Source organism: Microcoleus sp. FACHB-831, assembly GCF_014695585.1.
Taxonomy (GTDB): domain Bacteria; phylum Cyanobacteriota; class Cyanobacteriia; order Cyanobacteriales; family FACHB-T130; genus FACHB-831.
Genome location: NZ_JACJON010000084.1, coordinates 57,672 through 115,342, shown reverse-complemented (window position 1 = coordinate 115,342; position 57,671 = coordinate 57,672). Strand labels below are relative to the sequence as shown.

General features: G+C 46.5%; 45 protein-coding genes and 1 pseudogene (2 of these 46 cut by a window edge). 22 read left to right on the top strand and 24 right to left on the bottom strand.

Annotation, left to right across the window (positions count from 1 at the left end):
- Positions 1-424, bottom strand: partial view of an ATP-binding protein gene (locus tag H6F77_RS27170; RefSeq protein WP_190492030.1) — the beginning only. It extends 6,590 nt beyond the left edge of the window; only the first 424 of its 7,014 coding nucleotides appear in the window; its start codon is at positions 422-424; its stop codon lies beyond the left edge, outside the window.
- Positions 425-497: 73 nt separating this feature from the next.
- Positions 498-1,778, bottom strand: coding sequence for a class I SAM-dependent methyltransferase (locus H6F77_RS27165; protein WP_190492029.1), 1,281 nt, complete (start codon positions 1,776-1,778; stop codon positions 498-500).
- 568 nt (positions 1,779-2,346) lie between these two features.
- Between H6F77_RS27165 and H6F77_RS27160 the strand changes: the two genes are divergently transcribed.
- Together H6F77_RS27160 and H6F77_RS27155 are read left to right on the top strand one after the other, a co-directional pair.
- Positions 2,347-2,550, top strand: a complete 204-nt coding sequence (locus H6F77_RS27160; RefSeq protein WP_190492028.1) for a pentapeptide repeat-containing protein — start codon at positions 2,347-2,349, stop codon at positions 2,548-2,550.
- Positions 2,532-2,831: a pentapeptide repeat-containing protein gene (locus H6F77_RS27155; protein WP_190492027.1), complete on the top strand. Its 300-nt coding sequence runs from the start codon at positions 2,532-2,534 to the stop codon at positions 2,829-2,831. The genes H6F77_RS27160 and H6F77_RS27155 overlap by 19 nt, the downstream gene beginning before the upstream one ends.
- A 75-nt stretch (positions 2,832-2,906) precedes the next feature.
- On the opposite strand, the pseudogene H6F77_RS28980 reads toward H6F77_RS27155, so the two are convergent.
- The 3 genes and pseudogenes from H6F77_RS28980 to glgP all read right to left on the bottom strand — a co-directional run.
- A pseudogene (locus tag H6F77_RS28980) lies at positions 2,907-3,092 on the bottom strand (transposase family protein); the annotation flags it as partial.
- A gap of 527 nt (positions 3,093-3,619) precedes the next feature.
- Positions 3,620-4,441: a Tab2/Atab2 family RNA-binding protein gene (locus H6F77_RS27145; protein ID WP_190492026.1), complete on the bottom strand. Its 822-nt coding sequence runs from the start codon at positions 4,439-4,441 to the stop codon at positions 3,620-3,622.
- 129 nt (positions 4,442-4,570) lie between these two features.
- Entirely contained in the window at positions 4,571-6,766 is a 2,196-nt protein-coding gene (glgP, locus tag H6F77_RS27140) for an alpha-glucan family phosphorylase (protein ID WP_190492025.1), read from the bottom strand.
- A 494-nt stretch (positions 6,767-7,260) separates the two neighbouring features.
- Between glgP and H6F77_RS27135 the strand changes: the two genes are divergently transcribed.
- Complete coding sequence (locus tag H6F77_RS27135; protein WP_190492024.1) at positions 7,261-8,544, top strand: valine--pyruvate transaminase; 1,284 nt, start codon at positions 7,261-7,263, stop codon at positions 8,542-8,544.
- 23 nt (positions 8,545-8,567) lie between these two features.
- Positions 8,568-9,200, top strand: coding sequence for a ribosome maturation factor RimM (gene rimM / locus H6F77_RS27130; RefSeq protein ID WP_190492023.1), 633 nt, complete (start codon positions 8,568-8,570; stop codon positions 9,198-9,200).
- 70 nt (positions 9,201-9,270) lie between these two features.
- Here rimM and H6F77_RS27125 read toward each other — a convergent pair whose 3' ends face one another.
- From H6F77_RS27125 to H6F77_RS27100, 6 genes are all read right to left on the bottom strand, one after another.
- A complete protein-coding gene (locus H6F77_RS27125; protein ID WP_190492022.1) occupies positions 9,271-9,738 on the bottom strand; it encodes a hypothetical protein in 468 nt (155 codons plus the stop codon).
- 399 nt (positions 9,739-10,137) lie between these two features.
- Positions 10,138-13,413, bottom strand: a complete 3,276-nt coding sequence (locus H6F77_RS27120) for a HEAT repeat domain-containing protein (protein WP_190492021.1) — start codon at positions 13,411-13,413, stop codon at positions 10,138-10,140.
- Positions 13,414-13,756: 343 nt separating this feature from the next.
- Positions 13,757-15,121 (bottom strand): sensor histidine kinase, encoded by a 1,365-nt coding sequence (locus H6F77_RS27115; RefSeq protein ID WP_309228927.1) that lies wholly within the window; start codon positions 15,119-15,121, stop codon positions 13,757-13,759.
- A 165-nt stretch (positions 15,122-15,286) separates the two neighbouring features.
- Complete coding sequence (locus tag H6F77_RS27110; RefSeq protein ID WP_190492019.1) at positions 15,287-16,648, bottom strand: ATP-binding protein; 1,362 nt, start codon at positions 16,646-16,648, stop codon at positions 15,287-15,289.
- A gap of 461 nt (positions 16,649-17,109) precedes the next feature.
- On the bottom strand, positions 17,110-18,558 hold the full coding sequence (locus H6F77_RS28795; RefSeq protein ID WP_190492018.1) for a sensor histidine kinase: 1,449 nt from the start codon (positions 18,556-18,558) through the stop codon (positions 17,110-17,112).
- Between the two features lie 415 nt (positions 18,559-18,973).
- Complete coding sequence (locus tag H6F77_RS27100; protein WP_190492017.1) at positions 18,974-20,074, bottom strand: GGDEF domain-containing protein; 1,101 nt, start codon at positions 20,072-20,074, stop codon at positions 18,974-18,976.
- Between the two features lie 583 nt (positions 20,075-20,657).
- Here H6F77_RS27100 and H6F77_RS27095 point away from each other — a divergent pair.
- From H6F77_RS27095 to H6F77_RS27070, 6 genes are all read left to right on the top strand, one after another.
- Entirely contained in the window at positions 20,658-21,692 is a 1,035-nt protein-coding gene (locus H6F77_RS27095) for a permease (RefSeq protein WP_190492016.1), read from the top strand.
- Positions 21,693-21,698: 6 nt separating this feature from the next.
- Positions 21,699-22,505, top strand: coding sequence for a TIGR03943 family putative permease subunit (locus tag H6F77_RS27090; protein WP_190492015.1), 807 nt, complete (start codon positions 21,699-21,701; stop codon positions 22,503-22,505).
- A gap of 135 nt (positions 22,506-22,640) precedes the next feature.
- Complete coding sequence (locus H6F77_RS27085) at positions 22,641-24,194, top strand: hypothetical protein (protein WP_190492014.1); 1,554 nt, start codon at positions 22,641-22,643, stop codon at positions 24,192-24,194.
- A gap of 148 nt (positions 24,195-24,342) precedes the next feature.
- Positions 24,343-26,112, top strand: a complete 1,770-nt coding sequence (locus tag H6F77_RS28790; RefSeq protein WP_190492013.1) for a pentapeptide repeat-containing protein — start codon at positions 24,343-24,345, stop codon at positions 26,110-26,112.
- A gap of 267 nt (positions 26,113-26,379) precedes the next feature.
- Complete coding sequence (locus H6F77_RS27075; protein ID WP_309228926.1) at positions 26,380-28,515, top strand: iron uptake porin; 2,136 nt, start codon at positions 26,380-26,382, stop codon at positions 28,513-28,515.
- A gap of 717 nt (positions 28,516-29,232) precedes the next feature.
- Positions 29,233-32,184, top strand: a complete 2,952-nt coding sequence (locus tag H6F77_RS27070) for a hypothetical protein (RefSeq protein ID WP_190492012.1) — start codon at positions 29,233-29,235, stop codon at positions 32,182-32,184.
- Between the two features lie 175 nt (positions 32,185-32,359).
- Here the strand turns inward: H6F77_RS27070 and pgeF are convergent, their stop codons facing one another.
- Entirely contained in the window at positions 32,360-33,190 is an 831-nt protein-coding gene (gene pgeF / locus H6F77_RS27065; protein ID WP_242022655.1) for a peptidoglycan editing factor PgeF, read from the bottom strand.
- Between the two features lie 68 nt (positions 33,191-33,258).
- Between pgeF and H6F77_RS27060 the strand changes: the two genes are divergently transcribed.
- Positions 33,259-34,038, top strand: coding sequence for a biotin--[acetyl-CoA-carboxylase] ligase (locus tag H6F77_RS27060; protein ID WP_190492057.1), 780 nt, complete (start codon positions 33,259-33,261; stop codon positions 34,036-34,038).
- 113 nt (positions 34,039-34,151) lie between these two features.
- Positions 34,152-36,503: a M23 family metallopeptidase gene (locus H6F77_RS27640; protein ID WP_242022653.1), complete on the top strand. Its 2,352-nt coding sequence runs from the start codon at positions 34,152-34,154 to the stop codon at positions 36,501-36,503.
- Between the two features lie 50 nt (positions 36,504-36,553).
- Here H6F77_RS27640 and ribE read toward each other — a convergent pair whose 3' ends face one another.
- Positions 36,554-37,261 carry a riboflavin synthase gene (gene ribE / locus H6F77_RS27050; RefSeq protein ID WP_190492011.1) on the bottom strand — a complete coding sequence of 236 codons (708 nt, stop codon included), beginning with the start codon at positions 37,259-37,261 and terminating at the stop codon, positions 36,554-36,556.
- Positions 37,262-37,620: 359 nt separating this feature from the next.
- On the opposite strand from ribE, the gene H6F77_RS27045 reads away from it, so the two are divergent.
- The 3 genes from H6F77_RS27045 to H6F77_RS27035 all read left to right on the top strand — a co-directional run bounded on the left by H6F77_RS27045 (position 37,621) and on the right by H6F77_RS27035 (position 39,973).
- Positions 37,621-38,124, top strand: a complete 504-nt coding sequence (locus H6F77_RS27045; protein ID WP_190492010.1) for a bifunctional nuclease family protein — start codon at positions 37,621-37,623, stop codon at positions 38,122-38,124.
- An 80-nt stretch (positions 38,125-38,204) separates the two neighbouring features.
- A complete protein-coding gene (locus H6F77_RS27040) occupies positions 38,205-39,329 on the top strand; it encodes an aldo/keto reductase (protein ID WP_190492009.1) in 1,125 nt (374 codons plus the stop codon).
- Between the two features lie 116 nt (positions 39,330-39,445).
- Positions 39,446-39,973: a hypothetical protein gene (locus H6F77_RS27035; protein WP_242022651.1), complete on the top strand. Its 528-nt coding sequence runs from the start codon at positions 39,446-39,448 to the stop codon at positions 39,971-39,973.
- A 68-nt stretch (positions 39,974-40,041) separates the two neighbouring features.
- On the opposite strand, the gene H6F77_RS27030 is transcribed toward H6F77_RS27035, so the two are convergent.
- Together H6F77_RS27030 and H6F77_RS27025 are read right to left on the bottom strand one after the other, a co-directional pair.
- The gene (locus H6F77_RS27030) at positions 40,042-41,193 is read right to left on the bottom strand and encodes an extracellular solute-binding protein (RefSeq protein WP_190492008.1); all 1,152 of its coding nucleotides are present in this window, start codon (positions 41,191-41,193) and stop codon (positions 40,042-40,044) included.
- Positions 41,194-41,603: 410 nt separating this feature from the next.
- Complete coding sequence (locus H6F77_RS27025; protein WP_190492007.1) at positions 41,604-42,245, bottom strand: phycobiliprotein lyase; 642 nt, start codon at positions 42,243-42,245, stop codon at positions 41,604-41,606.
- Positions 42,246-42,638: 393 nt separating this feature from the next.
- Here H6F77_RS27025 and H6F77_RS27020 point away from each other — a divergent pair, with 393 nt between their 5' ends.
- Positions 42,639-43,019, top strand: coding sequence for a hypothetical protein (locus H6F77_RS27020; protein ID WP_190492006.1), 381 nt, complete (start codon positions 42,639-42,641; stop codon positions 43,017-43,019).
- A gap of 260 nt (positions 43,020-43,279) precedes the next feature.
- Here H6F77_RS27020 and cobT read toward each other — a convergent pair whose 3' ends face one another.
- From cobT to H6F77_RS27000, 4 genes are all read right to left on the bottom strand, one after another.
- Positions 43,280-44,434 (bottom strand): nicotinate mononucleotide-dependent phosphoribosyltransferase CobT, encoded by a 1,155-nt coding sequence (cobT, locus tag H6F77_RS27015; protein WP_190492054.1) that lies wholly within the window; start codon positions 44,432-44,434, stop codon positions 43,280-43,282.
- 90 nt (positions 44,435-44,524) lie between these two features.
- A complete protein-coding gene (locus tag H6F77_RS27010) occupies positions 44,525-45,196 on the bottom strand; it encodes a DUF2232 domain-containing protein (protein ID WP_242022663.1) in 672 nt (223 codons plus the stop codon).
- 224 nt (positions 45,197-45,420) lie between these two features.
- Positions 45,421-45,951, bottom strand: a complete 531-nt coding sequence (locus tag H6F77_RS27005) for a universal stress protein (protein ID WP_190492004.1) — start codon at positions 45,949-45,951, stop codon at positions 45,421-45,423.
- 67 nt (positions 45,952-46,018) lie between these two features.
- A complete protein-coding gene (locus H6F77_RS27000) occupies positions 46,019-46,726 on the bottom strand; it encodes a Crp/Fnr family transcriptional regulator (RefSeq protein WP_190492003.1) in 708 nt (235 codons plus the stop codon).
- A gap of 250 nt (positions 46,727-46,976) precedes the next feature.
- Between H6F77_RS27000 and H6F77_RS27635 the strand changes: the two genes are divergently transcribed.
- Positions 46,977-47,159 (top strand): hypothetical protein, encoded by a 183-nt coding sequence (locus H6F77_RS27635; protein WP_206753499.1) that lies wholly within the window; start codon positions 46,977-46,979, stop codon positions 47,157-47,159.
- Positions 47,160-47,393: 234 nt separating this feature from the next.
- Here the strand turns inward: H6F77_RS27635 and H6F77_RS26995 are convergent, their stop codons facing one another.
- On the bottom strand, positions 47,394-47,570 hold the full coding sequence (locus H6F77_RS26995) for a hypothetical protein (protein WP_190492002.1): 177 nt from the start codon (positions 47,568-47,570) through the stop codon (positions 47,394-47,396).
- Positions 47,571-47,889: 319 nt separating this feature from the next.
- On the opposite strand from H6F77_RS26995, the gene H6F77_RS26990 reads away from it, so the two are divergent.
- The 4 genes from H6F77_RS26990 to pgsA all read left to right on the top strand — a co-directional run bounded on the left by H6F77_RS26990 (position 47,890) and on the right by pgsA (position 54,142).
- Positions 47,890-50,739, top strand: coding sequence for a hypothetical protein (locus H6F77_RS26990; protein WP_190492001.1), 2,850 nt, complete (start codon positions 47,890-47,892; stop codon positions 50,737-50,739).
- Between the two features lie 2 nt (positions 50,740-50,741).
- Positions 50,742-52,574 carry an acetate and sugar kinases/Hsc70/actin family protein gene (locus tag H6F77_RS26985; RefSeq protein WP_190492000.1) on the top strand — a complete coding sequence of 611 codons (1,833 nt, stop codon included), beginning with the start codon at positions 50,742-50,744 and terminating at the stop codon, positions 52,572-52,574.
- A 324-nt stretch (positions 52,575-52,898) separates the two neighbouring features.
- Positions 52,899-53,552, top strand: a complete 654-nt coding sequence (locus H6F77_RS26980; RefSeq protein WP_242022661.1) for a sugar transferase — start codon at positions 52,899-52,901, stop codon at positions 53,550-53,552.
- Positions 53,553-53,602: 50 nt separating this feature from the next.
- On the top strand, positions 53,603-54,142 hold the full coding sequence (gene pgsA, locus H6F77_RS26975; RefSeq protein ID WP_190491999.1) for a CDP-diacylglycerol--glycerol-3-phosphate 3-phosphatidyltransferase: 540 nt from the start codon (positions 53,603-53,605) through the stop codon (positions 54,140-54,142).
- Between the two features lie 34 nt (positions 54,143-54,176).
- Here pgsA and H6F77_RS26970 read toward each other — a convergent pair whose 3' ends face one another.
- Together H6F77_RS26970 and surE are read right to left on the bottom strand one after the other, a co-directional pair.
- Positions 54,177-55,118, bottom strand: coding sequence for an NAD-dependent epimerase/dehydratase family protein (locus H6F77_RS26970; RefSeq protein ID WP_190491998.1), 942 nt, complete (start codon positions 55,116-55,118; stop codon positions 54,177-54,179).
- 92 nt (positions 55,119-55,210) lie between these two features.
- Positions 55,211-55,888 (bottom strand): 5'/3'-nucleotidase SurE, encoded by a 678-nt coding sequence (gene surE / locus H6F77_RS26965; RefSeq protein ID WP_190491997.1) that lies wholly within the window; start codon positions 55,886-55,888, stop codon positions 55,211-55,213.
- 121 nt (positions 55,889-56,009) lie between these two features.
- On the opposite strand from surE, the gene H6F77_RS28630 reads away from it, so the two are divergent.
- Positions 56,010-56,135: a hypothetical protein gene (locus H6F77_RS28630; RefSeq protein ID WP_255515890.1), complete on the top strand. Its 126-nt coding sequence runs from the start codon at positions 56,010-56,012 to the stop codon at positions 56,133-56,135.
- A 693-nt stretch (positions 56,136-56,828) separates the two neighbouring features.
- Here H6F77_RS28630 and H6F77_RS26960 read toward each other — a convergent pair.
- Together H6F77_RS26960 and H6F77_RS26955 are read right to left on the bottom strand one after the other, a co-directional pair.
- Positions 56,829-57,026: a hypothetical protein gene (locus H6F77_RS26960; protein ID WP_190491996.1), complete on the bottom strand. Its 198-nt coding sequence runs from the start codon at positions 57,024-57,026 to the stop codon at positions 56,829-56,831.
- A 240-nt stretch (positions 57,027-57,266) separates the two neighbouring features.
- A protein-coding gene (locus H6F77_RS26955; RefSeq protein WP_190491995.1) for a glycosyltransferase family 4 protein crosses the window boundary here: on the bottom strand, positions 57,267-57,671 show its 3' end. Its footprint extends 813 nt past the window's final position; 405 of the gene's 1,218 nt are visible here — the last part of the coding sequence; the start codon falls outside the window, past its right edge; it ends in the stop codon at positions 57,267-57,269.

Here is a 57,671-nt window from a genome sequence, read left to right as displayed (position 1 = left end):
TTTTTTTATCTTGATTTATAATGACATTCTGGGGTTTAATATCTTTATGAATAATATGATTTTGATGTAATTCGCCTAATGTTTGAGAAAGCTGTATTGCTATAAAAAGAGAGTCTTTTAAATCACACGAGTTCTTTAAAAGTAAATTGTCAAGAGACTCTCCTCCAAAGTCTTCTAATATTAAAACCCAGGATTTATCATATTTTTCAAGTGCTAACGGCTTAGTTATGCCTGTTAAATTAAGATGTTTAGTAATTTCATATTGATGCTTAAATTTAGCAGTTTCTGCAAGGGATGGATAATCATTATGTAATTTTTTAATAATTACAGGATGGCTGCCATAATTTGTATGTCCTCGGTATACAACTGTCTTTGTGCCTTGGTAAATTTTTGCTGTAACTGTGCAGCTAGGAATGGTCAGCATAGTTCACTAAAAATAGCTGAAATGGTTTATTTGGCTAGAAAGATAGCACCCTGAAAAAATACTATTTAAGTGTTTAATCTAACCAATTTTTGCGCGTAAGGGGCAGTTTCCACTCCCTATCAAGCCGCCGTCGCAATAATACTTGATAAATAGCTAGGTGGTTCTGTTCAAAGGCTTGGGCAAAACCTGTTAGATAAAGCCGCCACAATCTTGCTTTCGGTTCGCCGATTAAGGCGATCGCTTGTTCCATCGCTGCTTCTAGATTAGCAGCCCAACATCTAAATGTTTTGCCGTAGTGCGATCGCCATCCATCAACATCGACAATTTCCCATCCCACTTCCTCTGCGGCAGCTAGATTAGTAGACAAAGTAGACAATTTTCCATCAGGGAAAATATAACGTGCAATAAAACGCTCGTTTAAACTAGAACCCTCCGAGTGTCCGATCGCCGTCATACCGTGATTCAAGAACAAGCCACCAGGCTTCAATGCAGATAATGCCTTCTCGAAATATATAGGATAATTTTTCACTCCTACGTGTTCAACCATACCAATAGAAACAATTTTATCGAAGGTTGCTTTTTGGGGTAGATCTCGATAGTCTAAAAGCTCGACTTTCAGATGTTCGCCCAAACCTTCTTGGTCAATTATTTCTTGGTTAAAAGCTAACTGCTCTTGGCTAAGAGTAATCCCATAACCCTTTACTCCATAACGAGTGACAGCCCAACGCAACAACGCACCCCAGCCACAGCCTATGTCCAGTAAGTATTCGCCTGGTTGCAGTCTGAGTTTACGACAGATGCGATCGAGTTTTGCTTCTTGAGCTTCCTTGAGGCTCATTTGTTCATGTTCAAAATAGGCACAAGAGTAGAGAAGTAGAGGATCGAGCCAGAGGCGGTAAAAATCATTGCCAGCATCATAGTGATGTTGAATAACTGCTTTGTCGCGCTCTTTCGTACCGAATTGAAGTTTATGCCAAGGTAAATTTTCGTCAAAGGGTACGGGCAAAGCGGGTAAAGCCATAGCCTCAACCCCAGCCTTTATTGCTTGGCTATGTTTTATGTCTGAATAGGAAAGATTCTCTAACAGCATTAAGTCGTCAAAGTCGCCTATATAGTCTGCAAAGCCCTTAAGATAGGCTTCAGCTAGAACTAAAGGATCTTGAGTGAGAATTAGCTCCCGGAATACTCCGGGATGATGAATTTTTATAGTAATTCTAGGTAGATGGTCGTCAAGATCGCTATTGAGTGATATTTTGTCTGTACCCCAGCATTCAATGCAGATTTTGAGCGGTACTCCAGACAGTATTTCACTAAGGATACCTCGGATGCCGGGAGGGAGAGTAGAGTATGTCATGGGTAAATCGGTTAATTGGTACAAAAGTAATGGAAAAAAGGTCGGCGTAAACAAGCGGGGTTGATAACCCCTACGAATGCCACTTGGAGAGCTTGTGTTTAATTGCTCCACCTACTTAGCATGAGTTTATTGCAAGTTCAGTAGTTGCTCCAACAATTCTCCACAGAAATTAAAACCAAATTTGCCCTCGGCGATCGCGTAGCGCATATATTGGGCACTAAGCAAGCTTCAGTTCTTAGATGCGATCGCAAGCAAAGCTTGTGAACTAACCTCCCAGGAGGATTTTTTGTTAGGAATTGTAATATCAACTACTAAAAGAGTTTAATTAACTTATCGTTGCAGTTCCTTAGATTTATTTTTATAATTACCCATAACTTTTGGCGCAAAGCTCTGAAACCCTGCTGCTATAAATTAACTAAATTTAAATACATAAACTTTTCTTAACACTACATTTTTAGTATTCCTAAATTAGTAATGCAGTAAGCATCAATAGAGGAAAAGCTGTAGCCCTGGAAGTTATCTTAAAAACATTAGAGTTGATGGTGTAAATGGACGTTGGAGTTGAGTAATGGACGCTAAAGAATTGCTCAGACGTTACGCTGCTGGCGAGAGGAATTTTGCTCGAATTAAGTTCTCTAGTCAGTCGCTGTGTGAGGCTGACTTGAGTGGAATCAACTTGAGTGGCGCTGATCTTGGCGCTCTCGATTTGAGTCGTGCCAATCTTAGTAATGCCAACTTGAGTCGTGCCAAGAGATGCTTGGTAGCAATCTGAGTGGTGCCAATCTCAGTAATGCCAACTTGAGAGGGACTGACCTGAGTGGTGCCGATTTCATAGATGCCGATCTTAGGGGTACCGATTTCACGGGGGCTATCCTGAGTGGTGCTGACATGAACGGTGCTGATTGTTTGGGAGCCGAAATGGCTAATGTCATTCTGGTAGCGACCAGTCTCAGAGGTGCTAAAAATTGTCCGGGTGGGATGATGGGAGCTTTCTTTTGTAAAACCATTCTCCCTGACGGGGATTTTGTGCAGGGACCCGACTGGTATGAGTGAAGACGGCATAAATTCGGTGTTGGCCGAAGAAACATTCACAAAAGCTGGTAGATAAGACCTCTTGCGGAATTCAGACTATCTAGCCATTTTTAGTTTGTAATTGTAAATTCCAGCGCTCAGGTTGACTAGCAGTCCAAACCGTTTCCTGCGATTCCGATACCGACTAAAGAGAATCTTAAATATTTTCAATAATCGCATCATATACTCAATTTTTATTCTGGCCCTGGCGTGGTTTCTATTATCTTGGTTTTGTTCGGTGGTTAACTGACTTTTTTATGCTTTTTATAAGGAGTTCCACTGTTCGTATGATAACGGTTAATCCCCTGATATCCTTTGTCCGCAATTATCTCAATCTCTTGTATTGCTTTAATTTTACTATCTTTAAATATTCGGAAATCATGCTTTCTTCCTCTTCCTATTACTACACAAATAATCTCTTGAGTGATTTGATTAATTAACAGTTACATATTCAGCGTGTGACAGCGTTGCTTGCTGCTGTAATACTGCTTCTGTTTTTTAGGGCGGGCGATCAATTTCTGTTGTCGTGCGAGTACGCACGACTCCTGCGCTAACGGCTATATCCACCACGAATATTTAATTAGAAGGTCTATAGTTATTAGTTTTTCTCTTCTTATTTAACTCACTTTCCTTAATTCCGCAAGAAGTCTATTGTAGCGCCAGCAACAAAATAGCGAACCTTCGCCTTTACTCCTACATTGGCAACGAAATGATCGGCAGAGACTATACTCATTCATTCCCAGGCTGGAGCCTGGGAACGATAATTTAGCTTATTCCTCGCGCAAGAGCCAAAAACCGCTATAAGTCATTCCCGAATCATCAGGCTGCACCAACAAAAAATGCAACCCTTTACTCTGTTGCTTTCTCTCTTGGTAAGTCTGTGCTGATGTTGCCACTTCCTTATCTTCAAAAGTGGCAACAATCCACCTATCTACCAACCCAGCTTCTAACACCAATCCAGCTAATTCACCGCCCATATAATTGAGCGCGTATGGTCGTGATTCCTGTAACCAACGCGCTAACTTCATCGACTGCCGCCCACCATAAATTACCACACCGGGAACGGGAATTGTTGATGCTAAACCTAAATTTATAGGTAATAAAAATTCTGGCATTTCCAAAACCGGAATCGGTCGATCGGAAAACGCCTCCACAATGTCACCCGCAGGCAATGTAGCAAATCGCCATTGTTCTCCCCAAAGCATTTCAGGTAAAGGCGTCGGGGGTGGTTTGTCTAAAGCTAAGGGGTCGTAAGGTTCGCCAATTTGAGGATATTGCTGCGCTTTCTCTTGCAATAACTGCTTTAAAGCAGCAGTGCGTCGCGTTGCTTCCACCTGAACACCCAACTGTTTCCCCGCTGCTTCAATTAAACTCAAAGACTGGGGCCGAAAAACTTGAATAACCTCTGGCAAATTACCAGCAGCAGCTTGTTGTAACTGAGAAAACAACCAACTAGAATTTGCTTCTGACTGAGGACACAAAGCCTCATAAGTAAACTGCCCACTTAAGTCGCAAATTAACAACTCCCACAACCGCTGCCCTTTCTCATCCTTCAGAGGACGACGATAAAAATCAGCCTGCCAAATACGCATAAACAGTCAGCTAAATAATATTTAAACACCGTCGTATGCTGATAAATCTGCATTTACCTGCGGAAAAAAAGTAAGGTGGGCATTGCCCACCCTACTACTAGCTTAAAACTGGCTTAATTCCAAACTATCCTAAGCTAGAACACTCGCCCGAATTGGTTGAGAACCTACGGCGCTACCAGGTGCATACACCTGAGTAACATAATCAGCAATCATTCTGTCAGTGTTAAACAAAGGCGAATTTGTCTTAATCGACGCCTTCATCATCTGAATCCAGCGGTGGGGAACCCCATTCTCATCCTGGTCGTAGTAGAGGGGAACGATTTCCTCTTCGAGCAACTTATAAAGAGATTCAGAATCAATTCGATCCTGTAATTCTTGGTCGCTGGTGTGAGCATCTTCACCAATCGCCCAACCGTTGATCCCCTTACCATTTGCATCTGCTTTATAGCCTTCGCACCACCAGCCATCTAGTACGCTGCAATTGATGCCACCGTTAAAGCAAACTTTTTGTCCGCTTGTACCCGATGCTTCTAGGGGACGACGCGGGTTGTTCAGCCAAACATCAACACCGTGTACCAGTTTTTGACCAGTGTAGATATCGTAATCTTCGATAAGGGCAACTCGGTTGAGAATCGCATTGTGCTTGCACCACTCCATCAACCGCTGGATGATCCGCTTACCTTCTTCGTCGTGTGGGTGAGCTTTACCAGCAAAGACAATTTGCACTGGTGTTTCCGCATTACCAAAAATCCTCAAAGCGCGTTCTGCATCTCGCAGCAGCAAGTCACCGCGTTTGTAAGGGCTGAAGCGTCGCGCAAATCCAATCGTTAATACGTTGGGGTCTAACAGTTGGTCGGCGGCTTCGATGCGGTAATGTTCTTCGCTGCGATGTTGCCGCGCCATTTTAACTTTATAGCGGGTATGGGCAATCAGCCGTTCTTTGAGAACCCTGTGTCGCCACCAGATTTCCTCATCGGGAATTTCATCGACTTTTGCCCACATTTGCGGGTCAGCCACATTAGTTGACCAATCTTCACCCAAATACTCTGAATACAGGTCGCCCATGATGGGTGCCGTCCAGGTACGAGCGTGGACGCCGTTGGTAATGTGACCGATGGGCACTTTTTCTTCGCTACGTTCTGGGTAGAGAATTTTCCACATTTTACGGGAAACTTCGCCGTGCAGTTCGCTAACGCCGTTGGCAGCGCGACACATCCGCAGCGCTAAGACGGTCATACCGAAGGGTTCCCAAGGATCGCCCAGGCGTCGTGCGCCGAGGGAGAGGAATTGTTCGCGGGATAGTCCGAGTGTAGGCCAGTAGTGGGCGAAGTAGGAATCCATCAGGTCGGAGGAGAAGACATCGTGACCTGCGGGGACTGGGGTGTGGGTGGTGAAGACGCAGCGATCGCGCACTGCTGCTTCAATATCATAGAAACTCTTGCCAGTGCGCTGAATTTCTTGTCTGGCAATTTCCAACGTGCAAAATGCTGCGTGACCTTCGTTCAAATGGCAGACGGATGGATTAATCCCCAGTGCTTCCAGCGCCCGCACGCCGCCAATCCCCAGCACGACTTCCTGCGCGATGCGAGTTTCGATGTTACCGCCGTACAAGTGCCCTGTCAGCCAACGGTCGATGGGATCGTTGTCGTGGCGGTCGGTATCGAGGAGATAAAGATTAACGCGACCGACTCGCGCTAACCAGATTTGCGCTTTGACCCGACGCTGGCGAATTTCCATCTCTATAACGATCGGTTCCCCGTGTTGATTCTTCATCAACTCTAGAGCCATGCGGTCAAAGGGATTGTCAACGTAGTTTTCTTCTTGCCAACCGCCTTGGTTTAACCGCTGACGGAAGTAACCTTGGCGATAGCAAAGTCCTACAGCCACCATCGGGACGCCCAAATCTGAGGAAGACTTGAGGTGATCCCCGGCTAGAATTCCCAAGCCGCCGGAGTAGATGGGGAGGGATTCGTGAATGCCAAATTCAGCGCAGAAATAGGCAACGGGGCGTTCGTGGGAGATTTGCGGCGCGATGCGGCTTGCCCAGACATTTTTCTCCGACATATAAATGTCAAACTGAGAAGCGATCGCTTTCACCCGCTTAATATATGCTGGGTCGCAAGCCATCTTTGCCAGTCGAACTTCTGAAGCAGAGTCTAGTAAGGCAACGGGGTTGTGTCCGCAGCGCTGCCATTCGTCGGGGTTGATGCTTTGAAACAAGGAAAGGCGATCGCTCGTCCAACTCCACCAATAGTTATAGGCTAGGTCTGCCAGCCGCTTGAGGGGAAATGGTAGTTTGGCACGCAGCGTCTCAATTGTTGTCATAAGTTCGGTTGAATTAATTGGGGTAGCTTACTCTTCACGCTCGTCTGTGGTGAAGATCGATCGCATTCGGTCGTTTTAGCCCTGCGGATCTCTCATTACTTGTCCCTACATCGCGATCGCCGAAATAGGAAAATTCCAGGCTGAGAGTACAACCCTATCAGGCTTCGGTTATAGCTTGCCAGGATTTTATAGATAAATAGTGTTTTTTTACACTGTTTATAGGTTTGTTAGGTAAATTTAAGAAACTATAAATTAATAGCCTGCGTTTCCGGCTATTTGGCTGTTGCCAAATATACGAAACTATCCACTACATAAAAAAACAGGCGATCGCCTTTCTCCTCATGCTTCTGGGGGCGGTGTCCTTGGGCGCAGGAGCTGAGCTTTGCAGTTAAATTGGATAGAGTATTAAATTATTTTCATCCCAGACGGGTATCTAATAGTAGAATTATTCCCCATCCTCCATCCCCCATTACTTATTCCCCATTCCCCAGACTATGAACCCTGGCCTGACTCAAATCGGCGATCAAATGTCCCACCTAACTGGGGTGCGGGCAATTATGAAAGATATTATTGAAACCCTGCAAGCAGGTAAAGGGCGGGAGTTTATTAACTTAAGCGCTGGAAATCCCGTGATTTTGCCGGAAGTTGAGCAACTGTGGCGCGACTATACGACAGAATTGCTCGCTAGCCCCGACTTCGGCGAGGTAGTGTGTCGCTACGGCTCAAGTCAAGGATATCAGCCGCTTATTGATGCCGTAGTTAAAGACTTCAATCGTCGCTATGGGCTAAACCTAACTCATCGCAACATCCTTATTACCCCCGGCAGCCAAAGCCTCTACTTCTACGCCACCAATGCCTTTGGGGGTTACACCAACAGCGGCACGTTGAAGCAAATTGTCCTGCCGCTGAGTCCAGATTACACGGGTTATGGTGGTATGACCTTGGTAGCAGAGGCGTTATTTGCCTACAAACCTGCCCTCGATATCGATGCACCCGCCCATCGCTTCAAATATCGCCCTGACTTCAGCCAGTTGAAGATTAATGAAAATACTGGTTGCGTTTTATTCTCTCGCCCCTGCAATCCTACGGGCAACGTGCTAACTGATGACGAGGTACGCAAGATTGCTGCCCTAGCCGCGCCTTATGACGTTCCGGTATTAATTGATTCTGCGTATGCTCTCCCATTCCCGGCGTTAAATTTTACCCCCATGACGCCGATTTTTGGGGATAATATTTTGCACTGCATGAGCTTATCGAAGGCGGGATTACCTGGAGAACGCATCGGTATTGCGATTGGGAATGAAAAATTAATTCAGGTATTGGAGTGTTTCCAGACGAATATGTGTATCCATTCGTCTAGGTATGGACAAGCGATCGCCGCCCGTGCGATTGAATCTGGATCGCTTGCCAATATCTCCGAACAGGTAATTCGCCCCTACTACCAGAAAAAGTTTGATGTAGTAGAAAGCACCCTTGATGAAGCAATGCCCCAAGATTTACCCTGGTTCTTGCATCGCGGCGAAGGAGCAATATTTGCTTGGCTGTGGTTGCAAGATTTACCGATTACCGACTGGGAACTGTATCAGCATCTCAAGCAAGTGGGTGTAATTGTTGTACCCGGTAGTTCCTTCTTCCCCGGCTTGCGAGAAGAATGGCCGCACAAACAACAGTGTATCCGCATCAGCCTTACTGCTAGCGACAGCGATATCGAAACTGGGATGAAGCGTTTGGCGGCTGTGGTGGAACAGGTGTATAAGCTAAAAGTTGTTAGTCCTTAATGCGATCGCTTCTTACTAAAATAATGACCTTAGACGAATTGCTAGAAATCGGTAAGATTGTTTCAGCTCAAGGCTTGAAGGGTGAGTTGCGGGTTTATTCCCAGTCTGACTTTCCCGAACGCTTCGAGAACCCCGGACAGCGTTGGCTGTTGCGACCGGGAGAAACAGAACCGCAACCAGTGGAATTAGTGAGCGGGCGCTATGTCGATGGTAAAAATCTATACATCGTAAAACTTGCCGGAGTAGAGGATCGGACTCAGGCGGAGGCTCTGGTTGGGGCAAAGTTGATGGTTCCAGAAAGCGATCGCCCAGCTCTGGAAGAAGGCGAATATCACGTTTTGGACTTAATTGGCTTGCAAGTCTTCAACCAAGAATCGGGGGAAAACGTTGGTGTGGTGGTGGATGTGTTCTCAGCAGGACACGATTTGCTAGAAGTCAAGCTACACCAGTCACCAGCACCAGTTGCTATAGAGAGCGAGAATCCTGAAGCCAAGGCAAAGACGGGTAAAAAACGTAACAAGCCAAAAGCAGCCAAACAACCAGAAACCGTTTTGATTCCATTTGTAACAGCGATCGCGCCCATTGTAGATATCGAAAATGGTCGCATTGAAATTACCCCGCCGCCTGGATTGTTGGAAATTAATCAAAGTGGTTGATCTAACTGTGCTTGTTTCCGAAAATAGCGATTTCTAGTAATACTACACAAAAAGATAACTAACTCAGCAGTCACTCTCTGCTGAGTTTTTTTGTCGCATCGAGAGTAGGTAGCGTGTCCGCTCTCCTTTGCGGAAGAACCTGTTCTTCCCCAGTTATTGTATCGCCGCCTCTCGTAGAATCTGTCGAAGTGATAGCTCTCGAAGCAATGTTGTCTTTTATAACGCTGACGTTTCTAGCAGTATTCCTGCTATCTAAGAGCGCCGCAATATACATTCCGCGCTGTAAATCCAGCCGGGACAAATCCTCGCGCTTAATTGAGATTTGTTGTGTTGTACCGCTGCGAGTTTCCAGCGTTACCAACTCGTCTACAATACTTGTGATAGTTCCCGTGACAGGTTTAAGCGTATTTGTCCCGCTTTGCAGTTGGGTAGCTTCTGGCTCAGAAGGTGCTTCAGCGATCGCCGGATGTACTGCTACTGCCGAAAGCAACAGCGATATTATCGTACCTGCCCAAATCTTCCTTTTTTGAATACCCATTACAACCTCTTTTTGATAATATTTTTGTAAATAAGTAAAACTCTCAACCAAAGGTTATTACCTATTGATAGAGCTACATTTTCCTATAAAGTTAGCTATGTATTTTTACTATTTAATCTACCTTTCTATATAGATCCTTAGTAGTAGTAAATTATTAAAGTTTAATATTTGAGAGTCTGATTTTGTAGCGATGGTACAGCAAAGTTATTATTAATTCAGCTAGCCTACGGGGAATGGGGATATGAGACTGGCAACCCAATCCCCGATCCCCCATTCCCCTATTTACATGAAAAAGGAACAACGTTCTACTTCACGCTATAGAGTAGGGCAGTGCGATCGCACTGCCCTACTTATCGTTTGCTCTACTCGCTCACCGTCGGTTGGTTGCGTTCGCTAGGCTCAGGCTGGGGCGACGCTTGGTGAGTCAGAAGCTTTGTCTGACGCGGTTTTAGCAACCAAATCGCCGATAATGGTGACGATTGGCGGCGGCGGGTCGATCGTTGAAGATGGTTGAGGTTGCACTGACTCAGCGACAATCGCACTTGAGTCAGAACCTGTTTCTACCTCAACCTTAGCGATCGCGTTGTTAGCTGTGTTGACGGTTTCAGGCTTTTCATAAACCGCAGCAGGTTGAAGCAGGCTAGAAGAGGGGTCTTTTTCTACCTCAGTTGTAGCGATCGCGTCGTTAGTAGTATTAACGCTTTCTGGGTTTTCGTTAATTGCAGCAGGTTGGGTTTGTTCTGCTGACGTTATCTCAGCTAAGGCTGGTTCTTCTACCACAGTTGCAACCGCCAACTCCTCAGCCACCTCTATTACTTGAGCTGGTTCAGGCGCTGGAGTAAGACCAGTCATTACACCCAGTTCTTCCACAACAAAGTTAGGCACTTTTGCGTCGCGACCGTAAGCCACACAGCAATCTCGTACCGCTAGCAACAAACCTTGAGTTCCCCCTTGTGCATCAGTTTTGGCCATTGTTTTGTCGAGGAACTCGCGCCACGCTTCCTCCTTGTCGCCATTAAGTTCTAATAGCTGCAAACCAGCGAGATATTCAGCCAGAGGGTCGAGGGTGAAGCGGATTTGGTCTTGAGCAGGGCCAACAGTTTGGATCAAGCGCAGACGGTTTTCGAGATATTTGAGACGATCTTCAGATTTATCGCCTAATGTCGCGATCGCATCTTTACGCTTTACCACTCCAGCGCGATAGTCTGTCTTCAAGCATTCCCACGCCAAAGCTTTGGCATCTTTGTGAATGGTGCGGTTGTCCAACTTACCATCTGATATATCCCCGTTGAGTTCGTTTAAGTAAGTCAACATTAAATCAGGAATACCACTTGCCAATTCGCCTACTACATCCTTTTCCTTAGCCTGGATCATCTGCTCGGCGTACATTTTCACCAACAGCAGCGTCACGCTTCGGCTACCAATCCTCAGCGAAAGTTGTCCGCACCCGTCGAAAAATTCCAAATCCGTAAACTTATCGCGCTTGCCTTGTTCCTTAATATAAGCTTCCACGAATGAGGCGAGGTTTGTGCCTTCAATCCGTTGGGGTTTGAGGATGGTTTTGTTCACTCGACCCAGCTTTTCCTCAAACCGCGAGGTAATTACTAGGGAGTTAACCGGAAATTCAGGAGACTCAGGTCTGATTTCTCCTCTCGTAGCATCGTTTAGTTCCGAGAATCGATCGACAATCACTAGAATGCGCTGCTCTTGGAGCAGTCGTTCGAGCAGTTCCTCGGAAATCGGTTTTACTTCGTTGATTAAGTCTTGGAGATGCCCTCGAATTGCATCTATGAAAGGTGGAGTTTTGGTCTTTTCAGCTTTTTTGTCAGCTTTCTTGTCTACTTTAATGTCTAAATCTTCTTCTATGAGGATGGGTAGCATTAGATGATCGCAAAGTCGATCTGCCTGATTTTCCGCCATCGCCCATTTAGCCATTTGACAAGCTATGCTCGTCTTACCCGATCCACCTTCTCCCCAGATAACCAAATTGCATTGCTGTTGGTTGAACTTTGTCTGCAAATCCGAGGCAGTAAGTTGTGTGTCGGGTTTGCCGTCTATGGTAATTGGAACTGGGATGTGAATTGAGCGATCGCTTACTGCATCTTTTTGCCCAAATTCTTCTCTAGCTGCTTTGATATATTTAGCCACCCACGCATCCAGCACTCTGGAGTTGTGAGTAAAGAAACTAATCAACAAAATGGCGCGGAGCGATAACTTCGTCCCTCTCATAAAACCTGTTAGCTGAATGTTTGAGAAGGGTTCCAGTGCTTCGTTGAGCGCCAACAGCCACAGGGGACGCAACCGCAGAAGCAGCCACCAGGTAGATGGGAGTAAGGTAAAGTAAAGCAACGCTCCCGTCCAGAATGGATTCTTCGCCAGCCACTGGGAGAATCTATCTGATAAGCGGGCTTCTTTTTCGGCTTTTATTCCTACAAGAGGCCGTTTTAACTGTGCTATTTGTGAGTCTTTGAAGTTAGCTTTAGGGTCTTCCAGAACTTTTACGGCTATTTCTAAGTCCGTAATAATGCTGTTTAAGGCTGGGATAGATAGCTTGGTTGCTTTGTCTTGAAGTTTTCCGGCAATCTCTCCCACACCTTCAGCAGCACTTGAGCGCACTTTGTCATCGTCTTCTTGCAGCGCTTGGATCAACGCAGGGATAGCAGCTGGCGAGTCTGCACCGATTTCACCTATGGCAATTGCAGCAGCAGAGCGTACTCTTTGATCTTTGTCTTGTAGTGCTTCGATTAGTGCCGGGACGGTAGATTTCTTTTGCCAATTGATATCTCCTAGAGCATTAGCAGCACGCGATCGCACGAACCCACTTTTGTCTTTTGCTAGCGTGTCCATGAGCTTCGGCACTGCGTCTTTTGCATCCTCACCTATCGCTCCCAATGCAGCTGCCGAACCTGCTCTAACGTATTCATCTTCATCCTTGAGGGTTTCAATTAGCGGCTTTACTGCGTCTTTTGCATCCTCACCTATTGCCACTAGGGTATCTGCGGCACTGTAGCGCACGTAAGGATCTTTATCCTTGAGCGTTTCTATCAAAGCTGGAACTGCCGTTTTCGCCTCTGACCCAATTCGTCCCAGTGCATCTGCGGCACTGTAGCGCACGTACCTATCTTCGTCCTTGAGCGCTCCGATCAGCTCGGTTACTGCGTCTTTAGCCTGGGAACCAATTTCATGCAGAGCTTCCGCAGCACTTGCTCTCACGTACTGATCGGGGTCTTTGAGTGCTTTCGCGAGAGGCGGGACTGCCTCTTGCGCCTTGGAACCCAGCGCTCCCAGCACATCGGCAGCATACACGCGCACCCGCACATCCTTGTCCTGCAATGCTTCGATCAGTGCGGGAACCGCTGGCGTGCCAATTCTCTCCAAGTCTCTTAAGGCATCTTGGTAAACCCGAAAATCGTCAGTTCTAAACTTCTGGATATAGGAGGCGATTTCAGCCTCTTGCGACAATGCGGGACTAGGGGAAGCTGCCGCTGTTGGTGAAGCTGCCGGACTAGGTGAAGCTGTCGCTGTTGGAGAATTTGTTTGGGCAATTTTTATTACCTGTTCGCCATTTCCTTGTTTTTGCGCCCAGCTATTGCCAGTCAATAGGAGGGGAAATGAAAAGCTGACAACCGCAACTTTGAGCGCCCAGACATAACTTTTTGTAATATTTTTAGCCATACATCTACCTTTAGGAGGTTATGGTACTGCGCCAATTGTAAATGCTGGCAAGTGATATTACGTCCGAAGAAACACTTATATCCTGTGGAAATAAATTTTCCCATCTGATGCATATTCCGATTAAATACACAGTAGAGCTTTAACGGTTACTCCATTAGCACCCTGACGACCCAAATCGCGCTAAAACTAACGCCTTGTCTAATTAACAGGGTTAAACCGAGCAAGCGATCGCGGCAATAAAGTCTGATGCAGCTAAGTTCTATAACTTTTTCTTTCGATACGCCCTCGCCTATGTTCGTTTAGTGTTAATTTTTTTGCCTTAGATTTGATCCAGGAAATACAGTTAAACCAAAGGCAACCAAATCTGGAATTCTGTCCCCGCTCCAAGCTGTGATTGAAACATAAAATGCCCCCCGTGCTTGGCGGTCACAATCTGATAACTAACCCCCAAACTTGTTTCCTTAGCAGCACGTTTCTCAATAGAAAAAGACTCAAGAATTTTCTGCTGCATTTCTAAAGACATCCCAGGCCCATTATCTGCAATGCGAATAGAAACCCAGCGAACGTCAGAAGTTTCTGACGTACTTGCCTTGCGCGAAGATACCTGCGTTGAAATTTCAATCCGAGGTTTATCAGCTGGTTCTGGTTGTCCGGAATACCTGAAATCTTTAGAAAAATTCTGAGCAACTGCCCGATCGATTAATGCATCTATAGCATTGGTGATGATATTCATAAAAACCTGATTAATTTGACCAGCGTAGCATTGCACTGGTGGCAAAATTCCATATTCTTTTACAACTTCAATATCGCTGGTTAAACGGCTTTTCAAAAGTAAAAGAATACTATCAAGTATGGCGTGTAAATCTGCGGGCTTAGGATAAACGTCATCAATATGGCAAAAGTTTTGCAAGCTCGTAACCAGCTTTTTTAAACGTTCTGCTCCCGCCCGGATACTGCCAATTGCTCGCGGCAGATCTTGTCGTAAAAAATCTAATTCAATATCTTCTTTTAACTGAGCTATTTCTACTGGTATTTGGGGGAGATATTCCTCATAAGCAGAAACCAATTCGAGGATCTGTTCGTTATAAGTTGAGATGTATGTTAAGTTGCCCCAAATAAAACTAACCGGGTCTAAAATTTCGTGTGCTACGCCATCCACTAGCCGACCCAAGCTAGCCATTTTCTCGCTTTGAATCATTTGAGCTTGCGTGCGCTCGTACCTTACCTGAGTTTCTATGCCTCGGATTTGCCAAGAGGCAATATTTAATTCTTGAAAGTCCAATAAAAAATGCTTGTCTGGTTCCACTTGTACCACGACTGGTTCGCCTCGGAGTTCGACCGAGCGCCGCAGTGCTTGGTGGGAAGCAGCCAAAATTGTCGTGCTGTCGGGAAGTATCAAAACTTCAGAACGAACGTACCTGTAAAGAACCTGAAGCGGTTTGTGCAAAAACAGCTCTAGTCTGTGGGGACGGATCAGGTACTCCAAAAGCCAACGCCGCGAAATCATACCCGAAAACTCACCCTTATCCACCAAGATTGCTCCTGGCAGCAAGGGATACTTCTCAAAAACACGAGCTACGTCTACGCCTTGGCAGCTAATTTCCACCTGAAAATCGTAGAGCGGCAGTTCTCGCAGGGTTGAATCTATAGAGAGGTCGCGATCGATCCCCTGAAATAACTTCGGAGGTGATACAAATCTGTTTTGCACTGGCACTCAATGCCTAAAAATGCTCATACTCCCTAGACTATCATCTTATTCTTTTGCTCGTCTCCTATCTCGCGTGCATACACCTCTGGTTTATTGGATGCTAGGCGGGTGCAGCGACAACCCTGCATATATTAATTTCACCTTAAATTCCCATGCTCTACCAAATTACTTGGTATTAACCAGCGGCAGTAGGATCTCAAACTCAGTTCCCCATTCAGACGGCGATTCTCCCTTAGAGACGCTACGCGATCGCACTAGCAATTGTCCCCCATGCTTTTTAGTCACAATTTGATGGCTAATAGCCAAGCCCAACCCCGTCCCCTTACCCACTGGCTTAGTAGTAAAGAAGGTTTCAAAAATCCGCGCCTTAATTTCGGGCGGTATACCAGGCCCATTATCAGCAATTTTTACCATCGCCCAGCACTGATTTGAAGCTGTCTTAACTTCTGTAGTAATCTCAATCTGGGGTTGGAAAGCTATCTTCCCCGTTGCTGGCAACTCTGCTTTCTCCAGCAGTGCATCAATAGCATTACTGATAATATTTACAAACACCTGACTCAACTGACCTGAATAGCCGCTCACTGGCGGCAACTCTCCATAGTTTTTAATAACTTCGACCCCATGTTTGAGGCGGTTATTCAGAATTAGTAGCGTGCTATCAATACATTCATGTATGTTAACTTCGTGACGATTTGCCTCATCCATGTGAGAGAAATTTCGCATCCCCCAAACAATTTTAATTAATTGTTCTGTACCAACTTTGACACTTTCCAGCACTTTGGGCAGGTCTTCTAGAAGAAAATCAATTTCTATTCTTTCTTTTACTTCAGCAACTTCCGATGCAACGCTTGAAAATTGTTCATAAGCTGACATCAATTCGATTAAATCTTTACAGTAGTTTGATAGAAAGCTGATATTTCCATTAATGCAGTTAACTGGATTGCTTATCTCATGGGCAACGCCAGCAACCATGCGTCCCAAGCTAGCCATTTTTTCAGTTTGCATCATCTGAGCTTGGGTTTGCTCATCCAGCATCTCGGTAGTCAATTCGTGAATTTTTGATTGCGCTACGAGTAATTGGTGTACGTCTACTAATCTATAAACCCCAGGTTCTAGCTCTACTACAATAGGTTCATAGAGTAACTCTGCCGAGCGTTGCAAAGATTGTTTTGCTGCTGCCACAATTAATGTATTGCCAGGAAGTATCAAAATTTCGCTGCTGGCAAAGCAATATAAAGACTTAATTGGCCGTTTGGAAAATAGCTCCAGACCATAGGGGCGGCTCATTTGTTCTAAAAATCTTCGCCGCGAAATCATACCAGCAAATTGCTGTTGGTCTGTGATGATGGCTCCGGGGAGGAGGGAATTGGCTTCAAATGTTTGAGCGAGTGTTTTCCCCAGACTTGAGGATTCTATATGAAAATCGTATAGTGGCAGTTCTTGGAGAGTTGACTCTAAACTGAGCTTGGGCGTCTCACAGCTTTGCAAAGCAAATAACTCCTGACATGGCTCTTGCAGGGCAAACATAGCAAACCTCAATCAGTTCCTGGAGTTTGTATAGAAAGATGCAAGATTTAGTCTAGCACTAGATTATTTTCTTAAGACTACAATAAAATAACTAGAAACTTAGGTATATTTACTTGTTAACTCGGATTAAATCTTTATTTAACTAAAACTTAACTTTACCTGTAAAAAAGATATAAGTTTTGAGCGTGCTAACAATTATAAGTGTTGGTCAAATAGTATGTGTTTACTCCTATTATCCATTGGTGACGAAACATATTCTGAGGACTAAATCGCTAGTGTTTGTTGGGCGATCGCGGTCTATATTGGACTTGAATAAAGACCGCGCAGGCAAGCGTGAATTTTATTTAGATGACAATGTAGAGATTTAAAGAAGTAGCTATATAAAAATAATTAAGGCGCTAAATACATATCGCCTCACCTTTATCAACCCCTTTTGAAGGTTTAAATATGCAGTTTACAGATTAAACCAGCGGCAACCGAATCTCAAACTCAGTACCCACATCCCCCTGAAAAACTGCTTCCGAGTCTCTAGATAATTGGGTCTCCGATGCACTACGCAATTCTCCTCTAGAGACGCTGCGCGAGTCTCCTGGGTAGAGGCTGCAAGATTGCCCTGAACAGAGGCCACGCGATCGCATCAACAACTGCCCGCCATGCTTTTGCGTCACAATTTCATGGCAAATAGCCAACCCCAGCCCCGTCCCCTTTCCCACTGGCTTAGTAGTAAAAAAAGTATCAAAAATCCGCGCCTGAATTTCTGGTGGTATCCCAGGCCCATTATCAGCAATCCTAATTACAGCATCATGAGAGTCTAGAATATACGTGCTAATCCAGATCGTAGGTAATAGATCGCTTCTTATGTCTTCTTCTTTAAAAGCTACAATACTCCCGTTTTTATTCTTTCCTTTTGTTTCTTCTAGAGCATCAATGGCATTGCTGATTATATTGATAAATACCTGACTCATTTGGCCTGAATAGCAATTAATTGGTGGTAAATCGCCATAATCTTTTATTACTTTAATCCCCTGTTTGAGAGGATTGCTCAAAATCACCAACGTGCTATCAATACACTCATGTATATCAATTGGCTGACGATTTAACTCATCCATATGGGAGAAATTTCGCAGACCCGCAACGAGTTTTGTTAATCTATCCCCTCCCATTTTCATACTTTTCATTATTTTTTCCAAATCTTCTATTAAGAAGTCAAGTTCAATTTCTTCTTTAAGTCCTACAAGTCGCGGGGATGGGTGTACGACTTCTTCTTCGTAAGCTAATACAAGGTTAATCAGGTTTTTCCAGTAGGTTGTCAAGAAATCTAAATTGCCACAAATCGAGTTAACTGGATTTCTAATTTCATGGGCAACTCCAGCCAGCATTCGTCCCAAACTAGCCATTTTTTCTGATTGCATCATCTTGGCTCTAGTTTGCTCGTCTAGCAGATGAGTTGTTAGTTCGTGAATTTGCGACTGGGCTACCAGTAATTGGTGTATATCTGCTAATTGATAAACGCCAGGTTCTAGCTCCACCACGATAGGTTCGTAAAGTAATTTAGGTGGCCGTTGCAAAGACTGCTTTGCAGCCGCCACAATTAATGTATCGCCGGGGAGTATCAAAGTTTCACTACCAGCTAAGCGCTGCAAAGACTTTATAGGTCTTTTTAGAAAAATGTCTATTCCGAAAGGGCGGCTGAGTTGTTCAAAAAAACGCCACCGCGAAATCATTCCTGCAAATTGCCCGTCTTCTATCAAAATGACTCCAGGTAGAAGGGGATTCGCTTCAAAATTCTGCGCTACTTCCTGGCAAATACGCGAATTTTGGATGTGAAAATTATAAAGTGAAAGTTGTTGGAGGGTTGACTCTAGAGAGAGATCTTGAGGATAAATATTAGACACGGGTCCTTCTGCCACATCACGACGGTTGCGCGATCGCTATAGGTTCTAAGGCCAGCTTACCTGACTTTTAGAAAAACATAGTATATCTTTTTGAAATAAAATATTACCTATTAATATTTTGGCTTAAAAATGTTTACTAATATTAATTTAAATAAAAATTAATATACTTAGTACTAAGTTTCTAGCCAATAAGTATTAAAAAATACCAAATGCTCGTTAGGTATAGAAAGATAAAATTTTATCGTTAAATAGATAAATAGTAGGTATGCTACCTTTTACATAGGCATTGAAAAATAGTGTGGCATAGACAGACATATAAAAATTTTTACACATCTAATTTCCCAGAAGAGATAAACTAGCACATCAAGGGAGGTCAGCTATATTGAACCCGGAAGAAAAGTGCTAGAGCAAACAGTATAAATATATTGTTTTAGTCGGGGAGCTGCATCTGGCTCACGGATGAACTGAGGAAGAAGCGATTGCTCTCCTCAATTGCTATACACCTATTGCGCCCTGCCTTTTTCGCCTGATACAGAGCCTCATCTGCCGTCGCAATCAAAGTCGCAGGCTGGGCATCTGGATTGGGTAATGTGCTGGAGACCCCCAAACTAAGAGTGACATAGGGGCTTACTGCTGACTTAATATGGGCAATTTTCAGCGCTGTTACTGCTAACCTAATTTTATCTGCTAAGTTAATTGCATTCAAAAGCGACGTATTTGGCAGAACAACTGCAAATTCTTCCCCTCCGTAACGAGCAACTAAATCCATCGGTCTGTTAGCTACTTCCCTAATAGCAGCAGCAACCCGCCGCAAACAATCATCACCTGATTGATGTCCGTAAGTGTCGTTGTATTTTTTGAAGAAATCAACATCACACATAATTAGAGAAAGCGGTTGCTCATCCCTCCCCATACACCGCCACTGTTGATCGAGATACTCGTCAAACCTGCGCCGATTTGCCGTTTGAGTCAGCCCGTCTAAATTAGCGAGACGGCGTAACTGCGCGTTTGCATCTTCGAGATCTCGATAGAGTTGAGTAACCAGTTCGGTTGCCAGTTCGTGAATTTGCGACTGGGCAAGCAATAATTCATGCACGTCTAATAATCGATAAACCCCAGACGCTACCTCTACCACAATCGGTTCGTAGAGTAACTCTGCACAGCGCTGCAAACAGTGCCGCACCGCTGTCACAATTAGAGTATTGCCCGCAAAAACTAATGTTTCAGTTTGCGCCGAACGATACAAACACTCAATTGGTCGCTTGGAAAACAGTTCTAGTCCGTAGGGGCGACTCATGTATTCTAAAAATCGCCGTCGTGAAATCATCCCCACAAACTGGCCTTGCCCTGCCAAAATCACGCCTGGGAGGAGGGGATTGGCTTCTAAGGTTTGGTTAACCTCTCTACCCAGAGTAATATGCGATTCAACCTGGAAATCGTGAAGCGAAAGTTCTTGGAGCGTGGACTCTAAACAGAGGTAGCGATCGCTCACTTGGAACCACACCTGGGGTGAGAAAAATCTGTTCGGCACAAAGTACCCCACTGCATGAAAATGCAGCACTTAACGTGGAGTCAGTTAGTTGGACAGTTTAGCATTTTAGGTGCATATCTTGTGTGTTATAAAACACATATATACTTCCCTTCTCTAAGAAAAAACCCCTAAGCTTATGGGGATAGATTAAATTGACTTAGACAAAACTTAGGCATTTGTACGCTATTGTGTAATTTCTGCCTAACTCTAACCGAGCATTAGCGCTCGCGATAGACTTAGCTAGAATCTGCAAAATTCTAGCTATTGCGAAGGCTTCGCCTACGCTCCATTTATGTTGCCCCGCATGACAAAAAAGTTGTTCCCTTAGAAATTACGCATCTTTTTTAAAATGTCCATATTAACGATCCCATTAATGGTATTAACTGATATAACACTTAGCTAGCGCAAAAAGGCATTTGCTTGAAACTTTACACAAAAGACTTAAGTACACCCAGCCATAATGAGTAATACGCCAATAGACTAGGCAGGGATGCATAAGTTTTAAAATAGCATCCTAAATTTGCCTGCATAAAATGTCGCCTGCATTACCAAGCATAGAAAGCGATCGCGCGACCGTTAAAGCATGAATCAACTGAACAACGCCTTCACCCTATTTTTGAGCCTGATCGTCGAGGCAATGCCTTTCTTGCTGCTGGGAGTTTTGCTATCCGGCATCCTGCTGTTGTTTATAGATGAGCGCAAACTGATTGCATTTATGCCCTCTAACCCATTTCTAGGAGCTTTCGTCGGCAGTTGCATCGGCTTCTTGTTCCCAGTTTGCGAGTGTGGCAACGTGCCCGTAGCGCGTCGGTTGCTGATTCAAGGCGTGCCTACACCAGTAGCAATTGGGTTCTTACTGGCAGCACCGACAATTAATCCCATCGTGATCTGGGCAACTTGGACGGCATTTCGGGATCAGCCAGAAATAGTTGTCTTGCGGGTAGTGTTTTCGCTAGCGATCGCGACTATTATTGGCTGCGTATTTAGTACCCAGCCTGATATGCGACCCCTACTGCAACCAGCGATCGCCAGAGCAATTAAAGGAACTAAATCGTCTACATCGTCAAAAGCTAACTATCCCGCATCAGAACAAAAATCTACCCTTTTGCAATCGGGTACATTCTTACTAGGACAGCCCGGAGGTGAACCTTTGCGGATGGACACCACCATACTACAAGCCTCTATGGCAGCTACACCGCAGGGCAAACCGCTCTCATATAAACTGAACCTGTTACTTGAAAATACAGTCCAAGAGTTGCGGGAGTTAGGGGGAGTATTAATTATAGGAAGCGCGATCGCCGCCATTATCCAAGTGGCTGCTCCCCGCGAACTTATACTCTCAATCGGTACTAACCCCATCGCCTCAATTATTGCCATGATTATCTTGGCTGGCCTAGTGTCGATTTGTTCAACAGTGGATGCATTTTTTGCCCTTTCCTTTGCTTCCGCCTTTACCCCCGGCTCCATATTGGCATTTTTGGTGTTTGGGCCGATGATTGACCTCAAAGGTGTGGGTCTGATGTTGTCAATTTTCAAGACAAGGGCGGTGATTTATATATTTTTCCTGGCAGCTCAACTGACCCTTCTATTCACCCTGTCCTATAGCTTCTTTGTATAATTTCTAATGACTGTTAGAGCCTCACAACCTTCTCGATCTAATCGATTTTGGGTCTTCTTTGTAGTGGAATGGTTGGATGTCTTAGCGATCGCCGCTTGGGGCATCTTGCTACTAAAATACTGGTTCACTGGTGAGTTAAAGCTGCTGATTCACCCACATTATTTTTGGTTAGTCTTGCTCACCGCCATTTGCTTATTAATCTTGAGCGCTTTAAAAGCTTGGAACCTGGTCATTTCCCGCCTGCGAACCCCATCTCGACGAGAAAAAGCTCCCACTCCCAGCGTTGGGCACATCACTCTGTTTCCCCCTGGTTGGAGTAGCGGGCTGTTGCTGGCAACAGCAATACTAGGTTTGTTAGTTGCCCCCAAAATCTTCACTAGCCAAACAGCCGTTCAACGGGGCGTCAACGAGTCTCTCACCATAACACGCTCCAAAACTCAATCTTTTCGCACTTCAGGCCGATCTGAAGAGCGATCGCTTATTGACTGGGTGCGGACGCTTAATGTTTATCCCGAACCGGATGCATACATAGGCAAAAAAGCCAAAGTCCAGGGGTTTGTTGTATATCCGCCTGAACTGCCAGAGCAATATCTGCTAATAACTAGATTTGTAATAACCTGCTGTGCCGCCGATGCCTATCCCGTAGCGCTGCCAGTGAAGCTTACAGGAAGTCGTAAAGACTATCCCACCGACACATGGTTAGAAGTAGAAGGTAAAATGATTGCCGAAACTCAACAAGACAAACGCCAACTCATAATTGAGGCTAGTTCGGTCAAAAAAATTCCGCCCGTCTCAGATCCTTACGCTTATTAAATAGGGAATTGCAACTAAGAAAGTAAAAAGCGCGAAGCGTTCGAGCCTTAGCGAAGCATCTAAAGGCCAAAAATACCGCTTTTACCTTTTATCTTTCCTCATCCCCAATACCCCATGCCCAACCGTTATTGACCAATGTCCAAATCATTCCTCCAACCGCTCGATCGCGCTGCCCTAACGCTCATCATGGTGCTAACACTGGTGCTGGTGCTAATGGTATCTAGCGGTCAGCACGCAGCTCCGACAGTCAGAGATTTTAGCTGGCAAGAGAAACAAGTGGGAGCTGAGGATAAAAAATTTATCCTCACCTTTAGCCGCCCAATGGATCGCGCTAGTGTCGAAGCGAATCTAAAAATTGAGCCATCTTTACGCGGAAAATTTGCCTGGGCAGGGCGGCGGATGGCCTATACCCTAATAGATCCCCCTGTGTATGACACCCCGTACAAAGTTCAGTTGCAGGGTGCTGCGGAAAGCTATAAAGGTGAAGCAGGAAAGGGAAAGGTAATGAAGCCGTTTGTGGGGTCTTTTCGGACTCGCGATCGCGCTTTTGCTTACATTGGCACTGATGGAGAAGAAAAGGGACGGTTAATTGTTTACAACCTCACCCGACAGCAAAAAACAGTTCTGACGCCCAAAGATTTAGTGGTGGAAGATTTTAGACCATACCCAGATGGCGACAAAATTTTGTTTTCTGCTAGCGATCCCCAGAGTATTAGTAAAGGGTTGCAAGAACAAAAGTTATACGCGGTAACGACAGGAATCCATCATCGCAAGCCGGAAGACGAAGAAGCAACAAATCAATTAATTCCCTTTTCCCTTTTTGGCGATCGCACTTCCCAGCAGCCACCAGGTCGAACCAACCTAGTTTTAGATAGTAAAGAATATCGCAATCTGAAATTTGACTTGTCTGCCGATGGTCAGACAATTGTTGTCGGGCGCATCAATCGCAACAATCCGGCAGATTTTCGTTTGTGGCTGCTAAAAAATCAAGGCGATCGGGATGGCAAAATGTCTCTACAACCGTTAGAGAACCAGCCTGGGGGTGACTTTTTGATTGCGCCGGACAATGAGAATGTAGCGATCGCTCAGGGACAAGGTGTAGCGATTTTACCGATGCAGCCTAAAGCCAACCCTGTAGATTTTCTAGCGCAGTATCAAGTAGCTCTGAGCTTTGCCCAGGATAACTCAGTCACTGCGATGGTGAAGTTCAACACAAATTACACGCGATCGCTCTATATCGTCCCCAACCAAGCCATCAAACCTGGAGTTGAGAAAAAACTTTTAGACACAAACGGCTCAATTCTCGCCTGCGAGTTCGATCGCGGCGCAACTACGCTATACTGCTTGCTCACCCAACTGCTGCCCGGACAAGAATACCAAGAACAGCCTTACTTAGCGGCGATTGACATAAATACAGCCCAGATTAAGCCGTTATTGGTTTTGCCCAACCAGCGAGACATTCAGATGAACCTATCGCCGGATAATTTAGCCCTGCTGTTCGATCAGATCGTAAGTTCGCCAGACCAAACAGAGTTAGGGAGCTTAAGAACCAATGAAGGGCAAGCGATCGCGACTTCTCGCCTCTGGCTCCTCCCCCTCGTTCCGTCAACGCCAGAACAATCCACCTCTCAGATGCAACAACCTATAGAGCTGCCTTTACCTGGATTGCACCCCCGCTGGCTACCATAAATAAGGCAAAACAAAAGCTAAAAAACAACAGAAAGAACAAAAATTCTTTCTTTAGCATGAAGCCTTTTTACTTTTAACTTTTCAGAGGCAGTGGGGCTAAAAGCTAGAATACTGCTAGCCCTACACCAGCCAATTAGCCCCTTCTTCTGTGCAAGTACAGAATTTTCTCGACCGCTATCGACAAGGAGAGCGCGATTTTGCCCATATTGACCTCAGCGGAGCCAGTCTCAGCGGGGTCAATCTGCAAAATATTGACTTAACCGGAGCCAACCTGACTGGCGCTAACTTAAGCTGGGCAACTCTGAACAACAGCAGGCTGACTGGCGCTTGCCTGAGCCAAGCTGATTTGCACAGCTCCACGCTTCACAATGTCGATCTCAAGCAGGCAAGTTTGAGCCGCGCTCAAATGCACAAAGTAGACTTGCGTTTGGCTAATCTCCAAGACGCCGAACTCAACTGGGCACTTCTCCAAGATGCCGATCTCAGTGGCGCGAACCTTGCAGGAGCAAAGTTGGATCAAGTCGATCTCGAACGCGCCAAACTAAACGGTACCTCGTTAATCGAGGCGGAATTGATGGAGGTTAATCTCTGTAACGCCAGCTTGATTAACGCTAATCTTACTAGGGCAAATCTCCGCGAGAGCCGCTTAGCAGCAGCGAATTTGCGAGAAGCAATTTTAGTGGGTGCTAACTTGACAGAAGCCGACTTGTCCTCCGCTTATCTGCGGTCGGCGAATTTGAGCGAGGCAGATTTGCACCGAGCAGTTCTGGTAGGCGCTGATTTGACTGAAGCAAATCTCAACGGTGCAGATTTGAGCCGAGCGAATCTGACTGGTGCGTATTTGCTTAAGGCAAGTTTGCGAAAAACCTACTTTTTGCGATCGCTGCTCCAAGATGTATATCTGTTACGCGCTGATTTAACTGAGGCCAATTTACGCGGAGCAGACTTGCGACGTGCCGATCTCAGCGGCGCGTACCTAAGCGAAGCCACTTTGAGCGAAGCTAATTTGAGCCAAGCTTTTCTCTTAGAGACTCATTTAATTCGCACAAATCTCGACCGCGCACAAATGACTGGCTGTTGTATCAACAACTGGCATCTTGAGGATGTAGATCTGTCTAAGGTTGAGTGTAGTTATGTTTTTACGCAGTTTAATTACGCTAACAAGACGCCGACAGCTCGCTATCCTGAAAATCGCGATTTTGAGCCGGGTGAACTGGGGAAACAGCAGCAAGATGGCGACAAACAGAATGCAGAGGGCGCTACCACAATTGAGGTGCTATTTCAGGAGGCTCCTAACTGGGAAGCTTTAGTTTTTACTGTGATTCAAGTGGAACAGTCTTCACCAGACTTATACCTGACTATTAAAACTTATGAACCCAGTGACGATCGTTATCTGCTGAGACTGACAGCCAGCCATGTGGTGAATAGAGAAAGTTTGGCTAAACGCATTTTGCAAATGTACCCGTCGATGTTGCACAGGCTGCAATCTAAACGGGAAGCTGTTTTGGAATTGCTGCAAATTCCCTTGCGTATTGATCCGCCTCCAACACCACTAGATGCACGACTCAGGCAGACTCCAATGCCTGCGCCACCACCACCACCGCCGCCTCAAGATCACCGTTTGCGGAACTATCAAGAGGTGATCAATCAGATGCAATGGATTATTAAATCGCAAGCTCCCGATCAGATTATAGAGAGCGTGCAGCGGCTCATAGACTTTTTGAAGAGTCAAGGGATTTCAACTGAAGAAATTCAGAAGACACTTATTGGTCAGGCAATTATAAAGCGAGCCAAAGAGGATCAAACTTTCCACAAGCAGTTGCGACGTTGGGAGGAAGCGGCGGATGAGGGGGCAAGATTTTCGGTCGTGGGGGAGGCAGTGAGGATGGCGATCGCTCTTTTATGGTCTCAAGCCTAGTCCAATTGCTAAACTGGCTACTCACTTCTGGCTATATGCTAATTATCCATTATGAATTATGAATAAATTTAGTGTTGATAATTGCTAATTCATAATTCATAATTATTACCAATTTTCTATGATGACTATTCAAGTATCTATTGGCCTATTTCCCACGTATCCACAGAAGTAATGTACTTTTAAAAATCATCCATAATCTAGTAGCGAATTGTATAATGTTCGTGTACCATTCGTGGTCATGTGGTGTTTTCGAGGAGTATTAGCACCGTGAAATCCCAGTTTTTTTTTGAGAAGACAGCATCCTCAGCCTTAATATTTACGGCTATTGGTTTGCTTGTAGCCAACCTGTCCCCAGCGGTTGCAGCATCAGATGTAAACGCGACGGGCAGCGCGACCGATTTACAGTCTTCAAACCAGGGATTCTCGGCATCTACCGATGTAGTGAAGGTATCTAAGGTAGCCCAGGCGAAAACGTCTGCCAATTTATCAGCTTTAGCAGCAGATTCGTCCGATCCAGTAGCAGTAGATTTATTCCCTAATAAGCAAGAAGCACAGGCAACAACGCCAGACGACTTGCAAGGGGCGTCAACTGAACCGCTAGTGGCAGTGGATGGCCTGACAAAGGCTGATGAAGCAAAAGCGACAATGACAGTCAAATTGCCGCTGGAAGTTACCAAAAAGATTAGTATTAGCACAAAGTCAGCATTCGCACCCGTCGAGGGAAAAGCAATGTCTGGCTCTACGTCGTCAGACGAGAAGCAAGTTAAGGAATTAAAAAATCAAAGTTCGGTTTTAGCCCAAGGCGGTTCGACACCCGACGCTGGTGCGGAAAACTCTCAAATAGATAGCCCCGGCTTAGGGTCGCTAGAAGAGGAAGCGGCGGAAGACGATCCGATGAACCAAGTCACTAACGTGACGCAGTTGCGGGACGTGCGACCGGGAGACTGGGCATATGAGGCACTGCGATCGCTAGTCGAGCGCTATAACTGTATCGCAGGTTATCCCGATGGCACATTTCGCGGCAACCGGGCGCTAACCCGCTATGAATTTGCCGCTGGTATCAATTCCTGCATGAGGCAGATAGAACGGTTGATTGCCAGCAGACCTGGTGATACCGTTACCCAAACAGATCTAGAAGCCCTGCGACGGCTGACGCAGGAATTCCAGGCAGAAATAGCTAGCTTGGGTACTCGGGTAGACAACCTGGAAGGTCGCACAGCCTTTCTCGAAGCGCATCAGTTCTCTACTACAACCAAGCTATTTGGACAAGCGATCGTTGGTGTCCAAGGACGCAGCGAGAACGAGTTTACCCAACTCGATCGAGTAAGAGACTTAGACACGAATGTTAACCTCATTCACAACGTACAGTTAAGCTTGCTGACCCAGTTCAGCCCGCGCAGCCTCTTACTCACCGGACTTCAAGCAGGTGGTGGCAGCACGGGAACAGGACGACGCTTGAACACCTTTGTCGGGCTGGGATATGAAGGCGACACTGGTAACGACGTAGTACTCAGCGACTTGACCTATCGCCAGCTTATTGGCAATAACTTTGCCTTTGTGGTTGGTCCAGAGGGAGTTAACCCCGTTAACGTGTTCCGGGGAGCCAACCGCGTTGAAAGTGCTGGTCAAGGCCCTATTTCTCGGTTTGCACAGCGCAACCCGATTATAGGCATCGGTGCGGGTCGCGGTGGTATAGGCTTTGACTACCAACTCGGTACGCGCTTTAGCTTGCAAGGAGTTTATTCAGCCAGCACGCCCGCTGATTCCCGATTTGGGGGGATATTGGGCGGAGACTTTGGCGAAACGACGGCAGGCGTACAGTTAAACGCATCACCCGCAGATACGATTGACCTTGCCTTTCAGTACATCAACTCCTACTCTCCTTTCGGACGCTTGGCTACTGGTGTAGGTGATGATTTGTTGGCGATCCAGAGTCCGATTTCGGGCAGATCTCCTATGAACACCAACGCCTTCGGCGCCAGCTTAGAATGGCGACTGACACCTCGCATCACCTTTGGCGGCTGGGGTGGATACACCACTTCCGACCTTAAAGGTGGAGGATCGGGAAGTGTAGAGACTATTAACTGGATGGCGTACCTAAACTTCCCCGATCTCTTTGGTGATGGCAACCTTTTAGGTCTTTATGTAGGTCAGCCTCCCAAGATTACCGACAGCGACTTGCCAACGGGCAGGAACATTCCTAGCTTCTTTAGCAGGGGGGACATTACAGCACCTGAAGGCGGTCAGCCTGGAACTACAACTCACGTAGAAGCCTTCTACCGCTTGCGGGTATCGGATAATGTAACCGTCACTCCAGGAGTGATCGTGCTTTTCAATCCGGGTCATAACAATAACAACGACACCATAACAATTGGTGCGTTGCGTACTACTTTCTCCTTCTAGGAATTTTCGATTTGGGTAGGGTGGGCATTGCCCACCTTTTTTTATCCGTACTGTGAACCCTATTGAACCCTAATGTGCCGTACCTAGTAGAGAAGAGATAAGTAAAGCCGCAATCGTAAAACTAAAGAGGTTAGAGGAGCGGTTAGCAAAAAGTATCAAGCTTGTAAAAGATTACCTATATCTCCGTACATTTGCGTAACGCGGGTGCTACCCGCAATTTTTTTAGCTGCACCCATTGACAAACTTACTTACTTATCCGTATATCTGCGTAGAACAGGCAGTGGTTGCACCTTTTGGAGCCGCACTACCGACGAACTTACTTAGTTATAGCTAAACCTGTGTAAGGTTCATGCTGTCTAACTTTTTCGGCTCGCACCCGATCTATTTATATAGCTCCCCCGCACTTCAAAGGCTGAAACCTATGTCTTATCTGCTACTAAGAAATTTCAAAAAATTTTTGGTTGTTCGGGAACCTTCTCTCACACGGCAAAGTCATAGCCTAAAGAAAGCTACTAAAAGGGTCGGCTCGTAAGCTTCCAACAAGCCCTACCCGTATGACAACGCTGTAAGAGTCAGGAGATCTACACACGTTCTTAATACTTCTAACCCTAAATGGGGTCAGGATAAATTCAAAAAAACTAACAGTTGTTCCCTGTTAAGTGTTGAGCTAGATACTTTGCTTAGTTGTAATTAATTTCCAGATGGAGTCTTAATCACATGATCGCCAATTCAACTCGCTCCGTTGTTTTTCTAGGTATCGCTGGAGGCTTGGCCCTAGCTCTTGCTCCTTCTGCTAATGCTCAAGTTACGGTTACAGGCGGTAGTATAAAAGGCGATGCAGCCTTCTTCACGCAGCCACAAAATCCTGGCAAGCCCGCTCCTACTCTTTTTGACATTCGCGTCCGGCAGTTGCAACTGCAAACCCCTGCTGGAGTAACAAGTTCGGCTCGCTTCATACCGAACGCTTCCAGCTTCAAAGATGTCAATACCAACGGTCGCCCGGATGCGATGGATACGGGTAGTTTGGCAGGTACTCTATCAGGTTTAGCCTTTTCACGTACTGGTACCCCGATTCCCTTTGTAGGCGTACCAATGAAAGTGGACTTTACTTTAAATTCTTTTACCAGCCAAGCATTTTTGGGTGGAACGCTGGTTAGCCCAATCGTCAAAGGTTCTGCTCCCCTAGTCTTCCTACCACTAACAAACGTAAGCTTAACTGGCAGCTCTGCATCTAGTTATCAGGCCAAGCAGGGTCTGATGAGCGTTGGTGCATTTGATGCCAAGCTGACGAACGGTACGATAGGTCTTCCTTCAGATGTTAAGCTCAGCACCGGAACTGTAGGTGCTGTTGAGGATCCAGAATTCCTGCTCGGCCAAAAAGTTAAATTTAAGCTCGAAGGCGAGGGAAAAGTCAACTTCAACACCAATGATGACGATCAGCGTGTTGCTGCCCTCTCTTCTGATTCTGATTCAGATGACGATGGCGCAATGAGTACCACCAGCGGTACGGGCACGATGAGTGGCTCAGGTGGCACAACTGGTGGTGCAATGACGGGCACCACAGGCACGACTGGTACAGACACGACAGCAACTGGCGGTACAACTGGCACCACAACTGGTACAGGCACGACAGCAACTGGCGGTACAACTGGCACCACAGGCACGACAGCAACTGGTACTGGCACCACAGGCACAACTGGTACAGACACGACAGCAACTGGTACTGGCACAACTGGCACAACTGGCACAACTGGCACCACAACTGGCACCACAACTGGTACAGGCACGACTGGCACCACAACCACAGCTAGTGGCGACGACGACGGCGACGACGATGACGACATGATGAGCACTCAAGTATTGAGCGCCCAACAAGTTAGCAAGATAGGCTTTAAGAGCCAGGATGCCGTAACCAAGTTCAGTATTGAGAGTGCAGGTGGTGAAAGCAGCCAGAAGTTTAACATCCAAGGTCAGGGTGTTGGCGTAGAAGGCAATATCGGCGGCGTTACCTCGTTCACCGCGCAAAATCAGCAAGCCTTCAAGAGTACTGCTCAGAGTAAATTTACAGTTGAAGGCGAAGGTGTGGGCGTAGTTACCAAAGTTGGTAGCACATCTGCTGGCTTTATCAGCCCTAACAGCACAACGAAGTTTAAGTTTGAGCAAGAAAGCAGCAAGTTCGTAGCTGAAGGCGCAAGCAAAGGCCGTACAGAATTCACCGCGGGTATAGTTGCCAGCAGCATGACTGGTGGTACCACAAGTGGTACAGGTGGGACGACGAGTGGGAAAGTAGCCTACAACTACGATGTAAACAACAACATCACAACCTACTATGGTGGCGATACCACCTATAACTTTGGTGGTGGGTCAGATAAGAGCAAGAACACAGGCTTCGGCTCTGAAAAAGGCCAGCAAAATTTTGTTTACATCAACGGCAACGATCCGGATACTACCTTTAACACCAACGTCATCAAAAACAGCAATACCATCAATTTAGGAGGCGGTTCCTTTACAGGCGGTGGTAGCGCTGGTGGCAGCGGCGGTGGCTTTGCAGGCGGTAGCACTGGTGGTTCTGGTGGCACTGGTGGCACTGGTGGCACAACAGCAGGTGGTGGCACAGGCACAGGTACAGGTACAGGCACAGGCACAGGCACAGGCGCAGGCGCAGGTACAGGCACAGGCACAGGTACAGGCACAGGCACAGGTACAGGTACAGGTACAGGCACAGCATCAGGCACAGGCTCTGGCACAGGCTCTGGCACAGGCTCTGGCACAGTTGGCGGTGACTTCTCAATTGGCCAATCGTCAGTTCAGAATCAGTTCAATCTGGCTTTTGCCTTCGTCAACGGTAAAGGTCGCGAATACAGCATATTTGGATCTGGCGTTGCTGCTAACTTAACTGTTGAGCGCAGTCGTGACGGGCAGAAGCTCTTAGTGGTTCAGCGCGATGACGATGACGACAACGATGGCGGTGATGATGACGATCGTGAAGGTCGCGGTCAGGTCCGGGGTCGTGCTAACCGGTACGGTCGCGGTCATGCCTACGGTCGTAACAAAGTGAAAGGTAAGGTAATCCGTGCCTTTCAGACAGTAGGCAATAGCAGCCGAGTCTTCCCTGGTATGCAGGGTTTAAGAGAGATTCCGGTTGACGAAGCCGATACAACCACCGGCACAACTGGTGGCAGCGGAACAGGAACAGGCACTGGCAGCGGGGCTGGAACCGGAACTGGCACAGGCACCAGCGGAACAGGCACCACAGGTGGTAGCACCGGAACAGGCACCGGCACCACAGGTGGCAGCACCGGAACTGGAACAGGAACAGGCACTGGAAGCGGAACTGGAACTGGAACAGGCACCACAACTGATGGCGCAGGCTCCAGCACTGGAACTGGAACAGGCACTGGAAGCGGAACTGGAACTGGAACAGGCATTACAACTGATGGCGCAGGCTCCAGCACCGGAACTGGAACAGGCACTGGAAGCGGAACTGGAACTGGAACTGGCGCCACAACTGATGGCGCAGGCTCCAGCACCGGAACTGGAACAGGCACCGGAACAGGCACTGGAACTGGAACTGGCACCACCACAACCCCAGCAACGGGCACAACGGAAATCGCTCCAACCCCCGCACCAGCTGACAGCACAGCCCCAGCCCCCGCACCAGCGCAGTAACTAACGCACTAAACGCGCAACTCGCTCTCATGTATGTGAGACGAGTTGCCAACCAAAGAGCGCTCTAGTTTGATTTAGACAAGTAGTATAAAAACCGCCTCCAGGTCATGAACTGGGGGCGGTTTTTTATTTATTTCTATTTCATGTCAGAGGCTGGGCAGTTTTGGGCTACAAACTAAACGCTAAGTATGCCCGACCATTGGACTTTCTTGAGATGCTCTCGTCGATAAGAGAAGAAATGCTCTGGGTCTTGGTAAGTGCAGTGAGGCGCGATCGCTATCTGTTCTGGCTCAATCCCCAACTGTTGTAGCTGTATGGCATTCACCCGCCTTACATCCAATCGCACCCGTCCTGCTTGTGCATCTGGTGACAGCGGGGAATCAGTTATCTGCGACATGGCTGCCAGAATTTCTTCTATATTGTCTTCTTGGTAAGTATCGGGTAAGATGCTTGCTCCTACTTCAGCAGCTACGTGAGTAGAGAGCTGGTAGACAGAACCAGCGATCGCAGGCCCCATAGCAACAAGTAAATTTTGCAGCTTACTCCCAGAAGACACAAAACGAGCGATCGCGTTGGGGACAATTTTCGTCGCCGTCCCCCGCCAACCAGCATGAACCGCCGCCACCTGTCCGGTATGAGTATCAGCAATCAAGACAGGCGTGCAATCGGCGCTGCAAACCCACACAGACTGTTTTGAGCGATCGCTCAAAACACCATCAGCCGCTGGCAACTCATCAATCGGCGGGGACTCAGAAGACATAGCCGCTTCTATTTCCGAAGGCGTTAGCACCGCGTTGCCATGTACCTGTTTAACTCGATAAACTCCAGCATCCGGCTGTAACACCTTCACCAACTCCGCCGGATACTGAGGCGAAAACTGTTTAGTAAAAAAACCGTGCGGCCACTTTTCCAGCAGGCTGCAAGTTAAATAGGGCAATCCTTCCCAGCTGCGCCAGTGCCAGCTATGCATAGAATTTTGCGGCAGGGTGGGCGAAAGCTGCGACATTGTGAAAACTCCTCAAATACAAGTGCAATAATGCTAGCTTATGCAAGTATTTAGTGAATTTTTCAACAGTGACATTTAATCAGCAACAGCTTGAAGCGCTGTTACAGGATGCTGCACCTTTACAACTTTCCTGCCATATATTTGAAACCCTCCCCTCCACAAACCAAACCCTCTGGAAATTAATAGAGGAAGGCGCTACAGCAGGAACAGTAGTCATCGCCCAGCAACAAACAGCAGGGCGGGGTCAGTGGGGACGACAGTGGCAGTCTTCAGCTGGCGGATTATATTTATCTATGGCGCTAGAACCCGACCTGCCAGCAGTAAATAGCGCCGCCTTGACTATGTGTAGCGCTTGGGGAATAGCGACAGAATTGCGTAAGTACGCCGTACCCGTCTTAATCAAGTGGCCCAATGACCTGATAGTTCAAGGACGCAAACTTGGCGGTATTTTAACGGAAACTAGAGTAAATAAGAATAAAATTGCCAAAGCTGTCGTAGGCGTCGGGATCAACTGGGATAATCCAGTTCCAGAGACGGGAATCAACCTGCGATCGCAGGGTAAAGATACGACCAATACGGTAACATCGTTGGAAATGCTAGCAGCGATCGCCATACGCGGTTTATTATCGGGCTATCAACGCTTGCATCAGGAAGACATAGAAACTCTACTACCGTCTTACCTAGAGCTTCTGGGTTGCATCAATCGTCCCGTCGTCGTAGACGGGTGCCCTGGAGTTGTTGTAGGTGTTTGCTCTACCGGAGAGTTGCGAGTCCGCTTGCAGCTAGCAGCAACAACATCAGAAATTTGCCTTAAGCCCGGTACAATCAGTCTGGGCTATGATATTTAAGTTTTACAGTTCAAGGTGAAAGCAAATTGGGTAGAAATGTTGCACGCAATGTCTCTACACAACAAGCTAGCCAGAATTGCTTTAGTGAGTGAGTGAGGAGTATTGAGGCGAAAATGACCCAGCGACCCTCCAAAAATTACAATTTTTTGAGTTTTTTATATCGGCGATCGCTTTTAATGCAGGGGCTTGGCTGGATTGGCGGTCTTGGCATCCTTAGCAGCGGTATTGTTTGGGCGCAAAGCGATTCTAACCCAGACAAGGCAAGCAGCGAGGCAACGGGAGAAACGTCAGTACCTGATGTTGTACGCAGCCTTGCACCACCAGCACCCAAACGAGAGGCATCTAGCCGCCGCAGACGATTAGTATCGCAAGCCGAGTCAGAAAATCGTGTTGTACGCGAAGACTCGGTAAGTCCCCCCCTTGACTCGTCTGTGTCAACTAGGGCTAAAGACCTGATCGATCCACCAAGGAGATCTCGTCGCAGTCTAGACAAACCCCCTTTACCCTACGAAAGTGCTAAAGTCGATAAATTCAACAACAATGCTTATATAGACTCGACTGAGTACAGCATTGGAGCGACTCGCACTTACGATGAACCAAATTCTGTTATAGCGTCGGAAGGCTCTACCAGATGTCGAAAGGGCTGTGGTAACAGGACGCGCTCTATTGCAACTGCTGACACTAGACGTTCGTTTAAAACTGCCCGCGTTCGCAGGCGCAACTTGGATACAGCTAATGCAAGGCGCTACATAGAAACCCGCCGCGTTCGCAAGCCTAACTTTGAAACAGCTAAAGCCGGACGCTATATAGAAACAAGAGGCGTTCGCAAGCCTAACTTTGAAACAGCTAAAGCCGGACGCTATATAGAAACAAGAGGCGTTCGCAAACGCAATTTGGAAACGGCTAACGTCGGGCGCTACATAGAAACCAGCCCTTTGCGACGGCGGGAGTTGGCTAGTGCAGACATCGGGCGCTACATAGAAAGTACACGCAAGGGGCGATCGCTGCGTTCGCTAAGACGCAGCAGGCTGAGAATGGGGCAAACCGCGATCGCAGCTATCGGGCCAGTCAAAATTGGGCCGTTGCGAGTGAATATCAGCGGTATTCGCATGAAAAACTCCATCGTGCCAACATTTGACGATGGAGAGGGCAATGAGGAAAGCACGACGCCAACGCCTTTGGCTTACTACAATCCTAAAATCTACGAATCTGGACGCGCAGGCAATGGCAATACCAGCATGCTTTTCCCCTTGTCGATTCCGGCTTCAATTACTTCAGTGTTTGGCTGGCGGATTCATCCTATAAGCGGCGATCGCAGGTTTCATGCAGGTACAGACATAGGCGCACCTGTGGGAACGCCAGTATTAGCGGCTTATGCTGGTAAGGTAGCGATCGCAGACTGGATGGGCGGCTATGGTTTATCTGTTGTCCTTCAGCACAACGAAACCCGTGAAAGTCTCTATGCCCACCTCTCCGAAATAGCGGTTCAACCAGGTCAGTGGGTCGAACAGGGAAGCGTCATTGGTAAGGTTGGCAACACTGGCAGTTCAACCGGGTCTCATCTCCACTTTGAATGGCGAGAATTGACCGAACAAGGCTGGGTAGCACACGATCCAGGCTCTCAATTAGATTCTGCTCATGCGGAACTGATGAAAGCCCTGGAAACCGCTCAGGTAAATCCACAACCTGGAATACCATCATTCACCCCATCTTCTCCACTGCCAAAGTTACCGACCCCTTATCAACCTAAATCACCGTCGGCGGACAATTCCGCAGCAGCGCCAACTTTGGTAAATCCACAACCTGGAATACCATCATTCACCCCATCTTCACCACTGCCAAAGTTACCGACCCCTTATCAACCTAAATCACTGTCGGCGGACAATTCTGTAGCAGCGCCAAAGTTACCGACCCCTTATCAACCTGAATCACTGTCTAGGGATAATTCTGTAGCAGAACCAACTTTACCCCTACCCAACCTTGAGCCATCTCAAACGTCTTCATCGGGTAAGTTAGCAGCAGCAACAATTCTACCCCTCCCTATCCCAGGCCAATCTAAAACAGCACCAGCCATCAAGCAGGCAACGCTGCCAACTACAACCTTACCTGCTGCGGTTCAACCTCAAACAGCACCAGCCATCAAGCAGGCAACGCTGCCAACTACAACCTTACCTGCTGCGGTTCAACCTCAAACAGCACCAGCCATCAATTCCGTAATAATGCCACCTTTGCTATTCCCCACCTCTAGCGGAACTAAAACACCGTTGTTAGACGGGTCGGCATCGTTGACTATGTTAAGACTGGATAGCCCTAGTGTCCAATCTAAAACACCACTCTTACGCGGGTCGGCATCGCTGACAACTCCAGTGTTGCCCACGCCCGCGCTCCAATCTAAAACACCACTCTTACGCGGGTCGGCATCGCTGACAACTCCAGCATTCTCCAACCTCGCTAACCCAAGGTGACACGAGATTTTAGATTTTAGATTAAATTACCAAATCTAAAATCTAAAATTTCAAAGATATCCGTTTTCGGCTAAAAAGGCAGGTGTAATACCGTCAAGGCTGGCTGTATGTGGTGCATCTACCAAGGAATTCGGTTGATAGCGTAGAAACTTTTCCACGTATTTGCCCAGAATATCGCCTTCCAGATTTACCCAATTGCCCGTCTGCAAATAACTGAGATTCGTTTCAGCATAACTGTGGGGAATTACAGACACCTTAAACCAGCTGCCAGATGGGTCGCAATCTGCTACCGTCAGGCTGACGCCGTTGACGGCAATGCTGCCTTTGGGGATGATGTAACGGGCAATGGTTCGCTGCCACAATTCGCCAAAACCCTCTATGGCTGTAAAGGACATTTCCCATGAGTTGGCAGTTTGCGTCGATTCTTGGAGGCAGCCGATCCCATCTACGTGTCCCGTTACAAAATGTCCCCCCAGCTTGCTGCCAACTCGTAGAGATGCTTCCAAATTTACTATGGTGGAGGCTCGCTGGCGCTCCCCCAAGGTGGTGCGACTTAGGGTTTCGGGGGAAGCGGCTGCCACAAATCCCATCGGCAAAATCTCCTCTACAGTTAAGCAGACTCCATCTACTGCTACGCTGTCACCTATAGCCAAATCTGACAGAAGCGACGAGGATGCTTCGGGGAGACAGGATATTTGGAATCTGTCTTCTCCGTGCGATCGCATACTTCCCAATGCTTGAATTAACCCGGTAAACATTTAATTTTCTATTGAGTGGTAATTGGTAATTTCTAATTCGTAATTGACAAAAGTACAAGGAACAACGGACAACGGACATCAGACAATAAACTTAGGTACAACAGACAAACGGCTAAACTCTATACCAAAGTGTCTATATTTTTTCGTGAAATTCGCACCACAATCATCATGAGACTGGGGCATACTTGGAGTACAGTCTTGTTGATCCCAACTGCCAGGGGTCTGCAAGGGCTGGATTTACGGTTGCCCGGTAAAGTAATTAGAGCCTTAGCGTCTTTGTTCCGGCCCCAATCTGTCCAGTACCAGTTTATCGCTTCGCTTTATCCCCCGATGCCTACTTTGTTCTAGAGGCCAAGCTGATGATTGAAATGAAAGTAGCTGGAATTGCATTAGATGCCGTCACTCGCAGCCCGATCGTGCTGCTGAAAGATGCTTCGGAGCGACGTGCCCTGCCTATTTATATAGGACAAGATCAGGCAAAGGCAATTATCAGCGCCCTGGAAAAACAGACCCCTCCGCGCCCTCTCACCCACGATTTAATAGTTAATATTCTTGAGGCATGGGACATGACTTTGGAGCGCGTGATCATTCACTCGCTTCAAGACAATACTTTCTATGCTATTTTATGTGTCCGTCAGGGTGAGGCAAAAAAGGAGATTGATGCGCGTCCTAGCGACGCGATCGCTGTTGCCATTCGCACTAACACGCCCATTTGGGTGATGGAAGAAGTAATTGCCGATGCTTCCATTCCGGTTGACCGCGATGCCGACGAGGCAGAACGCCGAGCCTTCCGGGATTTTATCTCCAACCTGCGACCAGAAGATATTATTCAGCGCGGTCGATTCACCAGTGGTGAAACATAGACAGCTCTATTTTTGTCCTTTGGCTCCTCTTTTCCCATTTATGTTAATTACCAATAGCGAAAAATGAGAATTTGCTAAAAATGCGCTATCGGCGGTTTGGCAAAACAAATTTGCTATTTTCGGTGTTTTCACTTGGAACGATGCGCTGTCTGGCTAACGAGTCAACCGCCCGCCAGACGGTGTATCAAGCAGTTGATTTGGGAATAAATCACCTGGAAACGGCGCGGGGTTACGGCAAAAGCGAACAATATCTGGGGGAAGCCTTAAAAGCTGGATTGCCTCTAGATAGAAAGCAACTGCATATTACAACTAAAATTCCTCCTGTTGCTGACGGCGATACTATGCGCCGCTGGATTGATGAGTCTCTAGAGCGTTTACAGCTAGATTATGTAGATTGTCTGGCAATTCATGGAGTCAATACCTGGGAACACCTAGATTGGGTGAAGTGCGGATGCATACAGGCGGTGCAGGAAGCGATCGCAGATGGTCGGGTGCGACACGTTGGCTTCTCGACTCATGGAACGCTGGATGTAATTCTGGCAGCAATAAATACAGATTTATTTGAATTTGTCAACCTTCATTATTATTATTTCCAGCAGGTAAATGCTCCAGCGGTTGCCCTAGCCCACCAAAAGGACATGGGAGTTTTTATTATCTCTCCCGCTGATAAGGGAGGAAGGCTATATACACCCCCTGCGACGCTCGAAAAGTTGTGTCAGCCATATTCGCCACTAGAGCTGAACTACAGATTTTTGTTAAGCGATCGCCGCATTACTACTCTAAGCATCGGTGCGGCTAACCCAGATGAACTGATAGAACCGCTAAAGGTAGCTGACTCCGACGAGGCGCTGACAGCCGAAGAAATTGAAGTATTCCAGCGCTTGCAGTCGCAACTTACAAACACACTTTCTACAGACCTGTGCAGCCAATGCAATGCCTGCTTGCCATGCCCGGAGACTATAAACATACCGGAAGTATTGCGGCTGCGGAATCTAGCCATAGCCTACGATATGACCGATTACGGTAAGTACCGCTACGGTATGTTTGAAAACGCAGGTCACTGGTTTTGGGGAGTGAAAGGCGATCGCTGCACCGATTGCGGCGACTGTTTGCCCCGTTGTCCCCAACAGCTTGACATCCCAACACTGCTGCGAGACACCCACGAACGTCTCAACGGCAAAGCTGGGCGTCGCCTTTGGGATTAATGGAACTATGGCGGCATCTTTGGGTCGATATCAATAAATTTTGTTGATAGTACACAGTTCATTATTGAATGTTTTTTGCCATCAAATATGAACTACGAACCACGAGCTATGGAACTATGAAACCTAACAAAGTAAAAAAGAAAAAATATGTAATTTTGGCTGTTTTGCCATTCGCTTTGGGAATGCTTGCGCCTGCTTTAGCGCACGCACAAACACCACCAGTTCCACAGCCCTCAAAAGAGCCTTTAGAGTCAAACCTTCTACAAGCTAAGACAACACCAACAAATGGGCGAAAAATTATAACAGCCGATACCATATCGCAAACTGGATTGACACCTCCCAGTCTCTGGTGGGCAAAAGAACAGTTTGGTGGCAAAATGCTAGACAACTGGTTAGCTTACCCAGATGAGAAGCGAGTAGATCTAGTAGTGAACCGACAACTATGGACTCTGCTCGACTATATAGGGCGTTATAGCTTTGTCAATCAGTTGGGAACTGTTGCCAGACAGAATGGTTATAACACTAGGGTTTTCAACCAACAAAAAGCGCTTTTAGCTACCTATACCTGTAACTTCAGTTTGGCTCAACCTGTTTGCAACATTCAGTTTGAAGCCGACCTTCAGGATAGTCTGCGGGTGAATTAAAAAGCATTCCCAGGCAGAACCTGGGAAAGAGGGCAAAAGAAATAATTTTTCTTTTTTTCTCTTAATTTTTAACTTTGCATTTCCTGCCAAAAGGAACGATATTGCTCTAGGGTAGATTGGGCTAGGGGATAGAGAAATTCGCTCTTGTCTAGAACCTCCGCTTCTGGCAAAAGCAGCTTATTTTCCTGAAGATCTTTTGGTAATTTGTTTCGCTCTATGGAAGCGATCGCAGGTGAAGCAGCCTTGGTAAATTGAGAAATTTGACTGGCAGTATCTGGCTGCCAACAAAAGTCAATCCACTGCTTCATCAGGTTGTCTGTACTAGAATTAGCAGTAGTAGGACGAACCCAAACGTCTGCCCAAAGAGCGGTTCCAGATTTAGGAACGACAGCGGCTATCGAGCGCTCGCCCTTCATAGCTTCTAGCACATCTGTAGACCAACCCACCGCCAGCCATGTATCTCCCAGCAGTAGCGGTTGCAGGTATGTGTCAGAACTGTAAAACTTGACCCCGCCTTTCAGCTTCGACAGTTCATCTTTTAAGCCAGAAACTGTGTTGAGATCTGGGGTGTTATAGGATTTACCCAGCTTTTTCAAAGTTAAACCAATTACTTCGCGGGGCTGGTCTAGAAGAGAAATGCGATCGCGCAACTCTTCTTTCCACAAATCCCCCCAGTCTGTCGGGTTCCAACCCAATGTCTCAAACTTATCGCGGCGATAGATAATAACAGTACTACCCCAGCGGTAAGGTGCCCCCCAGACTTTCCCTTTGGCGTCCCTTAAGCCTTTGTCATTGCGCGTTACCAGCTCTTTCCAGCGTGGCGGAAGTTGCTTCCAGCCGTCCAACTGTGCTAACTCAAGCGGTTGAATTAATTGCTGCTGAATTGCTCCTTGTAACCAGTAATCACCCAACGTCACTAAGTCTGGAATTACGGCCACTTTGGGTTTATAAAACGGCAGTTTCAGCCTCCAGCCATTTTCATCCTGGCCCGATCCGTTCCACTTTTGCAGGTTGGTGTAAACGTCCTTTAAATTGGCGTCTGGGGCAAAATCTAAACCAATTTTTCGTCCCAGACCCTTGGTAAATTCCTTCAATAGCTGGGGTGGGATGGAATTTTTCAGCAGTCTAACTTTCAATGTTTCTGACGGGGAACTGCAACCTTCCACTAGCTGACTTAGCGCCAGGGTTCCAGCACCCACCATAAAAGACCGTCGCTTCATTAATGTTTATCCTTTGTCCGTTGCGCTGGGATGGATTTTGAACAGTGATGCGCCTGCATAGCAGTACTTAATTTTATCCGCGTATTTGTGTGGAGCGGTGTCGTGTCGTCTTTTGTTTCCTGTCCCACGTCGCTAAAGTTGCTAACCACAAATTACTAAAGCGCGATCGCTCAAATCATCGCTGCACTATCAGACAAACAAATTTTGTAAATAGATTCATCACCGCCATCAATTTTCCTGACAGCAAAATTATAAAATTTATCGTTCGATGCTGCCTGGTTAACCAAAGTCCAAATTTTCACATTATGAAAATGACCTGTAAAAAATCAAATTACCAAATGAGGCAATTTCGGTTGCTGTCCAAATTCAACAAATTTTTCGTAGTTGCCTATCTCTTTAGAGGTAAACCTCTAGAGGGATTGCCTGCGTTCAACGCCAAAGCCCGCTAAGGTAATTATTGTTGGAGGTTGATCGGGTTGTTCGGGTCGCTTATAGGTAAGAATCGTGCGTAAGCGTAAATCAGGAGCGACTATCCGCATTTGGTCTATGGCAACTGAACGCCCGTAGTACGTTGTCATTTCCAGGGTTTGGCGAGTGGGTAGATAGGTAAAGCGCCCCGCGATCGCGCCTGCTTCTGAATAGCCTTCATCCCGCAAATAATAGCCTCTAATTATCTCCTCCGAGTCTGGAACCATTGCCGCAACTGGGGGCGGTGGTGATGGCTGGATAGACGCATCTGTTAGCGCATATGCATCGGGTACAAATAGCGCCTTCAAACTCATCGCTACTCGTTCGCCCGTTTCCGAAACCGTATCGAACGCGATCGCAAACCCAGGACACGCTGACTCAGCATCTTTCTGTTGTTCCAGGTCAACCTTTATACCGTTCATTGCTGAGACAGACAAAATTTGCTGCTTTTGTTCGTTCCTCAGCGCTTCTACTGTATATTCCGTGTAAGAACGTTCGGTCCCACCTTGCACGATGGAATGATATATTCTTTCCGTCTTCCACAGCCCCGTGCAAGCCGTAAAAAACTCTTCAAAGTTAAGCATTTTTTTCCTAAACAACCTGTCGTATATGTACTTAGTTTACCCATTAGGGCGGGGTAATTTTCCTGTAGGCATGAATTAGTACCTATTTCTGTTACAGATTAGTGCAACGCACTCTCATAGCCCGGAGGAACGGGAAATAGGACAAGCGTAAGGTTGAATTTACAAGCCTATATAATTCACGCATTGTGCTTTAAGCGACAAAAATCTTACCAATCTACTTAATTGCCCGAGCGCCTGATAATCTGGCTTTCTCAGTATTTTTGCTTTTTTTAACCTGGAAATTACTACTTTTGATAGATATATTAAAAAACTTAAATTATTCAGCATTTTTATAATTTTTTACCAATTATTTCATAGGATAAAGAACATAAAGATAGGAGAATTGGAAATCTCATGGATTCACTTCAAAAGCAAGTCACGGCTTTAACTCATAAAGTTGATGGGCTGTACCAAAGCATCGATCAGCTGACTCACAAAGTTTCTGAAGCGTTATCCGAACACCGGCCCCCACCCGTCCAAGTAGCCGAGCGTTCCTTGGCAGGTGCGAGTGTCAGGCACTATCACTACCAGCATTCTGGCATTGGTGACAGCTCGATGGAACACAAGGATGTCCTGGTTGATAACAATGGGTTTGATAAGTACTCTTATCAAAGCAGCGAGAAGGAATTGTCACCAGATATTCAGATTCAACGGTTAACTGCACAACTCACAGCAGCGTACAACCGTATTGCAGCTTTGGAAGAACAGCTTTTATCAAGGAGAATCCATTCTTAAGCAAGTAGTCCTCAGTTCTAAGTCAATAGCAAACGACAACTGACAAAGGACGAAGTACAAAAGACAATTGAGAACTAACAACTAAGTAGATAGACATAAATAAACATAAAAACGACGTAACCCCCGAAACCCTTTCGCTATAAAGGAAGGGGGATATTTCTACTCTAAGTTAAAAACATTCTTCCTCTTCCCTATTCTGTTAGTAGAGAGTTAGGGAGAGGGGTAGGAGAGAGGTTTTAAGTTAAATTGTTTCTACCTACTTAGCAAGTAATACAGCGCTCTACCAAGGCTTCAATGGCCACAAGTAGTTTATCTTGTCCCCAGCCTTGGTAGAGATGAGCCGCGATCGCAGCTCCACCCGCTCCCACGCCTTCCTTAACATATCCCTGTTCGTAAGCCCGCAGTTGGGGATAACGAGAAGCGGCAAAACTCAGCCTGCTGGCTAGTAAAGGCGGAGTTTTGCCGTCGGGCATTTCGCCAACAGCTCTAGCTAATCCCACAGTATCGCCAGTAGGGTCTTCTGCCACCCAGCGCGTAGTTCCGACTACGATGTTTTCCGGTCGCCAATCTAAGGAAAATTTAGCAGCGATCGCCTGCATCAGCGCATAAACAGCCAGCATCTGCGTACCCCCAGCAAGCAAAACACCACAACTCCGACTAGCGGCAATAGTCATCCCAGCTACAGCGATTTGCATAGGATCGCCGACTGCCGCAACGAGTTTTAGCGGATCGAGAGAATTTTGGATTTTGGATTTTGGATTTTGGATTGGGGAATGGGAACCAATGTTTGCTCGGTGCAAACCAGCTTGCACCAACGCCCACTTTTGCTCGTGATTGCACTTGGGGTGGCTGCTATTAACCTTCCCTGCTGCATCAACCCCCAGCCCAGTTAAAACAGCCAAAGCCGTAGTAGTTCCTCCAACTACGCACTCGCTCAGGATGACATAGCCATCAGGAACAGTAGTAGCAAGTTTTTCCCCCCAAATTAACCCTTGCTCTAGCAAATGTTTTACGGTTGCCAGTTCTAGGGCATTTCCCTGGCTGAGGCACTTAGCTGGAGCGCCCCCTAAATCTATTGCTTCAACAGGTGGAGCTAGAGGCAAACCAGCATTAAATAAATAAACAGGGATATCCAGTGCTTCAACAACAGCGCGGGAGATTAGCACGGGTGAAGCACCAGCAGTTAGGGGAGGTAAAGGATATTGCTTCGGCAATCGGGGGCCATTGTACAAAAATTCAGCATCGGCGATCGCAGTAATTCGGCGATCGTCTGGCGTTGCACCCGCAGCCGAAATACCTGGAATCAGCCCAGTGTCGGTAAAGCCCAAAACGCAAGCAAAGATCGGCTTTCGTCCTCGATAGCGCTCTAGCCACTCCTGTCCCTGTTTAGCTCCAGTGCATACACGAATCGGCATTTGTGGGTAGGTCATGGCAAAGCTGAAAAATGGGGCAATTATTCACGACCAAGGCTAAAAATGCTGAATTTTATGATTCATAATTTATAGTTACTCCTCATAATCGAACAGCACTTGTACCCAGCCAGGGGGACGGGGAATGGGATTGCCCACCTTGTCTAGCAGCAGCAAAGACACAAGATGCACGATGAATAAATAAATAACATTGTTGAGGAGGATCGTTCCAACAGCGATCGCTTGAATTAGAGGCAAACTTGGCTGTTGCAGCAAACCCAACTTGATAAACCCCCACTCTGCGAGTTCCGTAATCTGGGTAGTCATATACAGCCAAAGATCTTCGCCTAGTAGAATCGAAAGCAACCAAATGCGAAAGAAGAATCCAAAAGCGCCGATCAAAGCACCAGTGCCAATAGAAAATTCCCACCTCGCGCCGCGTCTCCACATAGCCCCCAGTTGGACGCCCAACAGACCGTAGGGGATAAAAAACAGAATGCTGCGGCTTGGCCCCATCAGAAGGGATAACAGCAACCCAGAAACCAGCGCGGCCATCCATGCCGCCCGGTGTCCCCAGCGCAAGTAGATTAGAGCAATGGGGACGGGAAAAAACATTCGCAGGACAGGGCCTAGCGGGAAGTAGTAATTAATCAGCCAAATTAGGCTGGCAGCGCTGGCTAGAAAAGCCGTTTCTACCATTGCTAAGGGCGATCGCGGGTTTTGTGTCGGCGGCGAAAACTTCCCACTTTGGGCGATCGCTGCTTTCATAGGCTCGTTTTTCCCCGCCTCCTTCTCCTCTGGCGGGTCTTCCCCCAGCAGCGGGAGAGATTCTTCATCCAGCGACCAATTGCCGTTTAGGGGGTCATCATCATCATCTGGGATCGGCTCGTTTTGGTTTTTTTGGGAATGGTGGGGGCTGTGGGTTTTACCGTCTTCAATAGGATCGCTCATGCAAATTAAAAAATAGCCGCAGTTTTAAATTTAACTTTTATCTAACTTTTCCCCACAACACCTTTGAAATGCGAACTCAACTCCTGAGTATTTAGCTGCTGAATTACTAACACAGAACAAGGAGCGTGGTGCAGCACATAGTTGCTCGCACTTCCCAGCAACGCTTCAGTCAATCCTGTCCGCCCCCGCCGTCCCATAACGATCAAATCCGCTCCCCAACCCTGAGCTGTTTCGCACAGCCATTGCCCAGCCTCTCCTATTTTGCAATCAAATTCCGCTACCAGACCCCGGCTTTTAGCAGTTTGGCAATAACTTTGCAGCAAAGCCTGCGCCTGTTCAATGTGGTTCTTGAGGATAAGTTGTTGAGTTTGGTAAGAATTGGCGTCTAGTTCTGAGTACGCGCCCATCTCACTTGGCATAGAAGGGTCGGGGTATGCAACGGTTTCGCTAGTGAGGCAATGAAGCAGCATTAAAGCGGATCTATTCGCCTCGGCTAAGTCTAGAGCTTGGGCAAAAACCGATTGGCATAAATTAGAGGAGTCGATGGCAACAAGGATCTTATGGAAAGCCATAGTATTAACAGCCTGTAGTCCATAGTTAACGGCGCGATCGCAAATGGTGCGCGATCGCTCCTATCTTTTAAGCTATCAGCCGCTCTAGGGCTTGGACATCCGGAATGCAAAGAATATCGTGTTCGCGCTGAATCAGCCCCTTCTTTTCCAGCTTAGTCAGCACCCGCGTTACCGTCTCTCGCGCTAGTCCGCTAAGGCTGCTCAACTCTCTATGGGGTAAATTGGGAATCTCAGTTCCTTTTGTCGCCTTTTTGCCCTGCCCTTCAGCCAGAAATAATAATGTATCTGCCACGCGGGACATACTATCCGATTCCCGCAACCTCAGACGGCGATTCACTTGCCGCAGTCGTCGCGCCATCAATTGAGCTAACCGGACGCCCGCCATCGGTTCCGTATGAATTAACTGGACAAAATCCGCCGCTGGCATGCTGCCAATTGTCGTAGGAGTAAGGGTAATAACATCTGTGGAACGAGGCACTTCATCCATCGCTGCCATTTCACCAAAGAGTTCCCCTTTGCCGAGAATATTGAGCGTTACCTCTTTCCCATCTAGGTTGTATGTACGAATCTTCGCCCACCCATTCAAAATGAAATATACAGATCCGCCCCAGTCATTTTCCAGCAAAATCACCTGATTTGCGGGATGGGTACGAGTGACGACATGGGCTGTCGCTTTGTCCACCGCTAGCTCTGGTAAACCTGTAAAAAAGGGAGCGGTGCGTATCAACGCATTGAGGCTGGTATTCAGTTCGCGAGAGTTGTATCGGTCTTCCATAGGGCCATCGCATTGTAAACGCTAAGGATAGATAGACATTGGCCCACTGGGTTGGGGCTGGCTGGTAGCGTTTCAACGAAAAGCATATAGGCTGAAAACTTTCCAATTGTGCCCAAGGGACACAACAAGAGAGTGAAACCGGGATGCTTTAGTCAGCTTGCGTTGCCCAACTCGCACTCGATTTTGGCCCTGCGTCGGTGCGAAGGTGCCTCCGGTTTTGGACAAGAGGCAATAATGGGGAAACGCTCCCATGGTTATTATCCTCTCAACGGGCAACAGCCGACTAGGCGATCGAAAAACGATGCAGAACTTACCTTCCAACTCAGAACCCTTTTACTTTAAGCTACCAACTAAAGTACGCAGGGTGTGGTTGAAATCCTCTCCCTGTGCAGTCAAACGCTATCAGCCTATAATTTCTCTACACTATATGTAATCAGCTTTCTGGAAATATTCACCCAGTAGATGCAACCCTCTGGATGGTCGGGATTTGTGATGGAGAAGATTGAAGTAGGCGGGGCGATCGCAGTCCTCCATTATGTTACAGATTTAAAGTAAAATTATAAAAATATATCGAAATATTTGGCAAAAATCAGTATTTATTGATTGCTTATCCATCAAGCGCTGGCTTTATCCTGGTGGCACAAGGTAAGGTGTTTTTGCTTACACGTTAACAACTCACGCCCACTTCCCCCAGAATTGCGATCGCAATTCTGGCGAGAAGAAAATACAGCCAGCCCCTGAGACCATGGTAGTATGTACGCCAGCCATCTTGTAAATTGCCCGACAGAGCGCCACTGTAGTAATCCCTATCAGGGATAGAAAAATTTCTTAGTTTATCCTTCATACTTTATTATCCTTGCCCAAAGTCCCCCCTGCTGTCAGAGTGGTAGAAAATAGACCGAGGAGGAACATATTTGGCGTTGACAAGGGAATTGGAAAAACCTACGTCAGAAGAAGCCTACCCATCTGGTTAAGAAGTACCTCTATTTTGGCATTTTATGTAGTGTAGACTTAACTGCATTTAGCAGTTGAAATATTACAATATATGCTAAAGAGCTAATCCTTTTTTTATCAGTTTTGGTGTTTTCTTTGAGTGCGGGCATTAGTAACAATTGTTATAGTAGCTGCGAGAGTGCCGCATTTGTTGTATTAGGGGTTCTATTGTGACTTCTCAGAAGGCTATCGAAGCTCTCATTGCTGAAATTGACAGTGTACTTGCATCGGGTGGTTCGCGTCTGTCGATGTTTGCCCCTGTTGATGTGGCTGGACAGCGTAGAGTTCTCCAACGAGTCCGCAGCTATCTAGTTTCGTTGCAGCAACAGCTGGAAGTAGAGCAGCCAAAGGTAGTGGAGTCACCCCCGCAAGAAGCATTCCACGCGATCGCTAAGGCAGTGGTCAAAGAAATGACCGAGTTGCGTGCGGGATTGCTGCCGCCCTTGCAAGCGGATCTCGAAGCTCTGCGACAACAGCGGGAATCACTTGTTAAAGAAATTCGAGTCCTTGAAACCCAACGGCAACATTATCAAACTCTTGCTCAGCAACAAGCTACACAGCAGCAAATCATCTCAGAATTCTTACAGGCGCTAACAAACCGCTTGCAGGAAAGCTTGACCCATCAGATAACTCAAACCCTGGCAAATTTAGAACTAAAATACACAAGCCAAGAAGAATCCTCATTAGCTATAGGCGAGGCAAGAAGGGTTCTCGCTTTGGAAAGCGGCGAAGATGATGAGAAAGCTCATCAAATTGCCTCCCCTGTAGAAGAAACTTTACACCCACGCGATCGCCTAGAACACCTGCGGCAAATAGAGCGCGAGTCCGACCAACTGTTAATGAGGCTCGATTCTACGATCCGGGTGGTGTTTGAGTCGCTACAAAATAATGTGCTGGGATATGAGGAGTCATTGTCTCAGGGAGTGGCTAAAATGCACAGCTTGGGACAGCAGGGGGAATTGCTGTTTACAGCGTTGGTAAATCACTTAGCTGAAAAGCTAGGGCGAGAAGCCTCTACCATTGTGCATTCATCCCAGAATATAGAAGCGATCGCAACTGTATCTACTGCCTTAGCATCTACACCCGAAACAACAAAAATTTCCGCCGACCAAGAAAATCTGCCACTACCAACAGCATCGCCAACTGAAGAAGTTTCCACACAAGGGCAGTTTGCTTTTCCGGGGATGGAATTGCAAGTGAATGACACTACTGCGATCGCCCAATCCCAGAAACAGAAAACCACCCCACCCCTAACCCCGGACACCTGGGAAATTGTTGAACTAGATCTCGATGCGTTGGGTCTTGAACCAATTGCCGAAGATGAAATAGATGCCATCTTGCAACTGGATGTTAATTCTCTTACCCCCGCCTCGGCATTAGATGATAATTCTGCACCAGAATCTTCAAAGGCGGCAAACGAGCTAATATTCACAGGGGACGTTCCTAGCGTAGATGCAAATTCTCCGAGCTTCCTCGCCCCCTCATTCATTTCCCCTAACTCCTTGAGCCAATCTGATGAGGAGGATTTTGACTCTTGGCTTATAGATTCTTCACTTGATTTGAGTGCGGATGGGGATGACAGCGAACTCGACGATCTCTACGAAAGTCTGTTTGGATCGGGCGCTGTCAGCGCAAACAGCACCGTCCGCGAATTTGATCAAGATACCGATCGGGCGTCTCGCACCACCAGAACCGACTCATTAGCGTCCTCCGAGCAAATTTCCGAGAACTCAAAGCTCAGCCCCGATGGGGCGTTGGACAATTCAGAAGCTTTTGAGTCTTCACAATTTGAAGAGGCGTTTTTCGGGGGAGCAGAAGACCTAGCAACACATTCAGCGCCAGCGCGATCGCTACAAGAAGATACTAATCAGTTGGTTGACTCGTGGGAGGAAGGTTTATTTTTTGAAGATTCCCCAGAAGATGTGGAATTGGAAGATGCTAATCAAAAAGTAAAAACTGTTATAGCTGATGAGGAAGAAAAAGTAATTTTAGAGACTGCAAAAAAGGTAATTCCTCCACAATTTATAAATAATCCATCCTATCAAGTTAGTAAATCGCAGCCAGAAGGCATTGAAACGATTTCTCTGCTAACAGATTTATTTCAGGAAAAGCAACCTAGTAAAGAAATCAAAAATTACGATGATATTCAGCATAAAAATAGAGTAGTAACAAAGCCACTAGGAAAGGAAACTGACGAAAAATTCCAGCTTTATTCGCCACCAAAACTCCCAATAAGCGTACAAAGCAATCGCAACGCCTCGCCTCAAGAGACACATAGCAACCAGCCTGCTTCTACGAATAGCTCCTCAGTGCAGGTGGTAGAAGATAGCTATATACAAGCAGGGTTCGATGAAGATCTACTAGCGTCGGAGGAGTTGAAGAGCGATCGCGAAATTGAATTTCTCCTGAATGAAAACATATTAGAGCAGTTGAGTGAAGATCTTTCTAGTTTTGAAGCGTCCGCAACTGATGATTTCCTAACTCAGGAAAGCAGCAAAACAGGAGAAGAAGTCAATCTTTTAGAAACGCCATCAATTGCGTTTGAATCGGAGGAAGTTACAACTAATAACAAGAAATATCCATATAAAGAAGATGCCATAATTGAGAATTCGCAGTTAGAAAATAAAGGAGGTGATATTGCTTCCGCTTCTGCACCAAACGCGCCAATAGAGTTTGATTGGGAGCAAGAATTATCGACATCGGATGTGCCTGCTATGTGGCCCGAAGCGATCGCAGGCGATAGCCAAACTAAAGATGTGGCCTTAACCGATTCCTTATTTGAATCGGCGATCGCAAGCAATTCCGATCTCTCTTCTGCTGAGTTAGACTGGGACTCCGATTTAGACCTGTTGGAGGCAATGAATTTAGAGCTGGATACGAATGCAGACACCCAAGACGACGACTTTACTAACTGGACGATGGATGCAAACATTGCGCCAACATATTCCGAATGGGAGTTACTTTTTCCCCACTCGGAAGAATTTACAGATTTTGACCAAACGGATGACAAAAAACAATAGCTATGCAGACCGAGAAGCCAATAGCTCAATCCCAAGCGGGACGGACTTCAATTGAGGTGGAACGGGAAAGCGAGACATATGTCCCAGATGAGATTTGGTACTTAGGGATTGACTTTGGCACAACTGGTGTTTCAGCGGTTTTGTTGAATGGAAAAAGCGGCGATCGCTACCCCCTTTATTGGGCAACTAATACTCTCAGCGGTTCTAAGGAATCCAGCTATCGTTTGCCATCTGCTGTTTACTCTGGCCCTGCTCAAATCAATTTGGGTAAGTCTCCGATGGCGTCGGTTGCTGTCGGTTCTTTGGCATCTCTATTGGCGTCTAAAAAGCCTGGGGTATTCATTGAAAAATTTAAGCACTACTTCAAAGTTGGCATTCCCTACTATTCTCCCCGTACTAATAACTGGGAGCCTCTATTGCAGTGGTCGGAACAACAGCCAGTTTCTCTATATTGGCTTGGGCGATCGCTTATTGCGTTATTATCAACTTTCACACCTGCCAATACCCTCTCAAACAGTGCAGTAAGAACGGGCGCTAATCGTCTTGATGCAGAAAAATTGAGCAAGGCGCTGGGGAATCTCAGCGGCGTAATTCTCGGTACACCGATGGATTGGAGCGATACCTACCGCTTTAACCTCCGGGAAGCTGTTTTGGGTGCGCGACTGGTAAGCCGTCCGGAGCAAATTTTCTTCTTAGAGGATGCGATCGCTATTTTGCTGGGAGTGCTGGCGGATAATAAGCAGTCAAAATCTAAAATTCGCGGCGGTACTATAGTTATTAATGCTGGGGCGAGTGCAACAGAAACTGCTTTAGTTGATTTGCCGGAAAATTTGCAAGACTTAAACCACAGCAACTTTCTACGAAGCAGTTTTTCATATGGCGGTACTGCTATAGATCAAGACATTATCTGCCAGATGCTTTTAGAGGGAAAAACAGATTCTTCGTCTTCTGTTTTGCCTTTTACCTCTTCTGGTTTTCCTGCAAGCGGCGAACCAGACTTGGAAAATCGTTATCGCTTTACTTGCGAGTTACAAAGTTCTCCTTTAGGACAAGCGCTTGTGGAAGCTGCTGCCTATTTGAAGCGGATTCTCCAACATCAAAATGAATTCACTTTAATGCTAGGCGATCGACAGTTGTCTTGTACTCGCGCAGATCTAGAAAAACGAATTATTCTACCTTTTGTTCACCGTCTGAATTTATCCCTAAATGCTCTGTTGAGCCAGACTGCAATATCTTCACAAGCAATTTCTCAGGTGATATGTAGCGGCGGTACGTCTGCAATAGTTCAGGTGCGGGAGTTGCTCAGACAAAAGTTTCCCAACGCTAATTTAATAATTGATGAGTTTCAGCCTTCAAAAGTGGCTTATGGTTTAGCTAGTTTACCTTTAGTTCCCCAAGTTTTAGAGCGATCTCAGCAGCAGTACAGCGATTATTTTCTGCTATTAGAACTCTTGCGCGTTTTCTCTGAAACCCCTCGTAACTCCCGCTACGAAGCTGGGGAAATTATTCAGTTATTAGAGCGTCGCGGTCTTAATACGCGGACTTGCCTTTCTCGCTTAATAGCAATTCTGGACGGTCAGTTACCTCCGGGTCTGATACCTTCCTCGCCAGAAAAAAGTTTGCTTACCGAGGAAGGCCGGGAAAATCTTGACTACCAGACGATTGCTGCCGAACCGTTGTTCTATAAAGAGGGCGATCGCCTCTATCGCCCCAATCAATTGCAGTGTCGCCGTTTGCTTACTTTCTTTAGTATCGTTCTGTCTGGTACTCACCAAAAATTAGATGATCCGTTGATTATTGATTGGGGTATCCCAGCTGAGAATCTTCTCGCTTAATCGCTACTTTGCCTTGCCCTCCCTCAGTTCTTTATCTATGCTTTTAATTACAGATTAACAATCATTAATAAAATGTTTGATAGGGCTATAAGTTAGGCAATAGGTAGGCCATATGGCGGAATTATTATGTCTAGCTCGAAGAAAAATTATAAAAGCTTTACAAAAGGGTAGAGTATTTAAAAGATTAAGTAAACCTACGGACTTTTCATAGTCAGACCCCCGTGAAACTACTTATATTAGCGGAAAGACTAACTCTCCTGTAGAAACCGACTGCAAGCCGTGATTACCACTACGCAATTGCCCGTCTCCCTTTCGGTAGATTCGCTGGTTCTCGATTGTCCCACCGAGGTGCATATTTTCGAGCAGCGGGTACATCCCTCTGCCCAGAGCAAAGCCAAACGGCTAATTGACATCTTGGGAGCAATAGTGGGTCTGATGGTACTTGCAATAATCGCAATTCCCATCGCGATCGCGATGCAACTCGATAATCCAGGCCCAATCTTTTACAGCCAGATTCGCTGCGGTCTTCACGGACGCCAGTTTCGCATCTGGAAATTCCGCTCTATGGTCGTAGGCGCAGAGCATCTCAAGCATCTGGTCGATAACCAAGCCAAAGGGCATATCTTTAAAAACGAAAATGACCCCCGCATCACGCGCGTTGGCAAGTTCCTGCGTCGCACTAGCTTAGACGAATTCCCCCAATTCTGGAACGTGTTGATTGGGGATATGAGTCTGGTGGGAACTCGTCCCCCGACTGTTGATGAAGTGAGGCAGTATGAAACCCACCATTGGGAACGGTTGAATGTGAAGCCTGGAATGACTGGCCAGTGGCAAGCTCACGGACGCTCAACTGTCAAGGACTTTGAAGACATTGTACGGATGGACGTGGACTACCAAATCAAGTGGTCTGTTATATACGACATCAGCTTAATTCTGAAAACCGTGCAGGTTGTTTTCAATAAGAGTGGCGCTTGCTAATCAATTTTGGATTGTAGATTTTAGATTGGTACTAAATCTAAAATCGTTGTATGAATTTACCAAACTGGATCACCTTCTCGCGTTTGCTGGCGTTGCCGTTTTTGCTAGTTGGCCTTTACTACCCCACAGAGTCGGCACGTTGGGCGTGTTTAACAATATTTTTGGTAGCCGCCGGAACAGATTGGTTGGATGGCTACCTAGCTCGAAAACTTAACCAGATTACAGATTTGGGCAAGTTTCTTGACCCACTGGTTGATAAGTTGCTGGTATTAGCTCCCCTGTTGGCGCTTATTGAAATAGGTAAAGTGCCTGCATGGGGAGTTTTCCTAATTTTGGGACGGGAGTTGGCGATCGCTGGTTGGCGCGTTAACCAATCGACAATTTCCGGAGCTAATATCTGGGGTAAGGTTAAAACTGTTAGTCAGATTGTGGCGATCGCGCTCCTCATTGCTCCCCTTCCTGACTCTTGGCAAATCCCCTCTCTGGTCGCATTCTGGATTTCCGTTGCCCTCACTTTGATGTCTGGCGTTATTTACTTGTTGCCTACAAGTAATAAAGATATGAATTTAACTGCCGATGCAGGCAAATAAACGCAGATATTTAACAATCTGCGTTCATCTGAAGTTAATGATTTGCAGCACTAAGAATTTCGTCGTCTACAGACAAATCGACTTCAGCTTTATCGCGACCAGAAGCGAGATAATCATTTTGGAACGAGTCTTTTAAACCAGAGATTAGGTCATATTCTGGACGCCAATTTAGTTCGGTAATCGCTTTATTAACTGAGGCGAAGAAGTGTTGGGTTCTGAGGGGAAAAGCTTTGCGCTTGCCGAAGTCGAACTTTTTGGCGTCGTAATGGACAATCTTTAGAGATTCCGGCGCTTTTCCGAGTGCTTCAGCGCAGGCGCGGGCTAAACCATCGAAAGTTACATAGCGATCGCCTGACACATTATAAATCTGTCCGATTGCTTGAGATTTACCCAATACGGCAGCCATTGCATTCGCTAAGTCTTTACAATGTCCTAATTGAGTGATGTGTAATCCATTACCAGGAATGGGAATGGGGCGATCGCGCACTATGCGGTCAAAAAACCAGCCTTCTAGCTCGTTATAATTCTGGGGGCCATAAATATAAGTAGGGCGAATAGAAGTAAAAGGCATTCCTTGTTTTTCAAGGAAAGATTCGGTTTCATATTTACCTAAATGGCGGCTTTTTGGATCTACAGCATCGCCTTCTACATGAGGCATTTGGTCGGATTTTAGATAAACACCAGCAGAACTCATATATATGAAGTGCTGTACTCTATCTTTAAAAATTTCTACTAAAGGTTGGGTGTCACTTAATTCGCGACCGTTGTTATCAAAGATAGCGTCAAAGTCTTCTGGGGATAATTTTGCTTTTAATTGGGCGGCGTCAGTGCGATCGCCGTGAATTTGTTTTACCCCTTCAACTGGTGCTGGTTTATTGCCGCGATTGAATAGTACAACTTCATGGCCTTGTTCTACCAGAATTTTAGTTAGATAAACCCCGATAAAACGAGTCCCGCCCATGATTAAAATTCGCATTTTGTTGCCTCCCGATTGTTTATAGTTCTCAACGCCATTTAGCAATTGTACAGGAGGGGGCGATCGCTGTTTCTCTAAGGCCAGTTGAGTTTTTAGAGGTGTAGTTGGGTGACGGCAATTTTACCTGAGAAGCAGACATCAACATCAGAACCAGGAGTGCGATCGCGTTTTTGATAGTCTCCCGCGTAGTAATAGTTATCACCTTCAATGCGGTAATTTACCGGAAGCGGTTGCGTACAGGGTTGGCAAAATACCACATCGGGATCGGGATCTCCTGGTAGTAAGTGCGGCAAATTTACGTTCCAGTAGGTTCCCGGTTTATAAGGGCGGTTGAGCAAATCATCCAGGACACCAGCAGTCCACCGCGCCGCCACATCCCAATCAACATTTAGTTTCCCCTTGCGATAGTGGGAAACGGCGATTCCGCAAATCCCGTGCATTGCAGCTTCGCGCACGGCGGCGACGGTTCCTGAGATGTAAGCGTCAACTCCCAAATTGCCCCCAGCGTTGATACCAGAGAGGACGGCTTTTACATCTGGACAGAGATGGGTTAGCGCGAGGCGGGTGCAATCTGCGGGAGTACCGCCAACAGCGAATTCTGTGTCTGAACGGCGGTGGATGTGAATCGGAAGAGTAGTGGTGACTTGATGACCGCAGCCTGAGAGATGATCTTTGGGGGCGACTATTATGCCTTTGCCGTTGACTGCTTTATGCAGTGCTAAGATGCCTGGAGCGCCTATTCCGTCGTCGTTGGTTAAAATCAAGGTCATAAATTGTCCTGGGTTTGCTGGTATGGACGCAACTGACAATACCGATTTTCCAGCAGATCTGCAAATCGAGAAGCTACTCCAGTTAAGTGATAAGCAGTTAAAACGATAGTAGTGGAATTATTTGAAATCGATAGCAGCGATCGCGCAGATTACGTTAAATGCGATTAGCCCTAACAAGCAGGGATTTACTAAGCAAGCTACAGGATGCGATCGCTTCTATTCAAAAGCTGTGCGGGTATTACAATAGCGCGATCGCACTGTCATAAATAACTTACTTGTAAGTAATCCGATCGCGCTTTCTCCTAAACTTGTTGTGAGGCATCTTTGCAGGGCAAATAACCAGCGATCGCTCTGTGTAAATGCTTATTTTCGGCTAGAGCCGCTAAAGCTAAAAGTTGTCCGTATTCAATACCAATAAATCGTTTTGCTTCTTAGGGATGCGATCGCAATACGTTGGATACGGCTAGTCATAATATGGTAATATAAAATAACTGCGATAATAAAAGCAGTTATTTTATGTTAAATACAGGTTTAAAGATTATTCCCTAGGAAGGGCGCGATAAGGTTGCTGAGTTTGAGCTGCCATCCAACTTTGAGAGGATAACATATGCATCGCCAAACTAACGACAACTACTTACAGAGTAATTTTTTATAATCTTGTGTAAAACTCTGCAATTTCAGTCGCAACTACTGTAATTCCCAATAGGGCTTTCTTTTGAATTGCCCTTTTTTAGTGCTGTTGCTTGTGTCAATACCGTTGAGGCAAGTGATTCGGCTACCACCAAGACTATCGAAACTCCCAAGACCACGAACCCAGAAAGGGTGAAAATTAACATTAAGAATATAGAAGTTAGGTTCTTTATGGCTGCTTTCATATGGAGATCCCTGACTTAAAGTAGCTTTACGCTTACAGGATCCCCAAGATAGCCTGTTTTTTTCATCAGTCGGAAGTAATATACTCCGCCTTAGCACATTCTTGTGAGCTTACCTTTTTTAGTGCAGTTACTTGTGTCAATACCGCCCCGACCACTGATTCGGCTACCATCAAGGCTATCGAAACTACCAAAACCACGAAGCCAGAAAAGGTGAAAATCAACATTAAGGATATAGAAGCTAGTTGCTTTATGGCTGCTTTCATGGGGAGATACCTGACTTAAAGTAGCTTTACCTTTACAGGATGTCCGAGGGCATATAGTTATGTCATCCGTAAATGCTCTAAATTTATACCTTTTACGGAGTGCGTATCCCGTATTCTGCTGTACGAGGTACGTAGAAAAGGCTACAAATTAGGACAGAATCAATTATGCCTTACTGACTACTACAAGCAGGTATCTTCCTATATACTCAAAACGCGCCATGGTTTCTTCAGAACTTGCCATCACTTGGGCAGGGCTGGCACCTTAGCTGCATCTAACGTTAAGCCTTGAGTGTTTTGTATGAAATCTTGAACGATTGGCTCTTGTGTGTTAGCCGAGGTGCAGAGTGTCGCGTACAGTTTCAAAGTTTTGGTAGTAATCTCGTCCCAATTATAATAAGCGTGAACATACTCTTGTGCATTCCCAGCCATTACCGCCAATTCCTTCGGATGATGGATTGCCCAATCGAGACTGCGGACACAGGAGTCTACATCTCCAACTCGAAAGAGCATCCCTCGTTCCTTAGTTATCAGTTGCTTATGTACAGGAATGTCGCTCGCTAGCACTGGGATACCCTCCTGCATAGCTTCGAGGAGCGCCAGAGGCAATCCTTCCAACTCAGAAGGAAGTACAAATAATCCCGCTCC

Excerpts from the sequence above, each read along its gene's own strand:
- H6F77_RS27125 (WP_190492022.1), bottom strand. The coding sequence starts at position 9,738 with ATGGGTATTCAAAAAAGGAAGATTTGGGCAGGTACGATAATATCGCTG.
- H6F77_RS27025 (WP_190492007.1), bottom strand. The coding sequence starts at position 42,245 with ATGCTTAACTTTGAAGAGTTTTTTACGGCTTGCACGGGGCTGTGGAAG.
- H6F77_RS27120 (WP_190492021.1), bottom strand. The coding sequence starts at position 13,413 with ATGGCTAAAAATATTACAAAAAGTTATGTCTGGGCGCTCAAAGTTGCG.
- H6F77_RS27005 (WP_190492004.1), bottom strand. The coding sequence starts at position 45,951 with ATGGCTTTCCATAAGATCCTTGTTGCCATCGACTCCTCTAATTTATGC.
- H6F77_RS27070 (WP_190492012.1), top strand. The coding sequence starts at position 29,233 with ATGATCGCCAATTCAACTCGCTCCGTTGTTTTTCTAGGTATCGCTGGA.
- cobT (WP_190492054.1), bottom strand. The coding sequence starts at position 44,434 with ATGCCGATTCGTGTATGCACTGGAGCTAAACAGGGACAGGAGTGGCTA.
- H6F77_RS27000 (WP_190492003.1), bottom strand. The coding sequence starts at position 46,726 with ATGGAAGACCGATACAACTCTCGCGAACTGAATACCAGCCTCAATGCG.
- H6F77_RS27095 (WP_190492016.1), top strand. The coding sequence starts at position 20,658 with ATGAATCAACTGAACAACGCCTTCACCCTATTTTTGAGCCTGATCGTC.
- surE (WP_190491997.1), bottom strand. The coding sequence starts at position 55,888 with ATGACCTTGATTTTAACCAACGACGACGGAATAGGCGCTCCAGGCATC.
- H6F77_RS27145 (WP_190492026.1), bottom strand. The coding sequence starts at position 4,441 with ATGCGTATTTGGCAGGCTGATTTTTATCGTCGTCCTCTGAAGGATGAG.
- H6F77_RS27110 (WP_190492019.1), bottom strand. The coding sequence starts at position 16,648 with ATGTTTGCCCTGCAAGAGCCATGTCAGGAGTTATTTGCTTTGCAAAGC.
- H6F77_RS27155 (WP_190492027.1), top strand. The coding sequence starts at position 2,532 with ATGCTTGGTAGCAATCTGAGTGGTGCCAATCTCAGTAATGCCAACTTG.
- H6F77_RS27045 (WP_190492010.1), top strand. The coding sequence starts at position 37,621 with ATGATTGAAATGAAAGTAGCTGGAATTGCATTAGATGCCGTCACTCGC.
- H6F77_RS27090 (WP_190492015.1), top strand. The coding sequence starts at position 21,699 with ATGACTGTTAGAGCCTCACAACCTTCTCGATCTAATCGATTTTGGGTC.
- H6F77_RS27135 (WP_190492024.1), top strand. The coding sequence starts at position 7,261 with ATGAACCCTGGCCTGACTCAAATCGGCGATCAAATGTCCCACCTAACT.
- H6F77_RS27160 (WP_190492028.1), top strand. The coding sequence starts at position 2,347 with ATGGACGCTAAAGAATTGCTCAGACGTTACGCTGCTGGCGAGAGGAAT.
- pgsA (WP_190491999.1), top strand. The coding sequence starts at position 53,603 with ATGAATTTACCAAACTGGATCACCTTCTCGCGTTTGCTGGCGTTGCCG.
- H6F77_RS27085 (WP_190492014.1), top strand. The coding sequence starts at position 22,641 with ATGTCCAAATCATTCCTCCAACCGCTCGATCGCGCTGCCCTAACGCTC.
- H6F77_RS26970 (WP_190491998.1), bottom strand. The coding sequence starts at position 55,118 with ATGCGAATTTTAATCATGGGCGGGACTCGTTTTATCGGGGTTTATCTA.
- pgeF (WP_242022655.1), bottom strand. The coding sequence starts at position 33,190 with ATGTCGCAGCTTTCGCCCACCCTGCCGCAAAATTCTATGCATAGCTGG.
- H6F77_RS27010 (WP_242022663.1), bottom strand. The coding sequence starts at position 45,196 with ATGAAAGCAGCGATCGCCCAAAGTGGGAAGTTTTCGCCGCCGACACAA.
- H6F77_RS27040 (WP_190492009.1), top strand. The coding sequence starts at position 38,205 with ATGCGCTATCGGCGGTTTGGCAAAACAAATTTGCTATTTTCGGTGTTT.
- H6F77_RS27635 (WP_206753499.1), top strand. The coding sequence starts at position 46,977 with ATGGTTATTATCCTCTCAACGGGCAACAGCCGACTAGGCGATCGAAAA.
- glgP (WP_190492025.1), bottom strand. The coding sequence starts at position 6,766 with ATGACAACAATTGAGACGCTGCGTGCCAAACTACCATTTCCCCTCAAG.
- H6F77_RS27035 (WP_242022651.1), top strand. The coding sequence starts at position 39,446 with ATGAAACCTAACAAAGTAAAAAAGAAAAAATATGTAATTTTGGCTGTT.
- H6F77_RS27030 (WP_190492008.1), bottom strand. The coding sequence starts at position 41,193 with ATGAAGCGACGGTCTTTTATGGTGGGTGCTGGAACCCTGGCGCTAAGT.
- rimM (WP_190492023.1), top strand. The coding sequence starts at position 8,568 with ATGACCTTAGACGAATTGCTAGAAATCGGTAAGATTGTTTCAGCTCAA.
- H6F77_RS27640 (WP_242022653.1), top strand. The coding sequence starts at position 34,152 with ATGACCCAGCGACCCTCCAAAAATTACAATTTTTTGAGTTTTTTATAT.
- H6F77_RS26960 (WP_190491996.1), bottom strand. The coding sequence starts at position 57,026 with ATGAAAGCAGCCATAAAGCAACTAGCTTCTATATCCTTAATGTTGATT.
- ribE (WP_190492011.1), bottom strand. The coding sequence starts at position 37,261 with ATGTTTACCGGGTTAATTCAAGCATTGGGAAGTATGCGATCGCACGGA.
- H6F77_RS26985 (WP_190492000.1), top strand. The coding sequence starts at position 50,742 with ATGCAGACCGAGAAGCCAATAGCTCAATCCCAAGCGGGACGGACTTCA.
- H6F77_RS27165 (WP_190492029.1), bottom strand. The coding sequence starts at position 1,778 with ATGACATACTCTACTCTCCCTCCCGGCATCCGAGGTATCCTTAGTGAA.
- H6F77_RS27020 (WP_190492006.1), top strand. The coding sequence starts at position 42,639 with ATGGATTCACTTCAAAAGCAAGTCACGGCTTTAACTCATAAAGTTGAT.
- H6F77_RS26995 (WP_190492002.1), bottom strand. The coding sequence starts at position 47,570 with ATGAAGGATAAACTAAGAAATTTTTCTATCCCTGATAGGGATTACTAC.